This window comes from Streptomyces sp. E11-3 (genome assembly GCF_046540415.1).
Taxonomy (GTDB): Bacteria; Actinomycetota; Actinomycetes; order Streptomycetales; family Streptomycetaceae; genus Streptomyces.
Genome location: NZ_JAZGRL010000001.1, coordinates 1 through 57,671, shown reverse-complemented (window position 1 = coordinate 57,671; position 57,671 = coordinate 1). Strand labels below are relative to the sequence as shown.

Here is a 57,671-nt window from a genome sequence, read left to right as displayed (position 1 = left end):
ACCTGGAAACGGGCCCGGGTGTGGCGCAGCGCGGCGACTGTGGGGACACGGGGGTCGCGCGCGGAGGGCATGAGGTTCTTCCAGCGGACCAGGCTGGCGCAGCGGGCCTCCGCATCCTCCGGGGACAGGGCGATACCGCGTTTCGCCAGTGCCTCGCTGACCTCCGCGGCGGACAGATCGGTCAGCAGTGTCTGCGTGAACTGGTCCATGATGGCGAGGTATTCGGTCGCATTATCGACATTGTCGACCGTGACATACCTGAAGAGATCGCGCCGCTCGTCTGACTGGTCCTCGGGGCTGTCTTCGCCCCCGAAGTAGCCTTCCTCCACTCCCGTCCCCCTCAGGCTGTTTCTGGGCCGCAAGGGGCCAGGAAGGTACCGATAGTCAGATTAGGGCGGGAAGCCCTCGCTTCCTGGCGATCGATCGCCAAGGACCGAAAATGATCGAATTTTGACAGAGTGTCAGCCCGGAGACGGACTAGCGGAGCAGGCCGGAGGGATCGTCCGGTATCGCGAGATGCCGGCCCGCGTCCCGCATCTGCCGCAGGAGCTTGTAGCCGTCGGTGTGGGTGATGTCGCCCGTGCTGCATCCATGGGCCATCACATCCTGCGTCTCCAGCGTGGTGATGCCCTGGCGCCGGGCGTGATCGCACGCCGCGCGGTCGTCGCTGAGCCAGAAGGAACTCCTGAAGTCCGGCCAGAGCTGGATGACGTGCAGTGTTTGGGCCTCTCCCAGATGCTGCAACGGTGCACTGGCGGAGCCGCCGAACGCGGCCCTGCGCACGCGTTCGACCAGGTCGGCTTCGGAGTCCTGGATTTCCAGAGGTTCCCCGAGCCATCCGTCGGCGGCTACGTCGGCGAGCCGGGCGTAGGAGCTCTGGGCCGACCTCTTCGCTTCGTAGGCGACGGCTTCTGTCCACCGCCCCCGTCCGTTGAGGATGCTCTCGAGCAGCCCGAGGGCGTCGACGGAGGCGAAGTTGCACAGCACCGTGTTGTCGGGAAGCCACCATGAGGTCACGGGAAGAAGGCCAGTTCTGCAGGGCCGGATACCGGGGCGTCGGGCTGCGGGGCCCCTTCCGGAGCACCGGGGCCCGGATGGAAGAGATCCAGCAGCCGGGCGGAGTCCATTCCGGTCACGGTGGCGACGAGCCGAATACTGATGTCGCCCCTCACGTAGGCGGAGATGGCCAGTTTGGCCAGGCTGGCGGAGTACCAGCCGTCACTGGCCTGCTGGGCGTACCGCAGGTGCCGGCCGGGGTCTCCCGCGTGCAGTGCCGCCATGCGGGTGGTGGCGGCCGACCACGAGCGGCGCTGTTCGTCGGTGATGATGCCGAGCGCACGCAGTCGTGTTGCCATCGCGCTGGGGGAGACCTGGTACTCCCAGGACAGGGAGAGCAGTCCTTCTTTGTCCAGGCTCCCTGCGTCGGCGGCGCTCTGCACCAGTTCCTTGTGCGGCATGAGCAGTTCGGCGGCGAACGCATTGGCCCTGATCTCTGCCTGGCCTTGATCGACGCTGGGGGCGACGTGTTCGGTCAGGGGGCGGTCGGTGGCGTCGCCGGCCAGGATGTGGCCCAACTCGTGGGCAAGGGTGAAGCGCTGGCGCGTCCACACATCCGTGCGGCCGACCAGCACAAGACGGAAGTCACCGGCGTCCCACGACAGCCCGTCCAGGCCGTCGGGAAGGTCGGTGGCCGCGGCGACGAGGCCGAAGGCCTTCTCCCATTGTTCGGCGAGCCCTCGCGCGGTGACCCCGCGCGGACTGAGGCCGATCACGGCGGAGGCGTCTTCGGCCAGCCGGGCCCCCTGCGTGAGGAGATCGGGCTCACTGCACACCGAGAGGAGCTCCGGCCAAGCCAGGTGGTGTCCAACGGCGGCCAGAGCATCGATGATCTCGGCATGGCGGAGCGCCGCCGCCTTACTGTCGTCCGGCGCTGTCACGCCGCCCCCACGGGTGCGGGCGGCCAGCGCTGTGGCCCTGCGCGGCTCGGTGCCGTGCAGCAGCCAGTCGACCGTGGTGTGTCCTTCTTCGGCGATGAGTGCCAGTTCCAGAGAGGTGAAACGCCGTGTGCCGTTGAGGGATTTGCTGAGTTTGTCGGCGGACATTCCTATGCGCCGCGCGAACTCCGCCTGGTGGTCGCCGACGCCCTCGAGTACCTGGCGCACTCGCGCGTTCAACGATTCCGTCATTACTCCACCGTAAGCAGGCGTTGCGAAAATCGCAATGAGTTGATCATGGCTGGTCCGATGCAGGTTGTCCGCAAGGCCCGCACCGAGGAAGCCCTTGACTTCCATCCATGCCCTCGTCCGCGGCCCCGCGTGCGCCACCGATGCGCCGCGCACTACAGGTGACCTCCATGATCATTCCTCTCGGGTCGGCGCACGCCCCGCCCGGCATCGCGGCACCGTGATCGCCTGGCTCTTGGATCCCGGCGCGGCGCCAGACGCGCTGCCGCGCCCTGTCAGGAGATCGGACGCCGCCGCACTCGCGCACTCAGCGCACAGCCCTCGGTCCTCCGATTTCCCTCCGCTATCGACAAAGCCACCCGCAGCAGGCATCCCGTTAGTTACGGTCTGTACTCACAGATAGCACCCGACGTTTGTGCCCCGACCGGTGTCCACCGCCAGTCGGCAGTGCCCGACACCGCAAGACTGATCCAGGGAACGGCCGATGACCGACACCGACTCCGAGCCCCACAGCGCCGACAGCACCGTATTCGGCAGTGTCTCCTCACCCGCGACCAGCCAGCAGTCACCTGCAGGCCTCCTGGCCAGCGGCGACGCCGAAGAGGAGGTAGGGAAGGTCGCCGGCACAGAGGACTCCACTCCTTTGAAGTTCCACGTCGCTCTTTCCCCTGATGCTTACCTGCAGCTTGACGACGTGGTCAGCACCCGGCGGGAGATCCCCGGGCGCGGCACAGTCGTCACCTCCGGCGTGGTGACCGAGGTGGTTGCCCGCCACGAGGGTGCCGCGTTCGGCTCAGATGTGTTCCTCATCGCCGACGGAATCCTGCCGGCAAACGTGCAGGAGATCGCCGAGGTCACGACCACCCGCGTCGACCCCGAGTGCTACGTCCCGCCACGCCCCGGCGAAGTCGCCATCCGGGCCGCAGGCACTGCCCGGGACGCCGCCCTGTACTTCGACCGGATGGACGCGCGCGTCCCCGCCGGCATCGGCCGTGACGGCGAACCGATCTATCTCAACCTCGAATTCCTTGACGGCACCCGCGGCGCCCACGTGTCGATCTCGGGCATCTCAGGGGTGGCAACCAAGACCAGCTTCGCGCTGTTTTTGCTGCACTCGCTGTTCACCTCGGGTGCCCTGGGCGCCCGCGCGGTCAACGCCAAGGCCCTGATCTTCTCGGTCAAGGGCGAGGACCTGCTGTTCGTCGACCAGCCCAACGCCCGCCTCGACGACACTCTGCGTGCCGCGTACGCCCAACTCGGCTTGCCCGCACGCCCCTTCGCCTCGGCTGGCTTCTACGCCCCGCCACTGCCTGGTGACACCACCGGCCGCCCCCACGTCACCGGCAGGACCAGCGGCGTCACCGCTTTCTGGTGGACCCTGGCCGAGTTCTGCGAACGCGAGCTGCTGCCCTACGTGTTCGCGGACACCGAAGACGAGAAGAACCAGTACACGATCGTCGTGCACCAGGTCACCAGTCGGCTGCGCCGCGAGGCCCAGGCCGCCGGGAACGACGGCGCGGTCGCCGTCGACGGAACCATCCTCCGCACCTGGGCGGAGATGATCGACTTCATCTGCGACAAGGTCACCGACGACCTCACCCGCCCGGACTGGGCGGGCCCAGCCATCGGCCTGGGCACGGTGAATGCGTTCGTGCGACGGTTGCGGTCGTCCCAGAGGCCGCTCGGGCCCTTGCTGCGCGGCGACCTGAGCACGGTCACCGACCGCCCGGTTGCGCACTCCATCGACACCTCGCAGCAACAGGTCACCGTGGTGGACCTGCACAACCTGCCGGAACGGGCCCAACGGTTCGTCGTCGGTGTCGTGCTGGCCGCGGAGACCGACCGCAAGGAGCAAGCCGGCCCGGGCGGGCTGCTGTTCACAATGGTCGACGAGCTCAACAAGTACGCCCCCCGCGAGGGCTCCTCTCCGATCAAGGACGTACTGCTGGACATCGCCGAACGCGGGCGCTCACTCGGCATCATCCTCATCGGCGCCCAGCAGACCGCCTCCGAGGTGGAACGGCGCATCGTGTCGAACTCCTCGATCAAGATCGTCGGCCGGCTCGACGCCGCCGAGGCCGGCCGGCCCGAGTACGGTTTTCTGCCCGCCTCGCAGCGCCAGCGCGCCACGCTCGCCAGGCCCGGCACCATGTTCGTCTCCCAACCCGAGATCCCGGTGCCCCTGGCCGTCGAATTCCCCTTCCCTGCCTGGGCCACCCGCCTCTCCGAGGTAGCCGCCCCCACCTTCACCACCAGCAGCGCGGCGCGACCGGACCCGTTCAGCAGGCTGCCCCAGGCCGAGAGCGATCCGTGGCCCGACGACACTGACGACGGCGCCATCGACGAGCCGCCTTACTGACGCCCTCCACCTCCCTCCTCGGTGCGCCAACGCGCCACGCTGCTCTGCCTCAGCCACCCGAAAAGGACCCACGCCGTGAAGTTCCTTCACACCTCCGACTGGCACGTCGGCAAAACCCTCAAGGGCCGCAACCGGCTCGAGGAGCAGACACGCGTCCTGCGAGAGATCACCCAGATCGCGATCGACAACGACGTCGACGCCGTCCTCATAGCCGGCGATATCTACGAAAACGCCGCGCCGACCGCGGACGCCCAGAAGCTGATCGTGCGTACCCTGCTGCACCTGGCCAAGCAGAACATCGAAGTCGTCGTCATCGCCGGCAACCACGACCACGGCGCCACATTCGAGGCCTACCGGCCGCTGATGGACGTCGCCGGCATCCACGTCTATGGACAGGCCAGACCGGCCACCAAGGGCGGCGTGCACACCTTCCGCGCCAAGTCCACCAACGAGGCCGTCAACGTCGCCGTCCTGCCGTTCCTCTCCCAGCGCTACGCCGTCCGTGCCGCGGAGATCATCGCCAACACTCCGTCGCAGAACGTCGGCGCTTACGACCAACTCGTCCGCGATGTCCTCGCCAATCTGACCGGGGCGTTCACCCCGGACGCCGTCAACATCATCATGGCCCACCTGACCTGCACCGGCGGCGCCTTCGGCGGCGGTGAGCGACCCGCCCAATCGATCATGGAATACCATGTGCCCGCCGCCATCTTCCCCGTCGAGGCCCACTACGTGGCCCTGGGGCACTTGCACCGTCGGCAGCAGATCCCTGCCGCCTGCCCGGTGCACTACAGCGGCTCCCCCTACGCCGTCGACTTCGGCGAGCAGAACAACTCCCACGTCGTCTGCCTCGTCGAGGCAACCCCCGGCACCCCCGCAGAGATCACCGACATCCCTGTCACGACCGGCCGCCGACTGCGCACCGTCGAGGGAACCGTCGCCCAGCTGACCGCCGACCCCGCCGGCTACGGCGAGGACTACCTCAGACTCGTCGTCACCCAGCCCGCCTACGCCGGCATGCGCGACGACCTGTACGACGTCCTTCCCAACGCCCTTCAGATCCTCATCCACCCCGATCATGCGAGCACCGGCGCCACGGCAGGGATCGGCGTCGACCAGCCGGTCAAGACGCCTGCGCAGCTGTTTGCCGACTACTGCCACAGCGTCGGCGTCAGCGACGACCGGGTCACGGCTTTGTTCAATCAGCTGCACGACGACCTCACCCGCTCGACCACCCGACCCTGAAGCCCCAGGCCTGCACCCGCCCGAAGGAATCCTCAGATGCGTCCCGTTCGTCTGGAGCTCAACGGCTTCGCCGGCTTCCGTGCCCCCACCGTGGTCGACTTCACCGACACCGACTACTTCGCCCTCGTCGGCCCCACCGGTTCAGGCAAGTCCACCATCCTCGACGCGCTGACGTTCGCCCTGTACGGCTCGGCCTACCGGTGGGGACGCAGCAACGCCATCTCCTACGCCCTCGCCCCCACGAGCAACCGCTGCACGGTCTCACTTACCTTCGACGTCGGATCACAGCGCTACCAGGTCGCCCGCGAAGTCCGCCGCACCGGCCAGCAGATCCAGCAGAAGGCCGTCAGCCTGGTGCAGTTCACCGACCCCACCGCAGTCGCCGTCGAGGCAGACGGACCACAGCCGGAAGTACTGGCCGGGGAGATCAAAGAACTAAACCCCGCCATCGAGCAGTTGCTCGGCCTGTCCTTCGACGACTTCTGCCAGTGCGTCGTCCTGCCCCAGGGCGACTTCGCCCGGTTCCTGTCCGCCAGCGCCCGCGACCGCCAGCAAATCCTGCTCAAACTCCTCGGCGCCGCCCAATACGAAGGCATCGGCAAACGCGCCAGCGCCCAGGCAGACCAAGCAGCCAAAGAGATCGAGGTCCTCAACGACCAGCTGAGCCGCCACGCCGACGCCACCCCCGAAGCCGAGGCCACCGCACAGGCGCGTGTCGAGGCGCTCGAACAACTGGCCGTCACCGTCGACCAACTCGTGCCCCGTGTCACCGAGGCACACACCCGCGCACACGATGCCGACGCTCGAGCCGACAAGCTACGCAACGAGACCGATCTGCTGACCTCCATCCGCACCCCCGATGGCATCGAAGAGCTGCAACGCCATGCCACACAGGCACAGATAGAGGCCCGGCAAACCCGTGACGCCGCCGACGCAGCCGCTCAGACCCTCTCCGACGCCACCAAAGAGGCTCAGTCCGGCCCTCAGCGCACCGACCTGACCTTCACCCGCGACCGGTACACCGAGAAGGCAGGCCTGGTCGCGCGCCGCGACGGCGTGATCGCCGATGCCCAGCGCGCCCAAGACGAGCTAGCGCAATGCGAAGGCCGGCGGAAGGCAGCGGCGGACGCCGTCTCCAAGGCCCGGCGCAGTACCGAGGAAACCCGTGAGCGCCGCGATCAGATCCGGCAGACGCACGTAAAACTGCAGCATCGTCAACAACAGCTGGCCGCCGTCCGCACCCCCGATGGCGTCACCGACCTGACCAGCCGCGCAGCAGCTCGCTCCAGCGAGGCCGAAGCCGTCGCCGGGCAGCTGGCCGAGGCCCGGGACCGGCACGAACAGGCCTCCCGCGCGCTTACCGCCGCCGGCGATGGCAGTCGGCTCACGGACGCGCACCACACGCTGGACGAACTCCTCGACGTCATCGCCTTGCTCACGGACGCCACCAGCGAGCTGGACGAGTGTGCCGAGGTGACCAGCCGAGCTGAGGAGTCGGTGGCTGGCGCACAAGTGCGCCTGGACGCGGCTACAGCCACGCTCGAGAAGGCCCGAGCCCTTGCCGGTGCCGCGCAGCTGCGCCCCCAGCTTCAGGTGGGCCACGCCTGCCTGGTCTGCGAGCAGAACGTCACCACCCTCCCGCCCCCGCTGTCCGACCCCGCTCTCCACGCAGCCCAGGCGGCGCATGCCGTTGCCGCAGACGAACACCGTGACCTGCTGACCCGATACGAGGACGCCAAGGCCACGGTCGCCGACAAACAGCGGGCCATGGACGGACTGACCACGCAGCGCACCCTGCACGACAAGAGGCTGGGCACGCTGCTGCCCGACCGCCCCACCGGCATCGACCGCGACTGCGACGCCGACCGCGCCCACCTCGACGAACTCACCACCTCCCGCGACCAGCTGACTGCCGATGAGCAGCAGGCGCGTGACGCAGTACAGATAGCCGAAACCGCGCACGAGTCCGCCGCGTCGGCGGCCGCCGCACTGCAGCGAGAACTCGACCGGGCCCGCAGCACCCTGCACTCGACACTGGGCACGGTGGCCGCTCTCGGTCCGCCGGCCCTCGACACCGACGACCTGACCGCGGCCTGGACCGATCTGGAGACCTGGGCCCGCACCCAGACCGCCACCGCAGACCGCGACCTCGCAGCCGCCGCAGCCGAAACAACCGACGCCGAAAAGGCCCACTCGGACGCGACCAATGCGCTGGATGCAGCCGACCGCGCGCAGGTCGACGCCCAGGCTGCCCACACCGCAGCCGTTCGGGACGCCGCAACCGCCGACCTCGAGCAGACCACCCTGACCGACCGCCTGAGCGAACTGGACACACTCCTGGGACAGGCGCCGCCCGAAGACAAGCTGCCGGCTCTCTTCGAGGAATGCACCCGCCTTGAAGAGGCCGTGAAGACAGCCACCACCGAGGCCGGCCGCACACGCGACACAGCCAAGACAGCGGCGGCCGAGCAGGAACAGTGGCAAGAGCGCACCACGAGTGCCCGATCCGCATTGACAGCCGCCCGGGACGCAGTGGCGGCACTCAACCCACCGAGCCTCGACACCGCCGACCTCGCCGCCGCCTGGGCCACCCTGACCGGCTGGGCCGACCGTGGGGTTAGCGACCGGCAGGTCACCACCGTGCGTGCAGATTCCGACGCTCAGACCGCCCACGACGAAGCTGACCAGCTCCTGGGCCGCCTGGAGGTTCTCCTGCGCGATATCGGCCTGGATTCCCACGACCTCGGCGACGGCCCGGGGCGTGCCGCACAGACTCCGCGAGTGGTGGCGGTCGCAGCCGAACGCGCCCGGGGCCAGGTGGAAATGATCCAACGCAGCCTCGCCGACGCCGCCTCGATACGAGACACGATCGATACCGCCCGCACCCGGCAACAAGTGGCCGCCGAGCTGGCCCGGCTGATGCGGTCTACCAAGTTCCCTCAGTGGCTCGCCAACTCAGCCCTCGACACTCTGGTCGCCGGCGCCTCCCAGTCACTACGCCAGCTGTCAGGCGACCGCTTCGACCTCAGCCACCAAAAGGGCGAGTTCTACGTCATCGATCGCTTCGATGCCGATTCCTCGCGCTCAGTGCGTACCCTGTCCGGCGGCGAAACATTCCAGGCCAGCCTGGCCCTCGCACTGGCCCTCTCCGACCAGCTGGCCGGCCTGGGCGGCGCTACGAAACTGGAGTCCATCTTCCTCGACGAAGGGTTCGGCACCCTCGACGCCGAGTCGCTCCAGACCGTCGCCGACACCCTGCAAAACCTCTCTCTGGGAGAGCGGATGGTCGGAGTGATCACCCACGTCACCGCACTCGCCGAACAGATCCCGGTCCAGTTTCACGTCCAGCGCGATACCCGCACCTCCACCGTCACCCGGCAGGGCACATGACCAGCGCAGCACAGGCTTCCCGCATGCGGTTCCATGTCGACGGCTGGGACCCCACCTACGGCTCCAGCGTGGAGAACGCCGAGAACGGCATCGCCGACTCCACCGCCAAGGTCACTCCCCATATCGAACTTGCCCCGGCCGACTGGAAGCCCGTCTCGCCCTCCCAGGTATCTGCCCCAGGTGCGGTCCTGTTCGTCGACGGCGTCCGTCGCGTCGAGGCCCGCATCTGGATCGAACAGCCCCCCTCCGCCGAACCGGCCACCAGCCCCAGCAACGCAGTCCGGAACGCCCGGATGGCGCTGTGCGCCTCCTACGCGGCAGGCACCGTGTGCTGCTGCCCCGACCGCGGCGCACATCTGCTGACCATCGACTACCGGCGTGGCCTGTTCACCACCGCCACCAACGCCGCCGACGTGCCCACCACCGCCGGGACCTACAAGGCCACCATCACCCCCGACGACCAAGAACAGAACCTCGCCGTGCTGCTCTCGACGGCGCTGCAACGCCAACTCACCGAACTCGAGGTCCTCGTCGCCATCCATGCCCGCACCGCCCTGACCGGCCACGGAGTCTCCGAAGGCTCGGACCTCCTGGTCGTGGACGGCCCGCTGCGCGGCCGCACCCACCTACCGCGCGCCCTGGGATTCATCAAGTCCCACCGCACCGCCTACCTGCCGCCCGACCTGCACGCCATGATCGCCACCCTGGGCCCCGGCGAACGCAGCCCAGTGTTCTTGATGGGCACCTCCTGGGACCGCCACGCCTGGTACCTGCGGCTCCCGTGCACCCCCGGCGCCCCATGGGCCGGGATTGTGCGCCTGGAATGCGCCGCCGACATCCCTGCGACCGCGGCGATCGAGCTGGCAAACCTCTCCCAGGCACTCCTGCCGCGGTACGCCAGCATCGAGTACAAAGACACCCGGGCCCCGCAGAACCTGGTGCCGGTCGCCGGACTGGAGAGAGAACTACGCCGCCACCTGGGCAACTCCATCCTGCTCAGCCGCGCCCTACGCGTGGCATCGGCAAGCTGAACCGCAGCTCCCCACCCGCAAAACCATCGCCCACACCGCCGATAGATCTCCCTGCAACGCCCCATGACCGCCTCACCAGTTCATGTTCCGGAGCGGTACCCCTCTATGGCCACCACGCCCCTCGAACTGCGCCCCCACCAAAGGGAAGCCGTCTCGGCGACCACCCGTGTCCTCGGCGACCATCCCCGCGCGAGCGTGATCGCGGCCTGCGGCACCGGCAAGACCCTCATTGCCGCCCGTACCACCGCCCGCATTGCCCCCCGGGGCCGTGTGCTGGTGCTGCTGCCGACACTGGACCTGCTGTCGCAGACGATCCGTTCCTGGCGTCTGGCCGGCCGCAAGGGCACCACCGTGGCGGTGTGCTCGGCCCGCCAGGCCCTCGATCACGAACCGGTCGGCACCGACATCCCGTTGACCACCGACCCCGCCGAACTGACCGCCCTCACCACCACACCTCGCCCCGGGCCGGTCACCGTCTACGCCACCTACGCCTCCCTGCCCGCCGTCATCGCTGCCCACCGCGACCACCGCCTGCCCCCCTGGGACCTGGTGGTCGTCGACGAGGCCCACCGCACCGCGGGCCGCTTGGGCAAGGCATGGGCCGCCATCCACCACGACGACCAGGTCCCCGCCGCCCGCCGCCTCTACCTGACCGCCACCCCTCGCATCTGGGACCCCGACGACGCCCCGGACGGCGACGAAGTAGAGACGGTGGCCTCCATGGACGACGAGACCCTCTTCGGTCCCGTCGCCTATCACCTCAACCTCTCTGACGCCATCGATCTCGGGCTGCTCGCCGACTACCAGATCCTCGTTCCCGTCGTCACCGACGCGGACCTGCGTGACTGGCTGGCCACCGGAGCCGGCGCAGGCGTCGATGGACTGCGCCTGGCCGGCCGCCAGGTCGCTGCCCTGCGCGCCATCCACGACCACAAGCTGCGCCGCATCCTGACCTTCCATCACCGTGTCGCCGACGCCCGCGCCTTCGCCACCACCCTGACGGAGACGGCCGCCGCCCTTCCCGATCACCTGCGCCCCCAGGGGCTGTGGGCGGACTGGGTCAGCGGCAGCCACACCCCTCAGGTCCGCCGCCGCCTCCTGCTCGAATTCACCTCACACACCAGCCCCGACACGCCGGCCGTCCTGTCCAACGCCCGCGTGCTGGGGGAGGGCATCGACGTGCCCGACATCGACGCGGTGGTCTTCGTCGACCCCAAGAACAGCCCCGTCGACACCGTCCAGGCCGTCGGCCGTGCCCTGCGTCAGCGCCCCGGCGCCGGCAAGAAGGCCACCCTCGTCGTCCCTGTCTACCTCACGCCCGACGAAGACCCCGACGACCTCCTCGGCGCCGACGCCTACACCCCGCTGTGGCGCACCATCCAGGCCCTGCGCTCCCACGACGACCGCCTCGACGCCCGCTTGTCCGACCCGCGCACCCAGCGCCCCACGATGCCCTCCGAAGATCCCGAAGCCTGGCTGCGCTTCGACCGCCCCACCCAGGCCGACGAGATCGCCCTCGCCCTGTCCCTGCGCGTCCTGGCCCCGAAGAGCGCCGAATGGCGCCGCGGCCTCGCCGCGGCCCGCCGCTTCCGCCACACCCACCACCACCTCGACGTCCCCCAGACCTACGAAGACCCCACCGGCTACCCCCTGGGACGCTGGCTGACCTGGCAACGCCACCTGCACACCAAGGGCACGCTCGACGCCGTACGCGTGCAGGCCCTCGAACGCCTCGGCATCATCTGGGACCCCCGCCAGCAGGCCTTTGACCGCGCACTGGCCCACGCCGCCGCCTACGCCGCCTGCCACGGCCACCTCGCCGCCCCCGTCGACGAGATCCACGACGGCTTCCCCCTCGGCCGCTGGCTGGCCACCCAGCGCACCCGCGCCGAGACCCTCACCGACCAGCGCGCCACCGCGCTCACCGCGCTGGACCGGTGGTGGAACCCGCCCTGGCCGATCACCTGGCAACGGGCCTACCACGCCGCTCGTCAGAGCCTGGCAGTCAGCAAGACTGCCGCCGAGGCAGAGAGCTGGCTTGAGTCACAGCGCGCCCGTTCCGGCCGCCTGCACCCTGAACAGAGGTCACTGCTCGCGGAGTTGGGGCTGGTCGAACTGCCCGACACATCCACCTCCCGGGCGACGGACAGCCGCCTGCCGGCGCGCGAGCGTGCCTTCCAGCGCGGGCTGGCCGCCGCACGGGCCTTCCGCGCGCGCGAAGGCCATCTCAACGTCCCCCAGCGGCATATCGAGAAGGTCGAAGGCGACCCCGTGCGCCTGGGCCAGTGGTTGAGCAACCTGCGCCGCCGACGCTCCGGCCTCAGCCCGCAGAGGCAAGCAGCCCTGGCCGAACTCGGCCTGTAAGCAGGCGAACGCCCCTCATCGAGGAGAACGGTCAGACGCCAGCCGGCAGAAGGGCGGGAGGTTCAAGCCAATGGCCTGACTGCGCCCTGGCGGGGCCGCTCGGCATGCCCACACTGCACAGCAGGGAGGAATCCATCCCGGCCGGTGCAAGAGGGGGCAGAAATGGCGGCCAAACGCAAGGGCAAGGCGATGCGCAGACGACGCACCGCCCGGAACAAAGCAGCAGCAGGAGCGCTTGCCGCGCTGGTCCTGCTAGGTCTGCTGCAGCCGATGTTGTTGCTGTACCTCGGCGCCCTGCTTGCCGCCGCGGGAATCGGCTGGATGGTGTGGCGGCTCTGGCGTACCGACCGGCTGCTGCGAAGCAAGGACGACGCTTGGAGACGACAGGAGGAGATCGCAGCCGGACAGCGGACGCTGGCTGCCATCGACGCGATGTCCGGCACCGAGTTCGAGGAAGTGGTTGCCGAGTTATGTCGCCGTGACGGCTGCACACAGGTGCGCCGAGTGGGCGGGACCGGGGACAACGGAGCCGACGTGCTCGGCCGGCTGCCTGATGGCCGAACCATGGTGATCCAATGCAAACGGTACGCACCCCACCGGACGATCGCCAGTCGCGAAGTGCGCGATCTGCTGGGAGCCAAGGTGCATTTCGCTGCGGATGTGGCCATCTTCGTCGCCACCACCCGCTTCAGCCCCCAAGCCGAGGCGTTCGCGGTCAAGCACCACATCCTCACCCTGCACCGTGACTTCTTTGGGCTATGGAACAACGGGACACCGTTGCTGTCTCTGGCCGAAGTCAACGGACGCGGACAGGGAGAAGCCCGCCACCGAGCACGCTGGAAACAGACGTACTCCAAGTAACCAGCCGCACGCTCCAGTAGGACGGTCTGTTCGGTTTGTGACAGGTGAGGGGGGCGGCACAGTGCACCCGGCCCCGCCTCGCCCTGGGCTCGGGCGGGGCACGGCAGCAGTCAACAGCCCATCGGCTGCGCCGGCACCGGTCCTGGAAGCCGCCGTGCCCGCCGTCACCGCACCTACGCGCTCAGCCCTTCCTGGTCGACGAAGCCGGGATGCTTTTCATCAGCGCTCTTCGCCAGGTGCAGCGGCGCGGGCAGATTGGTGCGCCCGTCCCACATGGCGGCCTGCTCCGAGATCCGCGCGGCAAGACCTGCCAGCTGCTCCTCGCGCCAGCCGCCGCGGCGGGCGATGACGTATTCGGTGCGGGTCATGGCGTGGAAGGGAGCACCCATCTGGGCCAGTTGACCGCCGGGCAGGGTGCGGCGCGTGTACTGGGTGCCGGTGCGCTGGCCGCCTGCGTGCTGGCGGGACTGCCCGGAAAACAGCCAGGACACCGCGTCCCCGTGGTCGTGGCGGTAGAGGATCTTCTCCGGCATGACCGGCTGCAACGGGTTGGCCGGCAGCTTGCCCCCGCCGCCGGTGCGCCGTGACGGCTGGGGTGTGCCCTGCCCGTTGCCGACCCTAACGATCGCCACATCCCACCCTTGGGCGATCAGGCTCTGCCCGGGAACATGGCCGTCCCCGAGCCGGTCGTTGCACAGCCCGGGCCAGATCCGCTCACGCTCCTCAGCGAAGACGATGATCGGATATTGGTCAGTGAGCGCGGCCAGCGCCCGGTCCACATAGGTGCGCACGTTGTCCGGGCCCCCGTGGTCCTCCCGCAGGTGATGCCCTCTTTTGCCGATGGGACCGGCATGGTGCAGGGCCCGTGCCTGGGCCAGGGGGCGCCAGCCCTGGTCGCCGTACATGAGGGTGGGCCAGTAGGCGTCCTCGCCGAGCGGGATCCGCATGGCGACCAGCGTGATGGTCAGCACGGCGGGTTTGCGGGGGCGGCCGGGACGTTCGTCGAAGCGGTGGTAGCGGGTCCACAGCCCTACCGCCACGGCCTCCCGGTCAAGGGCGGTGTCCTTGGCGTTGCGGTGGAAGGCAGTGGCGGCCAGGCGGTTGTCGATGATGCCGGAGTCGGAGTGCAGGCTGCCGAGCGCGATCTGCACCGCATGGTCGTCCTTGTAGGCGACGTCCGGCTCCGGCAGACCGGCGTTGCGGGCCTTGGCCCGCGCGACCTTTTCGGGCGTGTTCAGCCGGTAGGGATCGCCAGGATCGGAGTCCATGGTGATGAACTGTGAGGGGATGCCACGCTGGGCGAAGAGCCCTTTGAGCGCGTGCTTGGCATCCGTCACCCCGGCGTCCTTCTCCTGCTCGGTGGGGTAGCGCGTCTCGCACAGGGCGGTGACCAGCGCCCGCCCGGTGCCGGGCTTGAACCAGGGCAGAGTGTTCAGAATCAGGCTGCGGTCGTGGCTGCCGTGGCGGACGAGTTCGGGCAGCCGCACCGTCACGAGTTCGTACCCGGGCGCCAGGACCACCGGCTGCTCGTCGGGCAGACCGGCCAGCTCGGGCCGCGCGTAGTCGCGGGCCAGCTGCTCCATCACCCGCGTGCGCCAGGCGGCCGATTCGTACAGCACGACGGTGCGCAGCGTGTCGAGTTGGGCGCCTGCCATGGCGTCGGGCATCTTGCCGGCCGGTACGTAGGGCGGCAGGATGCCGCCCGGCTTGCTGATCTTGATGGATGTCCCGGTGTAGACGACGGGCTCCTGGCCGAGGATGTGCCCGGCATGTTCCTCGAGCCGGGCGTGGAACATCGCACCGGCGCCCTTGTCGATCGGGTGCTTGCCCGTGCGGTGCACCCCGCGTACCTCTGTCAGTTCGTCCAGCCCCGTCAGGGGCGGCTCGGGCAGACGGCCGACGCCGCAGGCCTCGACGATCTGTGCCGTCGCCCCGCGGTAGCGGACGGCCGCGGGCTGCATGAACCCGTCCGGCCCCTTCTCCCACCGAGTGCTGATCGGGGCCTTGAGGATGATGTCCGGGTTGACAGGATGGCGCAGCAGAACGTTGCGGATGCCCTTGTAGTGAGTGGCGACACGCGAGATACGCGCCGACAGATGCGCCACGAGACTCTTGCCGCCTGGGGCGGCCTCGACCTCGATGTGGATACGCTCCATGGCGTAGCCGGCGATGCGTCGGCGTTTGCCGCTCTCCTCGTCGATCCACGACCGCTCGTGGACCAGCGGGGCCTGCCACGCCAGCAGGTCGCCCTCACTGTCGAGATGGAACCGCAGCGCGGGCAGGTTCTCGTCGAGCAGGAGCGGCTGGGCGGCCAGCATGCTCGCCAGCCGCCACCCGGCCACCCGAAACGCCCAGCGGGGACCGGTAATCCGCCCCAGGGTGTCGCGGTGCAGCAGCGAACTGAGCGGCTGGGGCCCGTCGTCGGACAGCTGCAGCAGGGCGGCGAGGGTGTCACGGCCGTCATGCCCGTCCAGCCGCGTCTCCCACTCCCGCATCAGGGTGCGCACGGTGGCCTCGTCCAGCGCCCCGGGCGTGACGATCACGCTCCGCCCGGCCCATCGGCCGGTCCTGGCAGGCCGGTCGGGGTTGGTGAACACCAGCCGCTCACCGGTCACGGCGCGCGCCGCCGTCTGCAGGGACGCGATCGGCTGCACGGCGTCCTTGCCCCGCGGCCGAGGCAGCCGCCTCCAGGCCGGAGCGAACGCCTCGTCCTGCGGATAGACGTGCGCTGTGCCCAGCAGCCGGTCATCCAGCGGGAAGGACAGGGTGAACAGCCGCCCGCGGTCGTCACTCACCATTCGCCCATCTCCTGTTCCTCGTCCCCGTACTTGGTGGGGGAGTGCTCCGCCAGCCCCAGCAGAGCGTCGGTCATGGTGGTGCCATAGACGGCGTCGATCAGCGGCATGTGATCCTCGTCCTGCCATTTCCCGCGCAACTGCTGAAGAAGGGCGGGCAGAGTGGAGTGCACGGCGGTCTGGGTGAAGGCGGCGTCCAGCAGACGCAGCCGCCCGTGATCCCCGCCGCGGCGCGTACGCCCGCCCAGCTGGATCAGCCGGGTCAGGATCTCCGCGACGACGGCGAGCTTGACGTCCTCGCCCAGCGACTTGAAATAGCCCTGGCCGCTGCGGATGTCATCGAAGATCTGGCCCGCCGCGATCCGCAGCCGCTCCAACTCCGCCGCGGGATTGGGGCCCGGCCGCCGTCGGCGGTAGGCGAGGGAGTTGACCAGGGACAGCAGCACCGGGGGGTCTTCCATCACCGGGACGGGCCGGTTGACCAGGCAGGCCACATGCAGCAGAGACCGCCCGTCACGGTCGACGATGTTCAGGCCGCGCTCGACCCGTGCCATGGGGGCGATCAGATACCGGCACCGGCCGTGGCCCACGGCGTGAGGGAACTGCTCGAGCCGGTTGCTGGGGATGGGCACCCAGCCCGGCGGCATCCGCTCCAACGAGGCCATGGCCTGCGGCCGCACCGCCACACAGATCTCCGATGCCGTGACCCCTGCATCGATCATGCCGCGAGCGAGCGCGGGACCGGCGTTGTAGGCGGTCGGCGCGAGCAGCGCATACGCCCGGTGCGCGGTCGCCGCATCGGCGGCCACCGCGTCGAGCTGCGCAGGAAGGTCCTTACCCACGCTGCGCCCCATGGCCGTATAGGCGCGTTCCCGGCTTGCTCCCTCGGTGCCCGACACCACGATGCCCGCCCCGTCGTCCTGGCCGGCCTGCAGCTCGACGGTGAGGCTTCCGTTGACGTCGTCCGGCACGTACCAGGTCGGCTCCGGCAGGAGGTGATGACGGGGCGCGTACGGCATGAACGCCGTCGCGGACATCCCGATCACCGCCCGGCGGGTGCCGGTATGGGCGAGCGCGGTCACCTCGCCCAGGTAGGCCAGGTGGGCGTGCGGATCCCCGACATAGGACTTCAGCCGCAGCGCCGTCTGGTGCCGGTCGGCCGGGTCGAACGTCTCGGAGAATGCGAACAGCGCACGCCCCAAAGGGCCGTAGGGGGCAGCACGCCACGGCACATGCGAGGCCAGCGCGTCCACCAGGCCGTTGCCGGCGGAGATCCCCGCCCCCTGCAACGGCGCCGCGACCCCGACGATGCGGTGCAGAATGCTGCGCATCTCCTCCAGATACGCCCGCCGGGCCGCCAGCAGCGCCAGGGAGTGCAGCCGCTTCTCGTCTGCCTCACCGGTGATCGCCGAGAACGCTTCTCCGATGCGCTTCAAGGTGACATGAGTGAGCCGGTCCAGCCCGCCGGCCAGGTCCGTGACCGAGGACAGCAGCTCCCTCAGCTCCGCCAGCCCCTTGACCTCATCGGCCAACTCCAGCGGCCCCTCCCGCTTGTAGAGCTGATTGACCGCCCGCATCTGCTGTTCAGTGGGCCGCTCCCCGGCCTCCAGCTTGAAGACCCGGGAGGCGAACATCCCGTCCCAGCGGCGCGGCACCACCATGCTGCGCCGCTCCCGGTCGGGATGGATGACCCCGCCGACGAGGTGGGACACGTAGTTCTCGGCCAGCCACACCAGGTGGTTGATCAGCGGCCGCAGATACTGCTCAAGACTCATAGGCAGCCGGTGGCAGTGCCGCCGGAACTGACTGTCGAGATCCCGTACCGGGGTGTGCTCCGCACCGTCCTGGGCCAGCAGCACCTGACGGGCCGCCTGCTCGAAAGCCTGCGCCTGCATCGCGTCGGCCTCGTCGATGATCACCAGATGGCTGCGGTGCAGCAGGAGCTGCTCGGTGGTCATGCGCCGTCCCGGGGCAGGACGGCCCGCCACCGGCACGTGGATGTGCCCGGTGAGGAAGTTCGCATGGTTCGTGACGAGGATGTCCGCCGACGCCACGGCCCGGTGGTGGCGGAACTTTCCGCATCCGCCGCGCCACGGGCAGGCCATAGCCTTGTCTGCTTTTGGCCCGTTGGGCTTGAGCTGGTCGCACGGTTCCTGGCCCGGCGTCCAGGCATCCACCGCTTCGGAGGAGGTGGTGGCGTGCCCGGTCAGGGAGCAGCTGTAGGACATCTCCCGGTACACCCAGGTCCTGAAGTCCGCATCGTCGTGCGGATTGCCGGCCGTCTGCTCGGCCAGCTCCTGCATGGAGGCGGGGGAGACGACTGGCGTGACCTGTGCGGAGATCTCCAGGTCGGCCAGGTCCTGCCGCAGCCGGTACACACTGGCCAGGACCTGCGCGCTCTGCGGAACAACCAGCGAGATCACCCGGCCCCGCTTGGCGCACCACACCGCGACGAGTTCACTCAGGACGTTCTTGCCCATGCCGGTGGGGGCGTGGAAGACCCGCAGCGGCCCGGCCTGGACACGCAGGAGCTCGCCCACGTCCGTGCCGTCGCGGCCGCGGGCATGCCGCCTGATGCCCGCGACCGCCTTGCGCCGGTAGTCCTGCCCACGCAGCTCATCGAGCCGACCCGCGATCTCCTCCAGGTCGGAGAAGGGGATCACCACCTCGTCCGCGACCGGGGCGTCTCCCAGCTCCTGCACCACGCTGGGAGCAGGGGGCCCTTGGTAGTCGAGATCGTAGAAGACGTCCACCACCCGGCCGGAAGGGCTGAGCGGATCCCGGATCCGCAGGTCGCTGACGTAGGATCCGGGCGGCGCAGGCTTGGGCAGCAACTGCCCCTTGGCCGCGTTGTCCTCGAGCTCGTCCAGCAAGGCATCGATGAGGGCTTCCTCGTCGCCGACGGGCAGGATCAACACCTGCTCCTCCCCGTCGGCCGGGGCGAACTCGACCGCCTCACCGCTGTCCAGGACCGCTGCCGTCTCCGTGACAAACACAGCGTGGGAAGCGAGGACCGCCGACCGCTGCCGCAGCATCCGGGTGATCCGCACCTGATCGGGCAGAGCCAGAGCGGGCCAGCCGTCCCACAGATGCATCTGCCCCGTTACCAGGAAGTGCGCATCAGAAAGATCCACCACACGCCGCCATGCCGCTTGCTCCTCCGGCGCCCGGTTGGGGGAACACCCGCGCGGCCAGCAGGATCGCCGTCCGCAGTGTCAGCGGCACGCCGACGGAGTACTTCACGTTCTTCGGCGACGTCATGTGTCCATCCCCTTCACCCGCCGGGTCACAGCCGCCTTGAAACGGCTGACTGTGAACACGCTGTAGCGCTGCCCGTCAGCAGTCCGCAGCGCATCAAGCCCGGCCTGCAGCTGATTGACCTGGCTGCGCCGATAGTTGGGGACGACCACCGCCTCCCCGGCAGGCGGCCGGTCGATGATCGTCTGCGCGTCCTGGTGGTCTTTGACGTCCACCCGCCAGCGATGCCGGTCCGCCAGGTAGACGCCGATATCCCACTCGTCGAGGTTCTCCCAGCGCTCGACCCGCACCCCCTCCTGCTTCTCCAGCCACTGCATCAAGCCCACCTCACTCAGCCCGGGACAGGTGATGTACCGCCACACCCCCCAGTCCAGGCACAACACGCCCTCCGCCGGCTCCGCAGCCGTCGCCAACCGGCCCCGCCCACCCGTCAGTGCAGGCGGCCCGCCCCGCTTGCCACCGCCCGCGACAAGACCGANACGAAGTGCGCCGCGCCGAAGGCACAGCGGCCGTGACCACGCACGTCCACTGGGACGGCCGCAACCGCCACCTGCACGCCGCATCATGACCCCTCATTCCCTCCCCCAGCTGCCCGCCCCCGTCCGCAGCTACCTCGACGACCCCAGCCTCACCGCGCTGTGGGCAGCGGCCCGCAAACGGCTGGAGCGCAACCGCCTGGCCCCCACCGGCACCGTGCAGGCCCAACTCGACACCGAAGGCGCCAAGCGACTCGGAGGACTGCTCGGCACCCGGCTCGAGCCCGGCCTGCGCCGCATCCAACTGGGCGCCCTGGACGCGGCCTTGAGGGCATCGGCCGCCCAATGCGGCCTCGTCAGCGTCGTGGCGGAGCTGACCGGCCGGCCCCTGCAGGACCGGACGTCGGCCAAAGAAGCACAGCAGACAGCGTGGACCTCGCTCTGGCAGCAGCTGGATGCCGACCTCACCCGTGCAGACCTGGCCCACGCGGACTGGATCGTCGACTGGCTCAGGGAGTTGAGAAGCACCGGCATCCTCACCCGGGCCGGCATCGAAGCTGCCGCTACCGCCCTCAGCAGCACCGTACGCACCATCGCCACACTGACGAACACACCCCTTCACGCCCAGACCGGAACCGGAACAGAGGCTGCGAAGCAGTGGGAGCTGAGCGAACTCGCCGCCCACACGACCGGCGACGCCCACGGACTCGACGAGGGCCGTCTCACCGGCATTTTGGTCCTCAAGGCCATTGCTGCAGCCTGCACACTGCCGTCACCCGACTCGGCCGCAAGCCGCCGACTGCTGTGGGAGCGGGTCGGCGTCAGCACAGACACCTTGTCGGGAACCGTCATGGTGTGGAAGCTGGACCCGCCCGGCACCCATCCCTGGGCGATGATGATGCGCACGCGCAACGATCTGTCGCTGGTGACGCACCTGACCCTTCAAGAGCTGCGCACTGTCCCCGATGTCGCTCTGACAGTGCCGGAGGCAACCGTGTATGTCTGCGAGAACCCGCAAGTGCTTCAGGCAGCCGCACGGTATGGCCTGCCCGGCGTCCTGGTATGCGGCAGCGGCAACCCGTCTGCGGCGGGGTGGGAACTACTGCGGCGGCTCGTCGCCAGCGGAGCAGACGTCGCCTACCACGGCGACTTCGACTGGCCCGGCGTCGCCATCGCTGAACGGGTGATCCGGCTGGGCGCTCGCCCCTGGCGCATGCACAGCACGGACTACCTCGACGCACTGGCAGAACTGCCCGCCGACCGACTTACCCCACTGACGGGGGCCCCTGCGCCCTCGCCCTGGGATCCGCAGCTTGAGGCCATAATGGCTCAACGAGGCCTCGCCGTTCACGAAGAAGCACAGCTGGACCGACTTCTACACGACGTGCGTCACGCTACATCCAGGTGACGCCCATCTGCGGCCGACTGCCCGCGCAGTATCCGAGGGGTGCGGTGTATACACAACCCAGTCGTGCACAACTTGAACGGCCGGTGCGACTACGGGGCCAACAGCCCCGGATCGACGCACGGCTACTCAAGTGCAGCTCAGCGACACCGGTGCCGGGGGGTGACCAGTGCCGCGCACAGCGCCTACGGGCACCTCGACCGGGCGCCCGTGAGCCGAGGTCTACAGGTGCCCGCCCCCTGCCCGCGATGACGGTGGCAGGGCGCCGGCAGGGTGATCCTCAATCCAGGACAGGCCGCCGATGTCGAGGCGGTGGCGGGTGCGGGTGACGGCGACGTAGGCGAGGCGGGCTTCGCCGTCGTCGATCGGGCCGGGTACCGCGCGGCCGGTGTCGTCCAGCTGGTCGCTGTCCTTGGGCGGGGTGAAGTCGTCGGCGATTTTCACCCGCGGCCATTCGCGGCCCTTGGCCTTGTGGGCGGTGGAGACGGTGACCTCGGCCTGTTGTTCAGGGACGAGTTGAGCAACAGCGATGAGAATGGCGTCGGTGCCGTGGGTGTCGACGAGGTCGACCAGCGGCTGCAGGTCCCGTCCGGCGGGGTCGTGGGCTGCGTAGTCCTGCAGCTCGCCCCAGGAGGGGAAGAGGATCAGTTCGGGATGGGTGGTGCGGCGGCCTTCCTTCAGGTCGTGGGCGGCCAGGGCCAGGGCGCGCAGGCTGTCTCCTCCTCCGACCAGGGCCACCCGGCATCCGGTCGCCAGCAGTTCCATGACCTGGGCCATGGCGCCGACGTTGGTGCGGCACAGCACGGCATCGGGCCGGTCGAGGGGACCGAGTTCGGTGGGCACGCTCTCGGTGCCGGTCAGGCGGATGGGTGCCTCGGCGATGGTCAGCCAGCGGTTGGCTTCTTCGGCGAGCCGAGGGCCGAAGCGGAAGGACTGGGAGAGGGCGAGCTGGGTGCCGTCGAAGCCGGCCATGACGTCTTTGGCGTCGCGCCACTGGTAGATGACCTGGGCGGAGTCGCCGACCATGACCAGCTGGGCGTGGCCGCGCTGGTCGAGGAAGATCTGTTCGACGACGGGGTTGGTGTCCTGGGCCTCGTCCAGGAGCAGGAAGTCGGTGTCGATCTTCGGACTCGTGAGGGCCCAGATTTTCAGGTAGTGGTCGTGGTCGAAGCGGACCGCGCCCTCGTCCGGGTGCTGGAGGTCGGCCCAGGCCTTGCGGGCGAAGGGGACGATGTGGTCGGCGAGTTGGGCGTGCAGGGTGCGGTCTTCGAGGCCGCGCAGGTGCGGGACGTGGTGGCGGGTGATCGTCGGGTCGGCGGTGTGGCAGAAGCGGGCCACGGTGCGCAGCACGGCATTGGAGAGGGTCTTTTGTGACAGGTCGCGCTCGCCGATGCGGACGGCCTTGGTGATGCCGAGGGCGTGTCCGGTCTGCCAGGCGGGGCGGCGGGGGGCGTTCAGGCGGCGGGTGTAGCGGTGGCCGACGGCGGCGTAGGCCAGGGCGTGGGCGGTCTTGCAGCTGACGGTGGACGGGAAGCGGGAGCGCGCGTCCTGGGCGATGGCCCGGTTGTAGGCGAGGTAGCGTCCGCGGCGCGCGGTGGCGTGGGCGAGCTGGGCCAGGGTGGTGGTCTTGCCGGTGCCTGCCCCGGCCTGGAGCGCCAGGTGGTGGCCGGCCTGGAAAGCGTCGGCCGCTGCCTGCTGTTCGTCGGTGGGGTTCAGCATCGCGCGGCTCCGGGGGTGTGAGTGAGGGCACGCCCGATGGCTGCCAGGAGGTGAGGAGCGGTGGTGTGGGCGAGCAGGTGGCGGACTGCCTGGTCGAGGCAGTCGGCCTCCTCGCTGGCGTGCCGGGCGAGGGCCCGGTGAAGGGCCAGCTGCGAGAAGAGCGGGAGCGGTTGTCCCGCCTTGTCGGCGGCGGCCTTCAGAGCGGTGTGGGTGGCGGGCCGGAAGGCGACGTTGAGGAGGATCTTGCCGTCCGCGTCGGGGTAGTGCGTGGTGATCACGTCGATGGGCAGCCGTCCGCCGATCTGGCGGCGCAGTCGGGTAAGGGCCTTTCCCGGAGTCTTGGCGCGCACCAGGGCCAGGAGATGGGTGATGTCGTGGTTGGCCGCAAGCGGCATGGTGCGGGTGGCCTGGTGGAGTTCGGCCGGGGTGAGGGGCCGGGTCAGGGTGATGTCCAGGGCGTGGTGCGGCATCGTCATGCCTTCCCGCGCCGGTCGGGCGTGGTGTGCGGCAGGCGGGTGTGGATGTGTGCCGCGTGCAGGTGTCCGCGTACTCTCCGGTGTGACCAGTCCGGTACGAATGAACGTGGCCAGTGATCAGGCCACGTTGGTGTCTCGCTCGATGGCTTTGAGGCGGTTCTTGAGCCGGTAGCTGGGGCCGTTGATCGCGACGACGTCGCAGTGGTGGAGGAGGCGGTCGAGGATCGCGGTGGCGAGGACTTCGTCGCCGAAGACCTGGCCCCACTCACTGAAGGTCTTGTTCGACGTCAGAATGATCGAGCCCTTCTCGTAACGCTTCGAGATGACCTGGAAGACCAGGTTCGCCTCGGCCCGTTCCAGAGGCTGATACCCGACCTCGTCGACCACGAGAACGCCGGGCCGTAGGTAGGAGCCCAGTTTGTTGGTCAGCCGGCCCGCGGCCTCGGCGGCCTTGAGCTGGCGAACCATGTCGTCGAGCGTGGTGAAGTAGACCGAGAACCCGGCCCGGCAGGCCGCGACGGCCAGGGCGACCGCGATGTGCGTCTTGCCCACTCCCGGCGGACCGAGCAGGGCAGCGTTGGCCTTGGCCTCGACGAACGAGAGGGTGGCCAGGTCTTTGACCTTGCGCGGGTCGAGGTCGGGCTGGAACGAGAAGTCGTAGTCGTCCAGCGTCTTGTGGTGCGGCAGCTTCGAGAACAGCAGAGACCGGCGGAAGCGGCGGTCGTCACGGACGGCCAGTTCCTCGGACAGCACCAGATCCAGGAAGTCCAGGTAGCCGAGTTTGCCCTCCTCGGCCCGGCGGGCCAGCTCATCGACGCCTTCGGCGAGATGAGGCAAACCGAGCTTGGTCGCCGTGGTGCGGATGCGGTTGCCGGTCAGCTCGCTCAAGACGATTCCTTGCTCTGGGAGGTGAAGGGGTGGGTGCCGGTGAGTTCGTCATAGACCGACAGCGGGCGCCGGCTGACCTCGACGCGGGTGGCCGCGGCCCTGTTGAGCAGGGCCTGCAGCGGACCGGCATCCTTGTCGGCTGCGGGCTCGTGCCGCGGCGGGGGAACCGGCACGTCAGTGGTGGTCCGCCGGTTGTGGCCCCGGGGCAAACCGTTCCAGTGGCTTTCGTCGACAACGCGGGCCCCGCGGCCAACGGCCCGGTCGTGGACAGCCAGCAGACCCCCGCCGCCGGTATCTGCGGTGGTCAGATGCAGACTGATCTGCGATCTGGTGGCCCGGATCTCGACCAGCTGGCGGGGACGAACACGGCGGGCGGGCACCGAGTAGAGGTTGCCGTCGAAGGCAACCAGACAGTCCTCGCCGACCTGCCGCAGCTGCCGCTCGGCCACCAGATAAGGGTTCGGCGGCAGCGGCTTGAGGGCTGCGTGGTCCCGGGCGGCCCGGTGCCCGATGACCTCGTGATGGGTGCCGTGGGTGCGGCCGCGTCTTTGCGGCACCCAGGCCATGAACGCGGCATCCATCTCCTCGACGGAGGAGAAGGCCCGTCCGGCCAGGACGTGATCGCGCACGATCAGAACCTGCCGTTCGACGCGGCCCTTCCCCGTCGGGCGGTAGGCGGCCAGGACGTCGATGTCGAAGTCGTAGTGGCCGGCGAAGCCGACCGCTTCCGGATGCAGCGGAACCGCCTCACCGGGGGCGACATGGCGACGGACCACGGTCTTGGTGCGGTCATAGACGATTGACATCGGCACCCCACCGAAGTGCGCGAACGCCCGGCGGTGGCAGTCGAAGAACGTCTGCAGATCCTGACTGGTGGTGAAGCAGCAGAAGGGATCACGCGAGTACGACAGCCTCATGTGAAACGAATAGACCTTCGCGATCCCGATGTGAGCGAGGACCTTCCCCTCGTCGCCCCAGTCAACCTGGGCCTGAGCTCCGGGGACCACCTCGAAGCGGCGGTGCATGCCCGCCAACTCCCGTGGTGTGATGCCCAGTTCATCGGCGATCCGTGGCCGGGCCTCCTGCAGATAGAGCTTGATGCGCTGATAGTTGATGGTGGAGCCGTACTCCTTGACCAGGCGCTCGTGCACCACCGCACCCTTGATGAGGATCTCCGCCCGCAGCATCGCGTCGATCAGCGGCGCCACCTCGTCCACCACCCGTCGGCGGGGGCGCCCGTTCGATGTCCTCCGCGGTGGCGCGGCGGGGGCCTGTCCCGACAGGTACTTCCGGACCGTCTTACGATTCAGCCCGGTCTCCTTGGCGACCTCTGTAAGGGTCACCGCTCCGGACTCGAACAGGGCACGAAAACGCCGGAGTTCCAACCAACGCTGCGGGTCCAAGACCACCGTGCACCGCCCTCCGCCACTCCAGACCGACCAAGCAGCAGAGTGCCGAGCGACAGGACTCACCGCATCACAAGACGGCCCTTTTCATTCGTACGAAGCTGGCCGCGTTCATGTGTACGCCGACAGNACTCATCGCATGACACCGTGCCAGATCACGATCTACGACTGGAGTACCGCCGGTCCGCTCTGCCCCTGGAGATACGCGACCAGAAAAATCGCGGCGGGAAGTGTGGTGGGCTCCGGCGCGTCGAGGCGGGTATGGACGATGTGGATCACCAGACCCGTGGATGCGCCGGACTTCTGATCGCAGGTGCGGGCGGCGCCTCGACAGCCGTGCTGGCCTGGGCGCCGCACGCCCGCGTCAGCGTCACCGGTGGATTCGAAGAGATCCACCGGGACCTCAGTGTGCTGTACGTCGACCTTCCGCTCATCGCGCTCGGCGGCGCGCTCGTACCGGTCGTCGCCTGGTCGCTGACCCTGCGCCTGCTGGGCCGGCCGTGGGCCGCGGCGCTCGTCGCCGTGGCCGCGCTCGGCATCGGAGTGTGGGGGCTGACCACGTGGTGGACGCCGTACGAGCGGCCGGAGTTCACGGGCTAGGTGCCGAGCGAGGTGGGAGCGGACCCATCACGAGCGGCCGGAGTTCACGGGCTAGGTGCCGAGCGAGGTGGGAGCGGACCCATCCCCTGTCAGCGGACCGCTCTTTCTGGCGGCGGGTCTGTCCGTTCGGACGTCATTGCTACATGGCGGCATCCGGGCCTGTCGGTGCCGTCACGGGACACCCGCTCAGGTGCCGCAGTTGCCGGATGTGGGCTGGCCGGCGAACCGCTGGCCGAGCCACTCGAGTGCCGGGCCGTTGCCCTGGATCGCCGTCCCGACATGGGACTGACCGGCGAAGGACTTCCACTCCACGGCGTGGCCCTTCGCGCACCAGTCGGCCCGCAGCTTCTGCCCGACCGCGTGCGGGATCGTCTCGTCCGCGTCCCCGTGGTACAGGAACGTCGGCGCCGACGGCCGCTCGGTCCCGATCAACTGCTCGGCGACGGCCTGCTGCCAGGCCGAGCGCTCCAGCGGGTTGGACGTCGTCACGTCCTCGATCGTCTTACCCCGCCCGGCCTCCAGGGCCATCCCGACGCATTCGTTGCGGACCACGTCGGCGAGCTTGCGGCCCTCGTCGTTGAGGTATCTGTCGAGCTTGAGGGCCGGGTAGGCGGCGTTCTGTCCCACGGCGGACATCAGCAGATAGCCCGCGCTGCCACTGCCCTCGAGCGACTCGGCGACCTTGGCGAGGTCCGCGGGAACACCGCCGCTCGCCGTACCCTTGACCTTTAGTTCGGGAGCGTAGGTCGCGGCCATCTCGGCCGCCTTCGCGCTGGCGCCGCCGCCCTGCGAGTAGCCCATGATGCCGACGGGCGCCTCGGCGGCAACCCCGTACTTCGCGGCCTCCGGGTGGCGCTGGGCCGCGCGCGCCGCGTCGAGCACGGCGCTGCCCTGCGCCCTGGCGACCATGTAGGTGTGGTCGCCCGGCGTACCGAGGCCCTCGTAGTCCGTGACGACGACCGCGTAGCCCCGTACCAGCGCGGCGTTGACCAGCGGCGCCTCGGCCGTGGTGCCGCCCGGGAATCCGGCGGACGGCGCGCACTTGTCGCCAAGACCGACCGTGCCCACCGCATACGTGATCAGCGGGCGCGGGGTGGTCCTGCCGTCGTCGGGAACGATCACGGTGCCGGAGACCGCGTTGGGCCGGCCGTCGGCGGAGGTCGACCGATAGTTGATCGTCCAGGCCTTGGTGGGAGTGGGCTGGCCCGGCGTGTACTGGAATGAGGACGGCTGCGAGCCGAGGATCTCGCCGGGAGCTGTCTTCTTGCCCGGCTTCTTCTTGTCCTGGCCGTGGCGCTTGTCCTTCTGCTGCTTCGCGGCAGCGGTAGCCTCTCCGGTGGACTGCGCCGCGGACTGGGCCGAGGAGGTCGCGTCCGGCGTGCCGTTCTGCGTGTGACCGCTCTGCGCGGCGGCTGACCCGGGCAGCCCGCACACCGCCACTGCGAGCACTGCACCCGCCGCCGTTCGCCTGCGTAGCGCTGACGTCATAGGGCTCTCCCAACTCTCCTGTGCGCAAGGGGGGGTTGACAGCGGCACCTTACTGACCCGTCAGTAATATGGCCATAGGCGGAGGGCGGTCCGTGGCGTCACCGCCTCCGGCGTGGTGCTGCCGCTCCTCTCGGGCGGCGAGGTGCACCCCGAGATCACGGTGCTCGCCGTCTCCTGCGGATCGATCGCCTTCTCCCACGTCAACGACCCGGGATTCTGGCTGTTCAAGGAGTACTTCAACCTCTCCGTCATCGAAGCGATCAAGGTCCGCACCACCTACACCACGGTGCTCGCGATCCCCGGCCTGGGCGGCATCCTCGCCCTCGAGTGGGCCCTGGACATCCTCAGCCTGTGACCACGGACCCCGACTCCCCTCACCCCCAAGGACATTGACGACGATGAGCAGCAAGCAGCCGACCATCACCGAGCTCGCCGTCTACCTCGTCGCCGGACGCGACGGCATGGGACTGAACCTCTCCGGCGCCCACGGCCCTACTTCACCCGCAACGTCGTCGTCCTGACGGACTCCGACGGCCGTACGGGACTCGGCGAAGTACCCGGCGGCGAGAAGATCACACAGACGCTGCGGGACGCCGCATCCTTCGTCGTCGGCGCCAGGACGTGCGACTACAAACGCGTCCTGCGAGAGATCGGCGACCGCTTCGCCGACCGCGACGCGGGCGGACACGGCACCCAGACCTTCGACCTGCGCACCGCCGTCACCGCCGTCACCGCCGTCACCGCCGTCGAGTCGGCGCTGCTCGACCTGCTCGGCCAGGAACTGGACGTGCCGGTCGCTGCCCTCCTCGGCGGCGGCCAACAGCGCGACTCCGTAAGGGGCCTGGGCTATCTCTTCTACGTCGGCGACCGCGACCGCACCGGCCTGGGCTACGTCCGCGAACCCGACACGGACGTCGAATGGCACCGCATCCGGCACGAGGAGGCCCTCACCCCCGAGGCGATCGTCCGGCAGGCCGAGGCCGCCTACGACCAGTACGGCTTCCGGGACTTCAAGCTCAAGGGCGGAGTCCTCGCCGACGCCCGGGAAGTCGACACCGTACGGGCGCTCAAGGACCGCTTCCCCCAGGCGCGCATCACTCTCGACCCGAACGGCGCCTGGTCCCTGCGCGAGGCCATCGAGCTCTGCCGGCCCCTGGTGGCACACTCGCCTACGCCGAGGACCCCTGCGGCCCCGAGGGCGGCTACTCCGGGCTCGAGATCCTGGCCGAGTTCCGCCGCGCCACGGGTCTCCCCCGGCGACCAACATGCTCGCCACGGACTGGCGGCAGATGACCCACGCCCTGGCCATGCAGTCGGTCTCCATCCCACTGGCCGACCCGCACTCCTGGACTATGCAGGGCTTGGTGCGCGTGGCCCAGCTGCGCAACGCCGTGGGCCTGACCTGGGGCTGCCACTCCAACAACCACTTCGACATCTCCCTCGCCATGGTCACCCACTGCGGGGCCGCGGCGCCCGGCGCGTACAACGCCCTGGACACCCACTGGATCTGGCAGGAGGGCTTGGAGCGGCTGACCGTCTATCTCGCCGCGGATCGTCGACGGCGAGGTCGCCGTCCCGGACGCCCCCGGCCTGTACGTCAGCCTCGGCATGGACCGCCTTCTCGCGGCCCACGGGCTGTACCGGAAAAAAAGCCGCTGGGGGCACGGGACGACGCCGCCGGGATGCAGTACCTCGTGCCCGGCTGGACGTTCGACAGCAAGCGGACCTGCCTCGCCCGGGACTAGGGACCGGCGACTGGAACCCCTTCGACAGACCGGGACTGGCGACGCGGGACTTCCGCGGATTCCGCTAGTGCCCACAAAGCCCACAAAGCGCACCGGGCGCACGCGCCGCGGGACCGCCCTGGTGACACGCCTGCCGCGTCACCGGGGCCGCCGGCCGAGCGCGACGTAGCGTGGTCTGCGGCAAAGGTGAGTACACGCGACGTCGGACCCCTGGTGGCGTGATGTGTTGGAGTGCGACGGCCGATCTCGTGGCGGGCACCGGTATCGCAGCGGTCGGGGTGGCCTGTGTGGCAGAGGTGCCCAGCCGCCGGGAGCTTCCGCTCGCCGCCCTGCCGCTGCTGCTCGGTGCCCACCAGATCATCGAATCGGTGGTCTGGGACTCGGGCGGGGGCAGCGGACCCGCCACACTCGCCTGGGCCGTCATCGCGCTGCCCCTGCTGGCCCTGTGGGTGCCCGTGGGCGTGTGGTGCGCCACCCCACCGCACGCCCACCGCAGGCTGGCCCTCCCCCTCATCACCGGAGCCACGACGGCCGCGGTGCTCGCCTACAGCCTGGCCACCGGCCCGGTGACAGCCGAGATCCGCGGTCGCACGATCGGCTACGTCGTCGATCTCTCCCACACGCCTTTGCTCATCGCGGGCTACTTCGTGGCCACCGTGGGCTCCTTGCTGCTGTCCGGCGACCGACGGCTGCTGACGCTGGGCATCCTGGTCGCCGTCGGCGCGTCAGTCTGCTGGACACTGTGGCGACTGGAGTTCGCCTCGACCTGGTGTGCAGTGGCGGCCGTGTGCTCGGTTGTGCTATTCGGCTGGGCACGGCAGCCCGCTCCGTCGCAGCCTGCGCCTTGAATGCAGCGGTCACCTGGACCTGCGCCTAAAGCGTCCGCCCAAGCGTGGCGACAAGCTGGGCGATGCGCTCTTCATCGCGCCTGTAGTGGATCCACTTGCCCACGCGCGTCGACCGCACCAGCCCGGCTCTCCGCAGTTCCGCCAGGTACGCCGAGACCGTGGACTGGGCCAGTGGCCTAGTAGTGCTTCGTTAGGAGTGCCGATCTTGGCTGGTCGGGGGCATGCTGCNCGAGTTGGGCCTGCACGGTGCCGGTGGGGGCCAGGCGGTTGCGCTCCAGCCGTTTGCGGGCCGCTGCCCACAGCGCGGTGAGGCTGGGGTCGTCGAGGTAGCTGCGGACGGGGGCGGGCAGCTGGGGGAGGGAATGAGGGGTCATGATGCGGCGTGCAGGTGGCGGTTGCGGCCGTCCCAGTGGACGTGCGTGGTCACGGCCGCTGTGCCTTCGGCGCGGCGCACTTCGTAGGTGTCCAGGGCGGGAACCTCGGCGAAGAATCCCCACAGGGCGTGGCCGGTCATGACGAAGTCGAGGTCCAGGCGGACCAGAAGCGCCATCAGTTCACCGATGGTCCGGTGGTCAACTTTAGCGAAGGCGTCGTCCAGGAGGATCAGCCGCAGGGCCCGGCCGGTGTCGGGCAGGCTGCTGAGATAGGCGTCGGCGGCGGCGAACAGGGTCACGTAGGACACGAAGCGGGTCTCGCCCTGCGAGAGCTTGGCCCGGCGGCTGATCTTGCGTTCCTGGCCCGGCTCGGGACCGGTGATGAAGGCGTCCACGACATGCCAGGCCCGGTAGTCGAGAGCCGTGTGCAGGTGGGTGGCGTATCCGGCCTGGGGGTCGTCGCTGTAGGCGGCGTCCACGAGTGCCTTGAGCCGGCTGATGAGTTCTTCGGACTCCGCTTCGCGCAGCACATGGACATCGTGTTTCATCAGCTCTTTGACCCGGGTGATGTGCTCGTTGGCCGAATCGGCCAGCCGCCAGCGGATCTTGACGCCGATGCCGTGACTGGTAGTGATGGGCTGCAGCGAGGCGTTCATCGCCTTGATCAGGCCTTCGGCCTCGAGGATGCGGTTGCGGAGTTCTTCGGCCATCCCGCCCAGGACGAAGTTGTGAAAGGCCGTGCGCTCACGCTGGGTCAGCGCGCTGCGGCCGCGATCGCGTCGTTCACGCAATTCGGCTGCGGCATCGGCGATGTGGCGCCGTCCGCCGGCATCTGTCAGCTCCACTACATGCAGGTCGTCCTCGATCGTGACGGTCACGTCATAGGCACCTGCGGTGTTGCGTTCCAGTACCGACTGGGCGCGTACCAGCGCGGTGGCATCGGCGGTGCTGTCCGGCCGCTGCACCGCTGCCCGGACCTCGCGCACCGCCGTCAGGACGTCGTCCGCACTGACGCTTGCCGACAGCAGCACCGCAGGAGCAACCGCGCCCGGAACCAGGGCCACGGCCAGGGCCGGATGGCTCAGGCGCCGGTGCAGCGCCTGGGCCTGCTGGACGAGAGCCGCCCGTGCTTCTTGTGCCTTCTCCCGGGCGCCCTGCGCCTTCTCCTTGGCCGCGGCCACCTGACCGGTCAGGGCGAGTACCCGGCTGTTGGTGCGCTGCAGGGTCTCCTTGGTCTGCTTCAGCTCCCGTTCGGCTGCGTCGAGACGGTCGTGCACCTCCTGCGGGCTGGATCCGAGGCTCTCGCGCAATGCGGCCAGCGCGGAGGCCTCCCGCGACCAGTCCAGGCCTGCCGCCTCGGCATGCCCCTCCGCCTCACTACGCCGGTCGCGGACGGTGCGCAGGCGTGCCAGCAGAAGCTGCCGACGGGCGAGATGCTTCTTGACCGCTTCGCCGGCGCGGTCCACATCCCGGCACATGGTCTGCGACTGCTCCGCACAAGCCTGCATGGTCCGCAGACCGTCTGCGTCGTCGGGCATTCCCAGGGCCGCACAGACCTCGCGGTGGCTGCGCCGGCGGGCTTCCCAGGCCCGCTGCATCCGCTGAGCCTCCTCCGCGAGCACGCCCGCTTGCCTGCGGCCGGCGACGGCGTCCGTGCGGGCTGAGGCAGCCTGCAGGCGCAACGTTGCGAGCTGCACGGAGCGCGGAGCCTCCACCAGGTGACTCTCCAGGTCCCGCAGCCCGGCCTCTAGGGCGTCCTGCTGCTCACTGCGCGCCTGCGCCGCCTGCTGCAACTGTTCGAGCAGTACGTCGATCTCGGCGAGACGGGCCGCGCGGGCGGCCGCCCGCGCCCTGGCGCCGATGTAGCGGGCGGTTGCAGGCAGATGACGTCCCGTCAGGGGACCGTTGCCCCACGAGCCGTCGGACGACACCCAGGTGGGGTGCCCCGGACGCAGGGCGATCTGATCCAGGACGGCGTTGACGCGCGCCACCTCCTTGCTATCGCTCCCGGCCGGGACCAGCAGTGTGCGCAGCGAGCGCAGTGCCGGGGGGCCGCCGGTCCCCAGCAGTAGCTGGCCGCTTTCGGCGACCACATCGCCGTCCTGCGTGAGTACGCCGTACAGCAGCCCCGAGGCCAACAGAGCGCCCTCCACGCCGGCCCGCACGGGTGCGTCGACCTCGGGACGGAACTCCAGCAGCTGCCACAGTGCCGGTGCACCGGCAGGCGGGCTGTCCAGCCAGTCGGGCACCGCCGGCGGCACATCCCGCTCCCGGCGCAGTTCGCTGGCTTCGGCCAGCAACTGCTCACGTTGGGCCTGTTCCTGCTGTGCCTGTGCGGCCAATGCTGCCGTCTGCTGTGCGTGCAGGGCCCGGGCAGGCGCGGCCACCTGGTGGGCGAGGGCATCCAGGCGGGCCAGTTCACGGTCGGCTTCCGGGCCGGCCGGCACATCACCAGCGAGGGCTTCGACATTGTCCAGGAGAGCGGCGACGGCCGTGCCGTGCCAGTCGACGTCGCCCAGCAGACGCTGCGAGCACGCGGATGCAGTCCAGGTCCGCCAGTCCACGGCCAGCTTCACTGCCGCTTCATCGCGTCTGGTTTCCGCCTGCTCTGCTTTGCCTTCAGCCGCGGCTGCGTCTTCGGCTGCGTCTTCGGCCCGGTCCTGTGCGCGCCGTACCTTCTCGAGGGAGGACGCCAGCTCCTTGGCCTCGCCGGCGCGCGCGGCTGCCTGCTGGGCCCGGGTGGCCGCGGCGGAGCGCAGCGCGGGGATCGCCGCGAGCAGTTCGTCGATTGTCGCGTTGATGTGGTCCGGGGCGGGGACGAGGCGCACTGCCGCCGGGCGGCTGACGGGCTCCGGGTCGGCATCCGCTGTGGTGCGCACCGGCTCCACCACGGGATCCGGCGGCCGCACCTCGATGCCCGTAGCAGCGGGCAGCGAGGTATTGAGACCTGCGCGGACCAGCAGTTCACCGGCCTGCTGGGCGATCTCGGCCGCCTCGGCCGCCGCGCTCTTGGTGTCCTGGGCCGCTTCGTTGCACGCGTCGGTGCTGCGCTGCTCTTCCTCGCGGGCCCCCTTGGCGGTGGCCATGGCGTTGCGGGCGGCCGCTTCCAGAGCCTGCAAGGTGCTGAGGCGTTCGCTGAGCTCCCGGGCAGCCTTATACGCGCTCGACTGCCGGATTCCGGCGACAGCTGCTTCCAACTCGTCGCGGTAGCCGTCCAGTTCACTGCTTTCGGCTACCGCATCGGCATGATCACGGACGAGCTGGACGTGTGTCTTCTCCCGCTCGGCGGCCGTCGCGTCGGTGTCCCGGGCCAGGACAGCCGCAGTCTGGGTGCGGTCACTGGCGGCGGTGCAGACGCCCGTGGCGTAGCGGGTGTAGACCCTGAGGAAGTCGGCGACGTGACCGTAGGCGGTTTCCAGCCGGGCCAGCGCGGCCCGGGTCTCTTCCAGCCCGTCGAGTTCCTCACCCGCTGTGGCGATGGCCTTGTCGGACAGCGGGGGCAGGGCGTCGGAAAGGATCTGGGGCAGGCGGCCTTCGTCGATGCGGTTGCCCACGTCGGGCGAGCGCAGCGTGTGCAGCAGCTGCAGCAGTCCCGTATACCGCTCGCGTCCCTGGTCGCCGTGGAGCCCGAAGACGGCCGTGCGTACCCGGTCGCGGTGAACGTCGGGAGATGAGGTCAGACGGTCCGCTCCGATGACGGCGGCCAGACCTTCTTTCGACAGCGGGACCCGGCTGGTGTCGAGCAGGACCAGGTCCTCATCGACCCGCAGAGGGGTGAGGAAGTACCAGGCCTTCGCCTCCGCGGCGCTGTGCGAGAAGCGGATCAGGGCGCCCGCGGTCAGGAACTCTGTGCGCTGCTCGCCGTCGGCGTCCTCCACGTCACGAGTGAGCTCCAGCCACACGTACCCGAGCCGGTTGGCCTGGCCGTCGCCGCCCGCCCGCATCAGGTCCTCCAGCCGGACCTTGCCGGAACCGGTGGCATCCATGCGGCGCCGGTCGGCGTCCAGGACGAACGGCAGCAGCATCTCCAAGGCCCGGGACTTGCCGGACCCGTTCGATCCCCGCAGTACCAGGCGGCCGCCTGAGAGATCGAAGCGCTGGTCGAAGTAGAACCAGACGTTGACGATTCCCGCCCGGTTCAGCCGCCACCGGTAGGGATGGGCCGCGCGGACGGGCGCTTGCCCGCCCGCGCGGCTGTCGGGTTTGCGTGGGCCGGGAAAGGCGAGGGCACTCACAGCGCCTCCCTGAGGAAGGACTCGGTGAACAGCACGTCGGAAGGCGGCGCGCCGGCAGCGTCGGGCGGTGTATCGGCCAACCGCCGGGCGGCGCGCGTCGGCTGGGCTTGCGGTTCGGGCCGGTAGCGGGCCGCTGCCGGATGCAGCACCAGTCCTTCGGGCAGGCTGCGGGCCAGCGACATGGATTCCAGCAGGGCCACGACCTCCTTCTGCAGACGTGCCGGATCGGCGATGTAGGCACCGGCCCAGGCCCTGGCGTAGCGCGAGGCCAGGCCGTCCAGTTCGCTGCGAACCGTGTCCCACGGCGTCAGCAGGCCTGGGACGTCTGCCGCAGCCCCGGGGACGTGGTGACCCGCCGCAGGCCGGGCCAGATCGGTCAGTGCATCGGTCAGCAACAGCGCTGCCTGGCGCACGGTGCCCGGTCCCGGATATGCCACATCACTGAGGGTTCCTTCGGTGTCATAGGCCAGAGCTCCCTCCGCCCTGACCTCCAGCGTCAGCCCGAAGTGCTCCTCCAGAAGGCGCGTCAGCTCCGAACGTTCCCGGGAGAGGACATCACGCTCGTCCTCCGGGAGCTCTTCCCGCTTCACCAGCGGGTTCTCCACCAGCCGGCGCCGCAGACTGCGCCGGGGCTCGGATGCCCCGCTCGGCAGCTGAGCCGTCAGGTCGGCCAGGGAGGCCACATTGCGCAACGGGCGGGGGAGCACGTGCGGCAGCAGGGGACGGTGGATCTGCAGCACACCTTCCTCGCGCCGTTCACTCCACGCGGACAGCGATCCGTCGGTCTCGGTCAGCACACCCCAGTCGATGAGAAGCCCAACGGCCTGGACCAGGCGGCGGTTTTCCGAGGGAGTGTCGCGCAGTTCGATACCGGCTGAGGCGGCATCGGCCCGTACCTGTTCGACCAGCGAGGAGATCAGCAGCCACTCCCCGGTACCGGGTGTGAGCAACGCGGCACAAGCCAGCGAGAACAGCGCATAGGTCTGCGGGGAGAAGGGCGGGCTGTCTCTCCGCTGGACGGGCCGCAACGGACTGTCCGGGCTCGGAGGCGTTTTCACCAGCCGGGCAAAGGAGGTCTCAACGATGAGGTGATAGCCCAGGAGCTTGGCGAAGGCGGACCGCAGCGCGGCGGAATGCCTGCGGACCACGGCCAGCTCGTCCGGTTGCCGTTGCGACGTCAGCACCGGGCAGGCCAGCAGGGTACGGGCTGCCAGGCGCCGCTCCGCCGCCTCGTGCTGAGCGGTGGAGCCGGCCAGCCTGTTGTCCACACTCACTGGACGCCTCCTGCGGCCGAGGGCGGCTGCTGGTCCTCTCCCGCGTCGGCAGCGATTTCGTCTGCCGCGCTCTCACCCGCTGCATCACCGGGTCGGGCCTCGTCGGCGGCCGAGGCTTTGAGAGCCAGACGCAAGAAGGTCGTGTCGCCGTCGTCCGATCTGATCACGGTGTCGGTATCCGACTCCGCAACGTCTACGGCGACGTTGAGATCGATGTCCTCCACGCGCACGGCTTGTGACGGGCTGAGTTCCTTGGCCAGTGCCATGGACACCAGTTCCAGCAGCAGATCACGGGCTGCCGGAGTGAGGTGCGCGCCGTCCAGCACACCGGCAGCGGCGAGTTCGGCTCCGGCCGTCCGCCGGGCCGCGAGTTCCTGGGCGGCCTCTTCCTGCAGACGGGTGATGTCCATGCCCGGGTCGGGCACCCGCGCGGTGCGTCCGCGCGCGGTGCGGTCGCCGCGCTCCCGCAAGGAGACCGGGACATCCACCGGGCCGGCGTCCCACCACGAGGTCGAAGCGGTGTCGCGGGGGTCGGCCTCCTCGGGCCCGAAACTCACATGACGCGCGGGGTAGGCGCCGAAGGCAGCCGAGAAGCCGCGGTGTGCCTCTTCGACACTGGCCTGCGCGAACAGGCCCGCCAGGTGCATCAGGTCGCTGCGCCTGGCTCCTCCGGTGCCGCCGGGGGTGAGCATGCGCCGCGCGTTGGTGAGCAACTGCCCCAGAGCGGACTCGGCCGCGGCCCGCAGCTGCGCCGGGCCGGACAAGCCGCCCTCGCCGCCGCTGTACCAGGCCTGCAGCTCCGCCCAATCGTTGTACTGCCGTCCCGGCAGCCGCTCGACGGGGGCGCCGTCCGCGGAAGCCAGGCCCGGCAGGCTGTCCAGGGCGTTCAGGACGTGGTCCAGGACCGGCTGGAGGTCGTCCAGGCATTTCAGGACCGCGGGGGAGTGCCGGGAGACGTCGGTGTCGATGAGGTGGACGTATTCCAGCAGCAGGCCCTTGAACGACGCGTACTCCTCACCGGCCAGGTCGTAGCGAACCAGCACGGACGACAGATATGCGTAGAAGTCGCGGATGCTGTCGGCGAAGTACGCCTGGTTGGTGAAGACGGTCGTGACATCGGCCGCCAGGGCCTGGGCGTCGATGGTGCGGGGATGGCGTGCCTGGCGGAGGATCTTCGACAGCAACACGGCCATGCTGCCGAGCAGTTCGCGGGCCACCTCCCGTGCCCCGTCGCGCATCTGCAGGACCTTGGTGACCTGCCGGTGGACCGTGCCGCCGAGCCGGGTGACCTGGAAACGGGCCCGGGTGTGGCGCAGCGCGGCGACTGTGGGGACACGGGGGTCGCGCGCGGAGGGCATGAGGTTCTTCCAGCGGACCAGGCTGGCGCAGCGGGCCTCCGCATCCTCCGGGGACAGGGCGATACCGCGTTTCGCCAGTGCCTCGCTGACCTCCGCGGCGGACAGATCGGTCAGCAGTGTCTGCGTGAACTGGTCCATGATGGCGAGGTATTCGGTCGCATTATCGACATTGTCGACCGTGACATACCTGAAGAGATCGCGCCGCTCGTCTGACTGGTCCTCGGGGCTGTCTTCGCCCCCGAAGTAGCCTTCCTCCACTCCCGTCCCCCTCAGGCTGTTTCTGGGCCGCAAGGGGCCAGGAAGGTACCGATAGTCAGATTAGGGCGGGAAGCCCTCGCTTCCTGGCGATCGATCGCCAAGGACCGAAAATGATCGAATTTTGACAGAGTGTCAGCCCGGAGACGGACTAGCGGAGCAGGCCGGAGGGATCGTCCGGTATCGCGAGATGCCGGCCCGCGTCCCGCATCTGCCGCAGGAGCTTGTAGCCGTCGGTGTGGGTGATGTCGCCCGTGCTGCATCCATGGGCCATCACATCCTGCGTCTCCAGCGTGGTGATGCCCTGGCGCCGGGCGTGATCGCACGCCGCGCGGTCGTCGCTGAGCCAGAAGGAACTCCTGAAGTCCGGCCAGAGCTGGATGACGTGCAGTGTTTGGGCCTCTCCCAGATGCTGCAACGGTGCACTGGCGGAGCCGCCGAACGCGGCCCTGCGCACGCGTTCGACCAGGTCGGCTTCGGAGTCCTGGATTTCCAGAGGTTCCCCGAGCCATCCGTCGGCGGCTACGTCGGCGAGCCGGGCGTAGGAGCTCTGGGCCGACCTCTTCGCTTCGTAGGCGACGGCTTCTGTCCACCGCCCCCGTCCGTTGAGGATGCTCTCGAGCAGCCCGAGGGCGTCGACGGAGGCGAAGTTGCACAGCACCGTGTTGTCGGGAAGCCACCATGAGGTCACGGGAAGAAGGCCAGTTCTGCAGGGCCGGATACCGGGGCGTCGGGCTGCGGGGCCCCTTCCGGAGCACCGGGGCCCGGATGGAAGAGATCCAGCAGCCGGGCGGAGTCCATTCCGGTCACGGTGGCGACGAGCCGAATACTGATGTCGCCCCTCACGTAGGCGGAGATGGCCAGTTTGGCCAGGCTGGCGGAGTACCAGCCGTCACTGGCCTGCTGGGCGTACCGCAGGTGCCGGCCGGGGTCTCCCGCGTGCAGTGCCGCCATGCGGGTGGTGGCGGCCGACCACGAGCGGCGCTGTTCGTCGGTGATGATGCCGAGCGCACGCAGTCGTGTTGCCATCGCGCTGGGGGAGACCTGGTACTCCCAGGACAGGGAGAGCAGTCCTTCTTTGTCCAGGCTCCCTGCGTCGGCGGCGCTCTGCACCAGTTCCTTGTGCGGCATGAGCAGTTCGGCGGCGAACGCATTGGCCCTGATCTCTGCCTGGCCTTGATCGACGCTGGGGGCGACGTGTTCGGTCAGGGGGCGGTCGGTGGCGTCGCCGGCCAGGATGTGGCCCAACTCGTGGGCAAGGGTGAAGCGCTGGCGCGTCCACACATCCGTGCGGCCGACCAGCACAAGACGGAAGTCACCGGCGTCCCACGACAGCCCGTCCAGGCCGTCGGGAAGGTCGGTGGCCGCGGCGACGAGGCCGAAGGCCTTCTCCCATTGTTCGGCGAGCCCTCGCGCGGTGACCCCGCGCGGACTGAGGCCGATCACGGCGGAGGCGTCTTCGGCCAGCCGGGCCCCCTGCGTGAGGAGATCGGGCTCACTGCACACCGAGAGGAGCTCCGGCCAAGCCAGGTGGTGTCCAACGGCGGCCAGAGCATCGATGATCTCGGCATGGCGGAGCGCCGCCGCCTTACTGTCGTCCGGCGCTGTCACGCCGCCCCCACGGGTGCGGGCGGCCAGCGCTGTGGCCCTGCGCGGCTCGGTGCCGTGCAGCAGCCAGTCGACCGTGGTGTGTCCTTCTTCGGCGATGAGTGCCAGTTCCAGAGAGGTGAAACGCCGTGTGCCGTTGAGGGATTTGCTGAGTTTGTCGGCGGACATTCCTATGCGCCGCGCGAACTCCGCCTGGTGGTCGCCGACGCCCTCGAGTACCTGGCGCACTCGCGCGTTCAACGATTCCGTCATTACTCCACCGTAAGCAGGCGTTGCGAAAATCGCAATGAGTTGATCATGGCTGGTCCGATGCAGGTTGTCCGCAAGGCCCGCACCGAGGAAGCCCTTGACTTCCATCCATGCCCTCGTCCGCGGCCCCGCGTGCGCCACCGATGCGCCGCGCACTACAGGTGACCTCCATGATCATTCCTCTCGGGTCGGCGCACGCCCCGCCCGGCATCGCGGCACCGTGATCGCCTGGCTCTTGGATCCCGGCGCGGCGCCAGACGCGCTGCCGCGCCCTGTCAGGAGATCGGACGCCGCCGCACTCGCGCACTCAGCGCACAGCCCTCGGTCCTCCGATTTCCCTCCGCTATCGACAAAGCCACCCGCAGCAGGCATCCCGTTAGTTACGGTCTGTACTCACAGATAGCACCCGACGTTTGTGCCCCGACCGGTGTCCACCGCCAGTCGGCAGTGCCCGACACCGCAAGACTGATCCAGGGAACGGCCGATGACCGACACCGACTCCGAGCCCCACAGCGCCGACAGCACCGTATTCGGCAGTGTCTCCTCACCCGCGACCAGCCAGCAGTCACCTGCAGGCCTCCTGGCCAGCGGCGACGCCGAAGAGGAGGTAGGGAAGGTCGCCGGCACAGAGGACTCCACTCCTTTGAAGTTCCACGTCGCTCTTTCCCCTGATGCTTACCTGCAGCTTGACGACGTGGTCAGCACCCGGCGGGAGATCCCCGGGCGCGGCACAGTCGTCACCTCCGGCGTGGTGACCGAGGTGGTTGCCCGCCACGAGGGTGCCGCGTTCGGCTCAGATGTGTTCCTCATCGCCGACGGAATCCTGCCGGCAAACGTGCAGGAGATCGCCGAGGTCACGACCACCCGCGTCGACCCCGAGTGCTACGTCCCGCCACGCCCCGGCGAAGTCGCCATCCGGGCCGCAGGCACTGCCCGGGACGCCGCCCTGTACTTCGACCGGATGGACGCGCGCGTCCCCGCCGGCATCGGCCGTGACGGCGAACCGATCTATCTCAACCTCGAATTCCTTGACGGCACCCGCGGCGCCCACGTGTCGATCTCGGGCATCTCAGGGGTGGCAACCAAGACCAGCTTCGCGCTGTTTTTGCTGCACTCGCTGTTCACCTCGGGTGCCCTGGGCGCCCGCGCGGTCAACGCCAAGGCCCTGATCTTCTCGGTCAAGGGCGAGGACCTGCTGTTCGTCGACCAGCCCAACGCCCGCCTCGACGACACTCTGCGTGCCGCGTACGCCCAACTCGGCTTGCCCGCACGCCCCTTCGCCTCGGCTGGCTTCTACGCCCCGCCACTGCCTGGTGACACCACCGGCCGCCCCCACGTCACCGGCAGGACCAGCGGCGTCACCGCTTTCTGGTGGACCCTGGCCGAGTTCTGCGAACGCGAGCTGCTGCCCTACGTGTTCGCGGACACCGAAGACGAGAAGAACCAGTACACGATCGTCGTGCACCAGGTCACCAGTCGGCTGCGCCGCGAGGCCCAGGCCGCCGGGAACGACGGCGCGGTCGCCGTCGACGGAACCATCCTCCGCACCTGGGCGGAGATGATCGACTTCATCTGCGACAAGGTCACCGACGACCTCACCCGCCCGGACTGGGCGGGCCCAGCCATCGGCCTGGGCACGGTGAATGCGTTCGTGCGACGGTTGCGGTCGTCCCAGAGGCCGCTCGGGCCCTTGCTGCGCGGCGACCTGAGCACGGTCACCGACCGCCCGGTTGCGCACTCCATCGACACCTCGCAGCAACAGGTCACCGTGGTGGACCTGCACAACCTGCCGGAACGGGCCCAACGGTTCGTCGTCGGTGTCGTGCTGGCCGCGGAGACCGACCGCAAGGAGCAAGCCGGCCCGGGCGGGCTGCTGTTCACAATGGTCGACGAGCTCAACAAGTACGCCCCCCGCGAGGGCTCCTCTCCGATCAAGGACGTACTGCTGGACATCGCCGAACGCGGGCGCTCACTCGGCATCATCCTCATCGGCGCCCAGCAGACCGCCTCCGAGGTGGAACGGCGCATCGTGTCGAACTCCTCGATCAAGATCGTCGGCCGGCTCGACGCCGCCGAGGCCGGCCGGCCCGAGTACGGTTTTCTGCCCGCCTCGCAGCGCCAGCGCGCCACGCTCGCCAGGCCCGGCACCATGTTCGTCTCCCAACCCGAGATCCCGGTGCCCCTGGCCGTCGAATTCCCCTTCCCTGCCTGGGCCACCCGCCTCTCCGAGGTAGCCGCCCCCACCTTCACCACCAGCAGCGCGGCGCGACCGGACCCGTTCAGCAGGCTGCCCCAGGCCGAGAGCGATCCGTGGCCCGACGACACTGACGACGGCGCCATCGACGAGCCGCCTTACTGACGCCCTCCACCTCCCTCCTCGGTGCGCCAACGCGCCACGCTGCTCTGCCTCAGCCACCCGAAAAGGACCCACGCCGTGAAGTTCCTTCACACCTCCGACTGGCACGTCGGCAAAACCCTCAAGGGCCGCAACCGGCTCGAGGAGCAGACACGCGTCCTGCGAGAGATCACCCAGATCGCGATCGACAACGACGTCGACGCCGTCCTCATAGCCGGCGATATCTACGAAAACGCCGCGCCGACCGCGGACGCCCAGAAGCTGATCGTGCGTACCCTGCTGCACCTGGCCAAGCAGAACATCGAAGTCGTCGTCATCGCCGGCAACCACGACCACGGCGCCACATTCGAGGCCTACCGGCCGCTGATGGACGTCGCCGGCATCCACGTCTATGGACAGGCCAGACCGGCCACCAAGGGCGGCGTGCACACCTTCCGCGCCAAGTCCACCAACGAGGCCGTCAACGTCGCCGTCCTGCCGTTCCTCTCCCAGCGCTACGCCGTCCGTGCCGCGGAGATCATCGCCAACACTCCGTCGCAGAACGTCGGCGCTTACGACCAACTCGTCCGCGATGTCCTCGCCAATCTGACCGGGGCGTTCACCCCGGACGCCGTCAACATCATCATGGCCCACCTGACCTGCACCGGCGGCGCCTTCGGCGGCGGTGAGCGACCCGCCCAATCGATCATGGAATACCATGTGCCCGCCGCCATCTTCCCCGTCGAGGCCCACTACGTGGCCCTGGGGCACTTGCACCGTCGGCAGCAGATCCCTGCCGCCTGCCCGGTGCACTACAGCGGCTCCCCCTACGCCGTCGACTTCGGCGAGCAGAACAACTCCCACGTCGTCTGCCTCGTCGAGGCAACCCCCGGCACCCCCGCAGAGATCACCGACATCCCTGTCACGACCGGCCGCCGACTGCGCACCGTCGAGGGAACCGTCGCCCAGCTGACCGCCGACCCCGCCGGCTACGGCGAGGACTACCTCAGACTCGTCGTCACCCAGCCCGCCTACGCCGGCATGCGCGACGACCTGTACGACGTCCTTCCCAACGCCCTTCAGATCCTCATCCACCCCGATCATGCGAGCACCGGCGCCACGGCAGGGATCGGCGTCGACCAGCCGGTCAAGACGCCTGCGCAGCTGTTTGCCGACTACTGCCACAGCGTCGGCGTCAGCGACGACCGGGTCACGGCTTTGTTCAATCAGCTGCACGACGACCTCACCCGCTCGACCACCCGACCCTGAAGCCCCAGGCCTGCACCCGCCCGAAGGAATCCTCAGATGCGTCCCGTTCGTCTGGAGCTCAACGGCTTCGCCGGCTTCCGTGCCCCCACCGTGGTCGACTTCACCGACACCGACTACTTCGCCCTCGTCGGCCCCACCGGTTCAGGCAAGTCCACCATCCTCGACGCGCTGACGTTCGCCCTGTACGGCTCGGCCTACCGGTGGGGACGCAGCAACGCCATCTCCTACGCCCTCGCCCCCACGAGCAACCGCTGCACGGTCTCACTTACCTTCGACGTCGGATCACAGCGCTACCAGGTCGCCCGCGAAGTCCGCCGCACCGGCCAGCAGATCCAGCAGAAGGCCGTCAGCCTGGTGCAGTTCACCGACCCCACCGCAGTCGCCGTCGAGGCAGACGGACCACAGCCGGAAGTACTGGCCGGGGAGATCAAAGAACTAAACCCCGCCATCGAGCAGTTGCTCGGCCTGTCCTTCGACGACTTCTGCCAGTGCGTCGTCCTGCCCCAGGGCGACTTCGCCCGGTTCCTGTCCGCCAGCGCCCGCGACCGCCAGCAAATCCTGCTCAAACTCCTCGGCGCCGCCCAATACGAAGGCATCGGCAAACGCGCCAGCGCCCAGGCAGACCAAGCAGCCAAAGAGATCGAGGTCCTCAACGACCAGCTGAGCCGCCACGCCGACGCCACCCCCGAAGCCGAGGCCACCGCACAGGCGCGTGTCGAGGCGCTCGAACAACTGGCCGTCACCGTCGACCAACTCGTGCCCCGTGTCACCGAGGCACACACCCGCGCACACGATGCCGACGCTCGAGCCGACAAGCTACGCAACGAGACCGATCTGCTGACCTCCATCCGCACCCCCGATGGCATCGAAGAGCTGCAACGCCATGCCACACAGGCACAGATAGAGGCCCGGCAAACCCGTGACGCCGCCGACGCAGCCGCTCAGACCCTCTCCGACGCCACCAAAGAGGCTCAGTCCGGCCCTCAGCGCACCGACCTGACCTTCACCCGCGACCGGTACACCGAGAAGGCAGGCCTGGTCGCGCGCCGCGACGGCGTGATCGCCGATGCCCAGCGCGCCCAAGACGAGCTAGCGCAATGCGAAGGCCGGCGGAAGGCAGCGGCGGACGCCGTCTCCAAGGCCCGGCGCAGTACCGAGGAAACCCGTGAGCGCCGCGATCAGATCCGGCAGACGCACGTAAAACTGCAGCATCGTCAACAACAGCTGGCCGCCGTCCGCACCCCCGATGGCGTCACCGACCTGACCAGCCGCGCAGCAGCTCGCTCCAGCGAGGCCGAAGCCGTCGCCGGGCAGCTGGCCGAGGCCCGGGACCGGCACGAACAGGCCTCCCGCGCGCTTACCGCCGCCGGCGATGGCAGTCGGCTCACGGACGCGCACCACACGCTGGACGAACTCCTCGACGTCATCGCCTTGCTCACGGACGCCACCAGCGAGCTGGACGAGTGTGCCGAGGTGACCAGCCGAGCTGAGGAGTCGGTGGCTGGCGCACAAGTGCGCCTGGACGCGGCTACAGCCACGCTCGAGAAGGCCCGAGCCCTTGCCGGTGCCGCGCAGCTGCGCCCCCAGCTTCAGGTGGGCCACGCCTGCCTGGTCTGCGAGCAGAACGTCACCACCCTCCCGCCCCCGCTGTCCGACCCCGCTCTCCACGCAGCCCAGGCGGCGCATGCCGTTGCCGCAGACGAACACCGTGACCTGCTGACCCGATACGAGGACGCCAAGGCCACGGTCGCCGACAAACAGCGGGCCATGGACGGACTGACCACGCAGCGCACCCTGCACGACAAGAGGCTGGGCACGCTGCTGCCCGACCGCCCCACCGGCATCGACCGCGACTGCGACGCCGACCGCGCCCACCTCGACGAACTCACCACCTCCCGCGACCAGCTGACTGCCGATGAGCAGCAGGCGCGTGACGCAGTACAGATAGCCGAAACCGCGCACGAGTCCGCCGCGTCGGCGGCCGCCGCACTGCAGCGAGAACTCGACCGGGCCCGCAGCACCCTGCACTCGACACTGGGCACGGTGGCCGCTCTCGGTCCGCCGGCCCTCGACACCGACGACCTGACCGCGGCCTGGACCGATCTGGAGACCTGGGCCCGCACCCAGACCGCCACCGCAGACCGCGACCTCGCAGCCGCCGCAGCCGAAACAACCGACGCCGAAAAGGCCCACTCGGACGCGACCAATGCGCTGGATGCAGCCGACCGCGCGCAGGTCGACGCCCAGGCTGCCCACACCGCAGCCGTTCGGGACGCCGCAACCGCCGACCTCGAGCAGACCACCCTGACCGACCGCCTGAGCGAACTGGACACACTCCTGGGACAGGCGCCGCCCGAAGACAAGCTGCCGGCTCTCTTCGAGGAATGCACCCGCCTTGAAGAGGCCGTGAAGACAGCCACCACCGAGGCCGGCCGCACACGCGACACAGCCAAGACAGCGGCGGCCGAGCAGGAACAGTGGCAAGAGCGCACCACGAGTGCCCGATCCGCATTGACAGCCGCCCGGGACGCAGTGGCGGCACTCAACCCACCGAGCCTCGACACCGCCGACCTCGCCGCCGCCTGGGCCACCCTGACCGGCTGGGCCGACCGTGGGGTTAGCGACCGGCAGGTCACCACCGTGCGTGCAGATTCCGACGCTCAGACCGCCCACGACGAAGCTGACCAGCTCCTGGGCCGCCTGGAGGTTCTCCTGCGCGATATCGGCCTGGATTCCCACGACCTCGGCGACGGCCCGGGGCGTGCCGCACAGACTCCGCGAGTGGTGGCGGTCGCAGCCGAACGCGCCCGGGGCCAGGTGGAAATGATCCAACGCAGCCTCGCCGACGCCGCCTCGATACGAGACACGATCGATACCGCCCGCACCCGGCAACAAGTGGCCGCCGAGCTGGCCCGGCTGATGCGGTCTACCAAGTTCCCTCAGTGGCTCGCCAACTCAGCCCTCGACACTCTGGTCGCCGGCGCCTCCCAGTCACTACGCCAGCTGTCAGGCGACCGCTTCGACCTCAGCCACCAAAAGGGCGAGTTCTACGTCATCGATCGCTTCGATGCCGATTCCTCGCGCTCAGTGCGTACCCTGTCCGGCGGCGAAACATTCCAGGCCAGCCTGGCCCTCGCACTGGCCCTCTCCGACCAGCTGGCCGGCCTGGGCGGCGCTACGAAACTGGAGTCCATCTTCCTCGACGAAGGGTTCGGCACCCTCGACGCCGAGTCGCTCCAGACCGTCGCCGACACCCTGCAAAACCTCTCTCTGGGAGAGCGGATGGTCGGAGTGATCACCCACGTCACCGCACTCGCCGAACAGATCCCGGTCCAGTTTCACGTCCAGCGCGATACCCGCACCTCCACCGTCACCCGGCAGGGCACATGACCAGCGCAGCACAGGCTTCCCGCATGCGGTTCCATGTCGACGGCTGGGACCCCACCTACGGCTCCAGCGTGGAGAACGCCGAGAACGGCATCGCCGACTCCACCGCCAAGGTCACTCCCCATATCGAACTTGCCCCGGCCGACTGGAAGCCCGTCTCGCCCTCCCAGGTATCTGCCCCAGGTGCGGTCCTGTTCGTCGACGGCGTCCGTCGCGTCGAGGCCCGCATCTGGATCGAACAGCCCCCCTCCGCCGAACCGGCCACCAGCCCCAGCAACGCAGTCCGGAACGCCCGGATGGCGCTGTGCGCCTCCTACGCGGCAGGCACCGTGTGCTGCTGCCCCGACCGCGGCGCACATCTGCTGACCATCGACTACCGGCGTGGCCTGTTCACCACCGCCACCAACGCCGCCGACGTGCCCACCACCGCCGGGACCTACAAGGCCACCATCACCCCCGACGACCAAGAACAGAACCTCGCCGTGCTGCTCTCGACGGCGCTGCAACGCCAACTCACCGAACTCGAGGTCCTCGTCGCCATCCATGCCCGCACCGCCCTGACCGGCCACGGAGTCTCCGAAGGCTCGGACCTCCTGGTCGTGGACGGCCCGCTGCGCGGCCGCACCCACCTACCGCGCGCCCTGGGATTCATCAAGTCCCACCGCACCGCCTACCTGCCGCCCGACCTGCACGCCATGATCGCCACCCTGGGCCCCGGCGAACGCAGCCCAGTGTTCTTGATGGGCACCTCCTGGGACCGCCACGCCTGGTACCTGCGGCTCCCGTGCACCCCCGGCGCCCCATGGGCCGGGATTGTGCGCCTGGAATGCGCCGCCGACATCCCTGCGACCGCGGCGATCGAGCTGGCAAACCTCTCCCAGGCACTCCTGCCGCGGTACGCCAGCATCGAGTACAAAGACACCCGGGCCCCGCAGAACCTGGTGCCGGTCGCCGGACTGGAGAGAGAACTACGCCGCCACCTGGGCAACTCCATCCTGCTCAGCCGCGCCCTACGCGTGGCATCGGCAAGCTGAACCGCAGCTCCCCACCCGCAAAACCATCGCCCACACCGCCGATAGATCTCCCTGCAACGCCCCATGACCGCCTCACCAGTTCATGTTCCGGAGCGGTACCCCTCTATGGCCACCACGCCCCTCGAACTGCGCCCCCACCAAAGGGAAGCCGTCTCGGCGACCACCCGTGTCCTCGGCGACCATCCCCGCGCGAGCGTGATCGCGGCCTGCGGCACCGGCAAGACCCTCATTGCCGCCCGTACCACCGCCCGCATTGCCCCCCGGGGCCGTGTGCTGGTGCTGCTGCCGACACTGGACCTGCTGTCGCAGACGATCCGTTCCTGGCGTCTGGCCGGCCGCAAGGGCACCACCGTGGCGGTGTGCTCGGCCCGCCAGGCCCTCGATCACGAACCGGTCGGCACCGACATCCCGTTGACCACCGACCCCGCCGAACTGACCGCCCTCACCACCACACCTCGCCCCGGGCCGGTCACCGTCTACGCCACCTACGCCTCCCTGCCCGCCGTCATCGCTGCCCACCGCGACCACCGCCTGCCCCCCTGGGACCTGGTGGTCGTCGACGAGGCCCACCGCACCGCGGGCCGCTTGGGCAAGGCATGGGCCGCCATCCACCACGACGACCAGGTCCCCGCCGCCCGCCGCCTCTACCTGACCGCCACCCCTCGCATCTGGGACCCCGACGACGCCCCGGACGGCGACGAAGTAGAGACGGTGGCCTCCATGGACGACGAGACCCTCTTCGGTCCCGTCGCCTATCACCTCAACCTCTCTGACGCCATCGATCTCGGGCTGCTCGCCGACTACCAGATCCTCGTTCCCGTCGTCACCGACGCGGACCTGCGTGACTGGCTGGCCACCGGAGCCGGCGCAGGCGTCGATGGACTGCGCCTGGCCGGCCGCCAGGTCGCTGCCCTGCGCGCCATCCACGACCACAAGCTGCGCCGCATCCTGACCTTCCATCACCGTGTCGCCGACGCCCGCGCCTTCGCCACCACCCTGACGGAGACGGCCGCCGCCCTTCCCGATCACCTGCGCCCCCAGGGGCTGTGGGCGGACTGGGTCAGCGGCAGCCACACCCCTCAGGTCCGCCGCCGCCTCCTGCTCGAATTCACCTCACACACCAGCCCCGACACGCCGGCCGTCCTGTCCAACGCCCGCGTGCTGGGGGAGGGCATCGACGTGCCCGACATCGACGCGGTGGTCTTCGTCGACCCCAAGAACAGCCCCGTCGACACCGTCCAGGCCGTCGGCCGTGCCCTGCGTCAGCGCCCCGGCGCCGGCAAGAAGGCCACCCTCGTCGTCCCTGTCTACCTCACGCCCGACGAAGACCCCGACGACCTCCTCGGCGCCGACGCCTACACCCCGCTGTGGCGCACCATCCAGGCCCTGCGCTCCCACGACGACCGCCTCGACGCCCGCTTGTCCGACCCGCGCACCCAGCGCCCCACGATGCCCTCCGAAGATCCCGAAGCCTGGCTGCGCTTCGACCGCCCCACCCAGGCCGACGAGATCGCCCTCGCCCTGTCCCTGCGCGTCCTGGCCCCGAAGAGCGCCGAATGGCGCCGCGGCCTCGCCGCGGCCCGCCGCTTCCGCCACACCCACCACCACCTCGACGTCCCCCAGACCTACGAAGACCCCACCGGCTACCCCCTGGGACGCTGGCTGACCTGGCAACGCCACCTGCACACCAAGGGCACGCTCGACGCCGTACGCGTGCAGGCCCTCGAACGCCTCGGCATCATCTGGGACCCCCGCCAGCAGGCCTTTGACCGCGCACTGGCCCACGCCGCCGCCTACGCCGCCTGCCACGGCCACCTCGCCGCCCCCGTCGACGAGATCCACGACGGCTTCCCCCTCGGCCGCTGGCTGGCCACCCAGCGCACCCGCGCCGAGACCCTCACCGACCAGCGCGCCACCGCGCTCACCGCGCTGGACCGGTGGTGGAACCCGCCCTGGCCGATCACCTGGCAACGGGCCTACCACGCCGCTCGTCAGAGCCTGGCAGTCAGCAAGACTGCCGCCGAGGCAGAGAGCTGGCTTGAGTCACAGCGCGCCCGTTCCGGCCGCCTGCACCCTGAACAGAGGTCACTGCTCGCGGAGTTGGGGCTGGTCGAACTGCCCGACACATCCACCTCCCGGGCGACGGACAGCCGCCTGCCGGCGCGCGAGCGTGCCTTCCAGCGCGGGCTGGCCGCCGCACGGGCCTTCCGCGCGCGCGAAGGCCATCTCAACGTCCCCCAGCGGCATATCGAGAAGGTCGAAGGCGACCCCGTGCGCCTGGGCCAGTGGTTGAGCAACCTGCGCCGCCGACGCTCCGGCCTCAGCCCGCAGAGGCAAGCAGCCCTGGCCGAACTCGGCCTGTAAGCAGGCGAACGCCCCTCATCGAGGAGAACGGTCAGACGCCAGCCGGCAGAAGGGCGGGAGGTTCAAGCCAATGGCCTGACTGCGCCCTGGCGGGGCCGCTCGGCATGCCCACACTGCACAGCAGGGAGGAATCCATCCCGGCCGGTGCAAGAGGGGGCAGAAATGGCGGCCAAACGCAAGGGCAAGGCGATGCGCAGACGACGCACCGCCCGGAACAAAGCAGCAGCAGGAGCGCTTGCCGCGCTGGTCCTGCTAGGTCTGCTGCAGCCGATGTTGTTGCTGTACCTCGGCGCCCTGCTTGCCGCCGCGGGAATCGGCTGGATGGTGTGGCGGCTCTGGCGTACCGACCGGCTGCTGCGAAGCAAGGACGACGCTTGGAGACGACAGGAGGAGATCGCAGCCGGACAGCGGACGCTGGCTGCCATCGACGCGATGTCCGGCACCGAGTTCGAGGAAGTGGTTGCCGAGTTATGTCGCCGTGACGGCTGCACACAGGTGCGCCGAGTGGGCGGGACCGGGGACAACGGAGCCGACGTGCTCGGCCGGCTGCCTGATGGCCGAACCATGGTGATCCAATGCAAACGGTACGCACCCCACCGGACGATCGCCAGTCGCGAAGTGCGCGATCTGCTGGGAGCCAAGGTGCATTTCGCTGCGGATGTGGCCATCTTCGTCGCCACCACCCGCTTCAGCCCCCAAGCCGAGGCGTTCGCGGTCAAGCACCACATCCTCACCCTGCACCGTGACTTCTTTGGGCTATGGAACAACGGGACACCGTTGCTGTCTCTGGCCGAAGTCAACGGACGCGGACAGGGAGAAGCCCGCCACCGAGCACGCTGGAAACAGACGTACTCCAAGTAACCAGCCGCACGCTCCAGTAGGACGGTCTGTTCGGTTTGTGACAGGTGAGGGGGGCGGCACAGTGCACCCGGCCCCGCCTCGCCCTGGGCTCGGGCGGGGCACGGCAGCAGTCAACAGCCCATCGGCTGCGCCGGCACCGGTCCTGGAAGCCGCCGTGCCCGCCGTCACCGCACCTACGCGCTCAGCCCTTCCTGGTCGACGAAGCCGGGATGCTTTTCATCAGCGCTCTTCGCCAGGTGCAGCGGCGCGGGCAGATTGGTGCGCCCGTCCCACATGGCGGCCTGCTCCGAGATCCGCGCGGCAAGACCTGCCAGCTGCTCCTCGCGCCAGCCGCCGCGGCGGGCGATGACGTATTCGGTGCGGGTCATGGCGTGGAAGGGAGCACCCATCTGGGCCAGTTGACCGCCGGGCAGGGTGCGGCGCGTGTACTGGGTGCCGGTGCGCTGGCCGCCTGCGTGCTGGCGGGACTGCCCGGAAAACAGCCAGGACACCGCGTCCCCGTGGTCGTGGCGGTAGAGGATCTTCTCCGGCATGACCGGCTGCAACGGGTTGGCCGGCAGCTTGCCCCCGCCGCCGGTGCGCCGTGACGGCTGGGGTGTGCCCTGCCCGTTGCCGACCCTAACGATCGCCACATCCCACCCTTGGGCGATCAGGCTCTGCCCGGGAACATGGCCGTCCCCGAGCCGGTCGTTGCACAGCCCGGGCCAGATCCGCTCACGCTCCTCAGCGAAGACGATGATCGGATATTGGTCAGTGAGCGCGGCCAGCGCCCGGTCCACATAGGTGCGCACGTTGTCCGGGCCCCCGTGGTCCTCCCGCAGGTGATGCCCTCTTTTGCCGATGGGACCGGCATGGTGCAGGGCCCGTGCCTGGGCCAGGGGGCGCCAGCCCTGGTCGCCGTACATGAGGGTGGGCCAGTAGGCGTCCTCGCCGAGCGGGATCCGCATGGCGACCAGCGTGATGGTCAGCACGGCGGGTTTGCGGGGGCGGCCGGGACGTTCGTCGAAGCGGTGGTAGCGGGTCCACAGCCCTACCGCCACGGCCTCCCGGTCAAGGGCGGTGTCCTTGGCGTTGCGGTGGAAGGCAGTGGCGGCCAGGCGGTTGTCGATGATGCCGGAGTCGGAGTGCAGGCTGCCGAGCGCGATCTGCACCGCATGGTCGTCCTTGTAGGCGACGTCCGGCTCCGGCAGACCGGCGTTGCGGGCCTTGGCCCGCGCGACCTTTTCGGGCGTGTTCAGCCGGTAGGGATCGCCAGGATCGGAGTCCATGGTGATGAACTGTGAGGGGATGCCACGCTGGGCGAAGAGCCCTTTGAGCGCGTGCTTGGCATCCGTCACCCCGGCGTCCTTCTCCTGCTCGGTGGGGTAGCGCGTCTCGCACAGGGCGGTGACCAGCGCCCGCCCGGTGCCGGGCTTGAACCAGGGCAGAGTGTTCAGAATCAGGCTGCGGTCGTGGCTGCCGTGGCGGACGAGTTCGGGCAGCCGCACCGTCACGAGTTCGTACCCGGGCGCCAGGACCACCGGCTGCTCGTCGGGCAGACCGGCCAGCTCGGGCCGCGCGTAGTCGCGGGCCAGCTGCTCCATCACCCGCGTGCGCCAGGCGGCCGATTCGTACAGCACGACGGTGCGCAGCGTGTCGAGTTGGGCGCCTGCCATGGCGTCGGGCATCTTGCCGGCCGGTACGTAGGGCGGCAGGATGCCGCCCGGCTTGCTGATCTTGATGGATGTCCCGGTGTAGACGACGGGCTCCTGGCCGAGGATGTGCCCGGCATGTTCCTCGAGCCGGGCGTGGAACATCGCACCGGCGCCCTTGTCGATCGGGTGCTTGCCCGTGCGGTGCACCCCGCGTACCTCTGTCAGTTCGTCCAGCCCCGTCAGGGGCGGCTCGGGCAGACGGCCGACGCCGCAGGCCTCGACGATCTGTGCCGTCGCCCCGCGGTAGCGGACGGCCGCGGGCTGCATGAACCCGTCCGGCCCCTTCTCCCACCGAGTGCTGATCGGGGCCTTGAGGATGATGTCCGGGTTGACAGGATGGCGCAGCAGAACGTTGCGGATGCCCTTGTAGTGAGTGGCGACACGCGAGATACGCGCCGACAGATGCGCCACGAGACTCTTGCCGCCTGGGGCGGCCTCGACCTCGATGTGGATACGCTCCATGGCGTAGCCGGCGATGCGTCGGCGTTTGCCGCTCTCCTCGTCGATCCACGACCGCTCGTGGACCAGCGGGGCCTGCCACGCCAGCAGGTCGCCCTCACTGTCGAGATGGAACCGCAGCGCGGGCAGGTTCTCGTCGAGCAGGAGCGGCTGGGCGGCCAGCATGCTCGCCAGCCGCCACCCGGCCACCCGAAACGCCCAGCGGGGACCGGTAATCCGCCCCAGGGTGTCGCGGTGCAGCAGCGAACTGAGCGGCTGGGGCCCGTCGTCGGACAGCTGCAGCAGGGCGGCGAGGGTGTCACGGCCGTCATGCCCGTCCAGCCGCGTCTCCCACTCCCGCATCAGGGTGCGCACGGTGGCCTCGTCCAGCGCCCCGGGCGTGACGATCACGCTCCGCCCGGCCCATCGGCCGGTCCTGGCAGGCCGGTCGGGGTTGGTGAACACCAGCCGCTCACCGGTCACGGCGCGCGCCGCCGTCTGCAGGGACGCGATCGGCTGCACGGCGTCCTTGCCCCGCGGCCGAGGCAGCCGCCTCCAGGCCGGAGCGAACGCCTCGTCCTGCGGATAGACGTGCGCTGTGCCCAGCAGCCGGTCATCCAGCGGGAAGGACAGGGTGAACAGCCGCCCGCGGTCGTCACTCACCATTCGCCCATCTCCTGTTCCTCGTCCCCGTACTTGGTGGGGGAGTGCTCCGCCAGCCCCAGCAGAGCGTCGGTCATGGTGGTGCCATAGACGGCGTCGATCAGCGGCATGTGATCCTCGTCCTGCCATTTCCCGCGCAACTGCTGAAGAAGGGCGGGCAGAGTGGAGTGCACGGCGGTCTGGGTGAAGGCGGCGTCCAGCAGACGCAGCCGCCCGTGATCCCCGCCGCGGCGCGTACGCCCGCCCAGCTGGATCAGCCGGGTCAGGATCTCCGCGACGACGGCGAGCTTGACGTCCTCGCCCAGCGACTTGAAATAGCCCTGGCCGCTGCGGATGTCATCGAAGATCTGGCCCGCCGCGATCCGCAGCCGCTCCAACTCCGCCGCGGGATTGGGGCCCGGCCGCCGTCGGCGGTAGGCGAGGGAGTTGACCAGGGACAGCAGCACCGGGGGGTCTTCCATCACCGGGACGGGCCGGTTGACCAGGCAGGCCACATGCAGCAGAGACCGCCCGTCACGGTCGACGATGTTCAGGCCGCGCTCGACCCGTGCCATGGGGGCGATCAGATACCGGCACCGGCCGTGGCCCACGGCGTGAGGGAACTGCTCGAGCCGGTTGCTGGGGATGGGCACCCAGCCCGGCGGCATCCGCTCCAACGAGGCCATGGCCTGCGGCCGCACCGCCACACAGATCTCCGATGCCGTGACCCCTGCATCGATCATGCCGCGAGCGAGCGCGGGACCGGCGTTGTAGGCGGTCGGCGCGAGCAGCGCATACGCCCGGTGCGCGGTCGCCGCATCGGCGGCCACCGCGTCGAGCTGCGCAGGAAGGTCCTTACCCACGCTGCGCCCCATGGCCGTATAGGCGCGTTCCCGGCTTGCTCCCTCGGTGCCCGACACCACGATGCCCGCCCCGTCGTCCTGGCCGGCCTGCAGCTCGACGGTGAGGCTTCCGTTGACGTCGTCCGGCACGTACCAGGTCGGCTCCGGCAGGAGGTGATGACGGGGCGCGTACGGCATGAACGCCGTCGCGGACATCCCGATCACCGCCCGGCGGGTGCCGGTATGGGCGAGCGCGGTCACCTCGCCCAGGTAGGCCAGGTGGGCGTGCGGATCCCCGACATAGGACTTCAGCCGCAGCGCCGTCTGGTGCCGGTCGGCCGGGTCGAACGTCTCGGAGAATGCGAACAGCGCACGCCCCAAAGGGCCGTAGGGGGCAGCACGCCACGGCACATGCGAGGCCAGCGCGTCCACCAGGCCGTTGCCGGCGGAGATCCCCGCCCCCTGCAACGGCGCCGCGACCCCGACGATGCGGTGCAGAATGCTGCGCATCTCCTCCAGATACGCCCGCCGGGCCGCCAGCAGCGCCAGGGAGTGCAGCCGCTTCTCGTCTGCCTCACCGGTGATCGCCGAGAACGCTTCTCCGATGCGCTTCAAGGTGACATGAGTGAGCCGGTCCAGCCCGCCGGCCAGGTCCGTGACCGAGGACAGCAGCTCCCTCAGCTCCGCCAGCCCCTTGACCTCATCGGCCAACTCCAGCGGCCCCTCCCGCTTGTAGAGCTGATTGACCGCCCGCATCTGCTGTTCAGTGGGCCGCTCCCCGGCCTCCAGCTTGAAGACCCGGGAGGCGAACATCCCGTCCCAGCGGCGCGGCACCACCATGCTGCGCCGCTCCCGGTCGGGATGGATGACCCCGCCGACGAGGTGGGACACGTAGTTCTCGGCCAGCCACACCAGGTGGTTGATCAGCGGCCGCAGATACTGCTCAAGACTCATAGGCAGCCGGTGGCAGTGCCGCCGGAACTGACTGTCGAGATCCCGTACCGGGGTGTGCTCCGCACCGTCCTGGGCCAGCAGCACCTGACGGGCCGCCTGCTCGAAAGCCTGCGCCTGCATCGCGTCGGCCTCGTCGATGATCACCAGATGGCTGCGGTGCAGCAGGAGCTGCTCGGTGGTCATGCGCCGTCCCGGGGCAGGACGGCCCGCCACCGGCACGTGGATGTGCCCGGTGAGGAAGTTCGCATGGTTCGTGACGAGGATGTCCGCCGACGCCACGGCCCGGTGGTGGCGGAACTTTCCGCATCCGCCGCGCCACGGGCAGGCCATAGCCTTGTCTGCTTTTGGCCCGTTGGGCTTGAGCTGGTCGCACGGTTCCTGGCCCGGCGTCCAGGCATCCACCGCTTCGGAGGAGGTGGTGGCGTGCCCGGTCAGGGAGCAGCTGTAGGACATCTCCCGGTACACCCAGGTCCTGAAGTCCGCATCGTCGTGCGGATTGCCGGCCGTCTGCTCGGCCAGCTCCTGCATGGAGGCGGGGGAGACGACTGGCGTGACCTGTGCGGAGATCTCCAGGTCGGCCAGGTCCTGCCGCAGCCGGTACACACTGGCCAGGACCTGCGCGCTCTGCGGAACAACCAGCGAGATCACCCGGCCCCGCTTGGCGCACCACACCGCGACGAGTTCACTCAGGACGTTCTTGCCCATGCCGGTGGGGGCGTGGAAGACCCGCAGCGGCCCGGCCTGGACACGCAGGAGCTCGCCCACGTCCGTGCCGTCGCGGCCGCGGGCATGCCGCCTGATGCCCGCGACCGCCTTGCGCCGGTAGTCCTGCCCACGCAGCTCATCGAGCCGACCCGCGATCTCCTCCAGGTCGGAGAAGGGGATCACCACCTCGTCCGCGACCGGGGCGTCTCCCAGCTCCTGCACCACGCTGGGAGCAGGGGGCCCTTGGTAGTCGAGATCGTAGAAGACGTCCACCACCCGGCCGGAAGGGCTGAGCGGATCCCGGATCCGCAGGTCGCTGACGTAGGATCCGGGCGGCGCAGGCTTGGGCAGCAACTGCCCCTTGGCCGCGTTGTCCTCGAGCTCGTCCAGCAAGGCATCGATGAGGGCTTCCTCGTCGCCGACGGGCAGGATCAACACCTGCTCCTCCCCGTCGGCCGGGGCGAACTCGACCGCCTCACCGCTGTCCAGGACCGCTGCCGTCTCCGTGACAAACACAGCGTGGGAAGCGAGGACCGCCGACCGCTGCCGCAGCATCCGGGTGATCCGCACCTGATCGGGCAGAGCCAGAGCGGGCCAGCCGTCCCACAGATGCATCTGCCCCGTTACCAGGAAGTGCGCATCAGAAAGATCCACCACACGCCGCCATGCCGCTTGCTCCTCCGGCGCCCGGTTGGGGGAACACCCGCGCGGCCAGCAGGATCGCCGTCCGCAGTGTCAGCGGCACGCCGACGGAGTACTTCACGTTCTTCGGCGACGTCATGTGTCCATCCCCTTCACCCGCCGGGTCACAGCCGCCTTGAAACGGCTGACTGTGAACACGCTGTAGCGCTGCCCGTCAGCAGTCCGCAGCGCATCAAGCCCGGCCTGCAGCTGATTGACCTGGCTGCGCCGATAGTTGGGGACGACCACCGCCTCCCCGGCAGGCGGCCGGTCGATGATCGTCTGCGCGTCCTGGTGGTCTTTGACGTCCACCCGCCAGCGATGCCGGTCCGCCAGGTAGACGCCGATATCCCACTCGTCGAGGTTCTCCCAGCGCTCGACCCGCACCCCCTCCTGCTTCTCCAGCCACTGCATCAAGCCCACCTCACTCAGCCCGGGACAGGTGATGTACCGCCACACCCCCCAGTCCAGGCACAACACGCCCTCCGCCGGCTCCGCAGCCGTCGCCAACCGGCCCCGCCCACCCGTCAGTGCAGGCGGCCCGCCCCGCTTGCCACCGCCCGCGACAAGACCGA

At 69.5% G+C, this 57,671-nt stretch carries 35 protein-coding genes and 4 pseudogenes (1 of these 39 running past the window's edge); 17 read left to right on the top strand and 22 right to left on the bottom strand.

Annotated elements, in window-relative coordinates:
- From U9R90_RS00195 to U9R90_RS00185, 3 genes are all read right to left on the bottom strand, one after another.
- Positions 1-329: the 5' portion of a DUF2397 domain-containing protein gene (locus U9R90_RS00195; protein WP_411054297.1), read on the bottom strand. Its footprint begins 1,291 nt before the window's first position; the window shows 329 of its 1,620 coding nt (coding positions 1-329); it begins with the start codon at positions 327-329; its stop codon lies off the left edge, out of view.
- A gap of 148 nt (positions 330-477) precedes the next feature.
- Positions 478-1,017, bottom strand: a complete 540-nt coding sequence (locus U9R90_RS00190) for a hypothetical protein (protein ID WP_411054296.1) — start codon at positions 1,015-1,017, stop codon at positions 478-480.
- Positions 1,014-2,186, bottom strand: a complete 1,173-nt coding sequence (locus U9R90_RS00185; protein ID WP_411054295.1) for a helix-turn-helix domain-containing protein — start codon at positions 2,184-2,186, stop codon at positions 1,014-1,016. The genes U9R90_RS00190 and U9R90_RS00185 overlap by 4 nt, the downstream gene beginning before the upstream one ends.
- Positions 2,187-2,667: 481 nt before the next feature.
- Here U9R90_RS00185 and U9R90_RS00180 point away from each other — a divergent pair, with 481 nt between their 5' ends.
- The 6 genes from U9R90_RS00180 (at position 2,668) to U9R90_RS00155 (ending at position 13,433) form a co-directional block, all read left to right on the top strand.
- On the top strand, positions 2,668-4,542 hold the full coding sequence (locus tag U9R90_RS00180) for an ATP-binding protein (RefSeq protein WP_411054294.1): 1,875 nt from the start codon (positions 2,668-2,670) through the stop codon (positions 4,540-4,542).
- A 75-nt stretch (positions 4,543-4,617) separates the two neighbouring features.
- Positions 4,618-5,787, top strand: coding sequence for an exonuclease SbcCD subunit D (locus U9R90_RS00175; protein ID WP_326726373.1), 1,170 nt, complete (start codon positions 4,618-4,620; stop codon positions 5,785-5,787).
- Between the two features lie 36 nt (positions 5,788-5,823).
- The gene (locus tag U9R90_RS00170) at positions 5,824-9,177 is read left to right on the top strand and encodes an AAA family ATPase (RefSeq protein WP_411054293.1); all 3,354 of its coding nucleotides are present in this window, start codon (positions 5,824-5,826) and stop codon (positions 9,175-9,177) included.
- A 23-nt stretch (positions 9,178-9,200) separates the two neighbouring features.
- Entirely contained in the window at positions 9,201-10,208 is a 1,008-nt protein-coding gene (locus tag U9R90_RS00165; protein WP_411054292.1) for a hypothetical protein, read from the top strand.
- A 105-nt stretch (positions 10,209-10,313) separates the two neighbouring features.
- Entirely contained in the window at positions 10,314-12,572 is a 2,259-nt protein-coding gene (locus U9R90_RS00160; RefSeq protein WP_411054291.1) for a Helicase associated domain protein, read from the top strand.
- A gap of 162 nt (positions 12,573-12,734) precedes the next feature.
- Entirely contained in the window at positions 12,735-13,433 is a 699-nt protein-coding gene (locus U9R90_RS00155) for a restriction endonuclease (RefSeq protein ID WP_411054290.1), read from the top strand.
- Positions 13,434-13,606: 173 nt separating this feature from the next.
- Here U9R90_RS00155 and U9R90_RS00150 read toward each other — a convergent pair whose 3' ends face one another.
- Genes U9R90_RS00150 through U9R90_RS00135 form a run of 4 tightly spaced genes read right to left on the bottom strand, consistent with a single transcriptional unit; the run spans position 13,607 to position 20,049 of the window.
- Positions 13,607-16,231: an RNaseH domain-containing protein gene (locus U9R90_RS00150; RefSeq protein ID WP_411054289.1), complete on the bottom strand. Its 2,625-nt coding sequence runs from the start codon at positions 16,229-16,231 to the stop codon at positions 13,607-13,609.
- Complete coding sequence (locus tag U9R90_RS00145; RefSeq protein WP_411054288.1) at positions 16,225-19,362, bottom strand: hypothetical protein; 3,138 nt, start codon at positions 19,360-19,362, stop codon at positions 16,225-16,227. Before U9R90_RS00145 ends, U9R90_RS00150 begins: the two co-directional genes overlap by 7 nt.
- Positions 19,349-19,489, bottom strand: a complete 141-nt coding sequence (locus U9R90_RS00140) for a hypothetical protein (protein ID WP_411054287.1) — start codon at positions 19,487-19,489, stop codon at positions 19,349-19,351. Before U9R90_RS00140 ends, U9R90_RS00145 begins: the two co-directional genes overlap by 14 nt.
- Positions 19,486-20,049, bottom strand: a complete 564-nt coding sequence (locus tag U9R90_RS00135; RefSeq protein ID WP_411057584.1) for a hypothetical protein — start codon at positions 20,047-20,049, stop codon at positions 19,486-19,488. Before U9R90_RS00135 ends, U9R90_RS00140 begins: the two co-directional genes overlap by 4 nt.
- Before the next feature lies 1 nt (position 20,050).
- On the opposite strand from U9R90_RS00135, the gene U9R90_RS00130 reads away from it, so the two are divergent.
- The gene (locus U9R90_RS00130) at positions 20,051-21,370 is read left to right on the top strand and encodes a TIGR02679 family protein (protein WP_411054305.1); all 1,320 of its coding nucleotides are present in this window, start codon (positions 20,051-20,053) and stop codon (positions 21,368-21,370) included.
- A gap of 219 nt (positions 21,371-21,589) precedes the next feature.
- On the opposite strand, the gene U9R90_RS00125 is transcribed toward U9R90_RS00130, so the two are convergent.
- The 4 genes from U9R90_RS00125 to istA form a co-directional block, all read right to left on the bottom strand.
- Positions 21,590-23,083 carry a UvrD-helicase domain-containing protein gene (locus U9R90_RS00125; protein ID WP_411057583.1) on the bottom strand — a complete coding sequence of 498 codons (1,494 nt, stop codon included), beginning with the start codon at positions 23,081-23,083 and terminating at the stop codon, positions 21,590-21,592.
- On the bottom strand, positions 23,080-23,562 hold the full coding sequence (locus U9R90_RS00120) for a hypothetical protein (RefSeq protein ID WP_411054304.1): 483 nt from the start codon (positions 23,560-23,562) through the stop codon (positions 23,080-23,082). The genes U9R90_RS00125 and U9R90_RS00120 overlap by 4 nt, the downstream gene beginning before the upstream one ends.
- A gap of 117 nt (positions 23,563-23,679) precedes the next feature.
- Positions 23,680-24,450, bottom strand: coding sequence for an IS21-like element helper ATPase IstB (istB, locus tag U9R90_RS00115; protein ID WP_411054303.1), 771 nt, complete (start codon positions 24,448-24,450; stop codon positions 23,680-23,682).
- A complete protein-coding gene (gene istA, locus U9R90_RS00110) occupies positions 24,447-25,859 on the bottom strand; it encodes an IS21 family transposase (protein WP_411054302.1) in 1,413 nt (470 codons plus the stop codon). The genes istB and istA overlap by 4 nt, the downstream gene beginning before the upstream one ends.
- Before the next feature lie 258 nt (positions 25,860-26,117).
- On the opposite strand from istA, the gene U9R90_RS00105 reads away from it, so the two are divergent.
- The gene (locus U9R90_RS00105; protein ID WP_411054301.1) at positions 26,118-26,456 is read left to right on the top strand and encodes a hypothetical protein; all 339 of its coding nucleotides are present in this window, start codon (positions 26,118-26,120) and stop codon (positions 26,454-26,456) included.
- A 186-nt stretch (positions 26,457-26,642) separates the two neighbouring features.
- Here U9R90_RS00105 and U9R90_RS00100 read toward each other — a convergent pair whose 3' ends face one another.
- Positions 26,643-27,944 (bottom strand): lipase family protein, encoded by a 1,302-nt coding sequence (locus U9R90_RS00100; protein WP_411054300.1) that lies wholly within the window; start codon positions 27,942-27,944, stop codon positions 26,643-26,645.
- 97 nt (positions 27,945-28,041) lie between these two features.
- Between U9R90_RS00100 and U9R90_RS00095 the strand changes: the two are divergent.
- The 3 genes and pseudogenes from U9R90_RS00095 to U9R90_RS00085 form a co-directional block, all read left to right on the top strand.
- Positions 28,042-28,299 (top strand): annotated as a pseudogene (locus tag U9R90_RS00095) (gluconate permease); the annotation flags it as partial.
- A 43-nt stretch (positions 28,300-28,342) separates the two neighbouring features.
- Positions 28,343-29,689: pseudogene (locus U9R90_RS00090) on the top strand (enolase C-terminal domain-like protein).
- A 221-nt stretch (positions 29,690-29,910) separates the two neighbouring features.
- Positions 29,911-30,537, top strand: a complete 627-nt coding sequence (locus tag U9R90_RS00085; protein WP_411057582.1) for a DUF6629 family protein — start codon at positions 29,911-29,913, stop codon at positions 30,535-30,537.
- Between the two features lie 25 nt (positions 30,538-30,562).
- Here the strand turns inward: U9R90_RS00085 and U9R90_RS00080 are convergent.
- The 6 genes and pseudogenes from U9R90_RS00080 to U9R90_RS00055 all read right to left on the bottom strand — a co-directional run.
- Positions 30,563-30,709, bottom strand: a pseudogene (locus tag U9R90_RS00080) (ArsR/SmtB family transcription factor); the annotation flags it as partial.
- A gap of 198 nt (positions 30,710-30,907) precedes the next feature.
- Positions 30,908-35,146, bottom strand: coding sequence for a TIGR02680 family protein (locus U9R90_RS00075; protein WP_411054299.1), 4,239 nt, complete (start codon positions 35,144-35,146; stop codon positions 30,908-30,910).
- Positions 35,143-36,420, bottom strand: a complete 1,278-nt coding sequence (locus U9R90_RS00070; protein WP_411054298.1) for a TIGR02678 family protein — start codon at positions 36,418-36,420, stop codon at positions 35,143-35,145. Before U9R90_RS00070 ends, U9R90_RS00075 begins: the two co-directional genes overlap by 4 nt.
- Positions 36,417-38,036 (bottom strand): DUF2397 domain-containing protein, encoded by a 1,620-nt coding sequence (locus U9R90_RS00065; RefSeq protein WP_411054297.1) that lies wholly within the window; start codon positions 38,034-38,036, stop codon positions 36,417-36,419. Before U9R90_RS00065 ends, U9R90_RS00070 begins: the two co-directional genes overlap by 4 nt.
- 148 nt (positions 38,037-38,184) lie before the next feature.
- Complete coding sequence (locus U9R90_RS00060; RefSeq protein WP_411054296.1) at positions 38,185-38,724, bottom strand: hypothetical protein; 540 nt, start codon at positions 38,722-38,724, stop codon at positions 38,185-38,187.
- On the bottom strand, positions 38,721-39,893 hold the full coding sequence (locus tag U9R90_RS00055; protein ID WP_411054295.1) for a helix-turn-helix domain-containing protein: 1,173 nt from the start codon (positions 39,891-39,893) through the stop codon (positions 38,721-38,723). Before U9R90_RS00055 ends, U9R90_RS00060 begins: the two co-directional genes overlap by 4 nt.
- Positions 39,894-40,374: 481 nt before the next feature.
- Between U9R90_RS00055 and U9R90_RS00050 the strand changes: the two genes are divergently transcribed.
- The 6 genes from U9R90_RS00050 (at position 40,375) to U9R90_RS00025 (ending at position 51,140) form a co-directional block, all read left to right on the top strand.
- Positions 40,375-42,249, top strand: a complete 1,875-nt coding sequence (locus U9R90_RS00050) for an ATP-binding protein (protein ID WP_411054294.1) — start codon at positions 40,375-40,377, stop codon at positions 42,247-42,249.
- A gap of 75 nt (positions 42,250-42,324) precedes the next feature.
- On the top strand, positions 42,325-43,494 hold the full coding sequence (locus U9R90_RS00045; RefSeq protein ID WP_326726373.1) for an exonuclease SbcCD subunit D: 1,170 nt from the start codon (positions 42,325-42,327) through the stop codon (positions 43,492-43,494).
- Positions 43,495-43,530: 36 nt separating this feature from the next.
- A complete protein-coding gene (locus tag U9R90_RS00040; RefSeq protein WP_411054293.1) occupies positions 43,531-46,884 on the top strand; it encodes an AAA family ATPase in 3,354 nt (1,117 codons plus the stop codon).
- A 23-nt stretch (positions 46,885-46,907) separates the two neighbouring features.
- Positions 46,908-47,915 carry a hypothetical protein gene (locus tag U9R90_RS00035; RefSeq protein WP_411054292.1) on the top strand — a complete coding sequence of 336 codons (1,008 nt, stop codon included), beginning with the start codon at positions 46,908-46,910 and terminating at the stop codon, positions 47,913-47,915.
- A gap of 105 nt (positions 47,916-48,020) precedes the next feature.
- Positions 48,021-50,279 (top strand): Helicase associated domain protein, encoded by a 2,259-nt coding sequence (locus U9R90_RS00030; RefSeq protein WP_411054291.1) that lies wholly within the window; start codon positions 48,021-48,023, stop codon positions 50,277-50,279.
- Positions 50,280-50,441: 162 nt separating this feature from the next.
- Positions 50,442-51,140: a restriction endonuclease gene (locus tag U9R90_RS00025; RefSeq protein WP_411054290.1), complete on the top strand. Its 699-nt coding sequence runs from the start codon at positions 50,442-50,444 to the stop codon at positions 51,138-51,140.
- 173 nt (positions 51,141-51,313) lie between these two features.
- On the opposite strand, the gene U9R90_RS00020 is transcribed toward U9R90_RS00025, so the two are convergent.
- From U9R90_RS00020 to U9R90_RS00005, 4 genes and pseudogenes are all read right to left on the bottom strand, one after another.
- Positions 51,314-53,938, bottom strand: coding sequence for an RNaseH domain-containing protein (locus U9R90_RS00020; RefSeq protein WP_411054289.1), 2,625 nt, complete (start codon positions 53,936-53,938; stop codon positions 51,314-51,316).
- Positions 53,932-57,069, bottom strand: a complete 3,138-nt coding sequence (locus U9R90_RS00015; RefSeq protein WP_411054288.1) for a hypothetical protein — start codon at positions 57,067-57,069, stop codon at positions 53,932-53,934. The genes U9R90_RS00020 and U9R90_RS00015 overlap by 7 nt, the downstream gene beginning before the upstream one ends.
- Positions 57,056-57,196: a hypothetical protein gene (locus tag U9R90_RS00010; protein WP_411054287.1), complete on the bottom strand. Its 141-nt coding sequence runs from the start codon at positions 57,194-57,196 to the stop codon at positions 57,056-57,058. Before U9R90_RS00010 ends, U9R90_RS00015 begins: the two co-directional genes overlap by 14 nt.
- Positions 57,193-57,671: pseudogene (locus U9R90_RS00005) on the bottom strand (hypothetical protein); the annotation flags it as partial. The gene U9R90_RS00010 and the pseudogene U9R90_RS00005, both read right to left, overlap by 4 nt.

Excerpts from the sequence above, each read along its gene's own strand:
- U9R90_RS00185 (WP_411054295.1), bottom strand. The coding sequence starts at position 2,186 with ATGACGGAATCGTTGAACGCGCGAGTGCGCCAGGTACTCGAGGGCGTC.
- U9R90_RS00180 (WP_411054294.1), top strand. The coding sequence starts at position 2,668 with ATGACCGACACCGACTCCGAGCCCCACAGCGCCGACAGCACCGTATTC.
- U9R90_RS00170 (WP_411054293.1), top strand. The coding sequence starts at position 5,824 with ATGCGTCCCGTTCGTCTGGAGCTCAACGGCTTCGCCGGCTTCCGTGCC.
- U9R90_RS00165 (WP_411054292.1), top strand. The coding sequence starts at position 9,201 with ATGCGGTTCCATGTCGACGGCTGGGACCCCACCTACGGCTCCAGCGTG.
- U9R90_RS00160 (WP_411054291.1), top strand. The coding sequence starts at position 10,314 with ATGGCCACCACGCCCCTCGAACTGCGCCCCCACCAAAGGGAAGCCGTC.
- U9R90_RS00155 (WP_411054290.1), top strand. The coding sequence starts at position 12,735 with ATGGCGGCCAAACGCAAGGGCAAGGCGATGCGCAGACGACGCACCGCC.
- U9R90_RS00150 (WP_411054289.1), bottom strand. The coding sequence starts at position 16,231 with ATGGTGAGTGACGACCGCGGGCGGCTGTTCACCCTGTCCTTCCCGCTG.
- U9R90_RS00140 (WP_411054287.1), bottom strand. The coding sequence starts at position 19,489 with ATGACGTCGCCGAAGAACGTGAAGTACTCCGTCGGCGTGCCGCTGACA.
- U9R90_RS00130 (WP_411054305.1), top strand. The coding sequence starts at position 20,051 with ATGACCCCTCATTCCCTCCCCCAGCTGCCCGCCCCCGTCCGCAGCTAC.
- U9R90_RS00120 (WP_411054304.1), bottom strand. The coding sequence starts at position 23,562 with ATGACGATGCCGCACCACGCCCTGGACATCACCCTGACCCGGCCCCTC.
- U9R90_RS00105 (WP_411054301.1), top strand. The coding sequence starts at position 26,118 with ATGGACGATGTGGATCACCAGACCCGTGGATGCGCCGGACTTCTGATC.
- U9R90_RS00100 (WP_411054300.1), bottom strand. The coding sequence starts at position 27,944 with ATGACGTCAGCGCTACGCAGGCGAACGGCGGCGGGTGCAGTGCTCGCA.
- U9R90_RS00085 (WP_411057582.1), top strand. The coding sequence starts at position 29,911 with ATGTGTTGGAGTGCGACGGCCGATCTCGTGGCGGGCACCGGTATCGCA.
- U9R90_RS00055 (WP_411054295.1), bottom strand. The coding sequence starts at position 39,893 with ATGACGGAATCGTTGAACGCGCGAGTGCGCCAGGTACTCGAGGGCGTC.
- U9R90_RS00050 (WP_411054294.1), top strand. The coding sequence starts at position 40,375 with ATGACCGACACCGACTCCGAGCCCCACAGCGCCGACAGCACCGTATTC.
- U9R90_RS00040 (WP_411054293.1), top strand. The coding sequence starts at position 43,531 with ATGCGTCCCGTTCGTCTGGAGCTCAACGGCTTCGCCGGCTTCCGTGCC.
- U9R90_RS00035 (WP_411054292.1), top strand. The coding sequence starts at position 46,908 with ATGCGGTTCCATGTCGACGGCTGGGACCCCACCTACGGCTCCAGCGTG.
- U9R90_RS00030 (WP_411054291.1), top strand. The coding sequence starts at position 48,021 with ATGGCCACCACGCCCCTCGAACTGCGCCCCCACCAAAGGGAAGCCGTC.
- U9R90_RS00025 (WP_411054290.1), top strand. The coding sequence starts at position 50,442 with ATGGCGGCCAAACGCAAGGGCAAGGCGATGCGCAGACGACGCACCGCC.
- U9R90_RS00020 (WP_411054289.1), bottom strand. The coding sequence starts at position 53,938 with ATGGTGAGTGACGACCGCGGGCGGCTGTTCACCCTGTCCTTCCCGCTG.
- U9R90_RS00010 (WP_411054287.1), bottom strand. The coding sequence starts at position 57,196 with ATGACGTCGCCGAAGAACGTGAAGTACTCCGTCGGCGTGCCGCTGACA.